The sequence below is a fragment of the Achromobacter sp. 2789STDY5608615 genome, assembly GCF_001298995.1.
GTDB lineage: Bacteria > Pseudomonadota > Gammaproteobacteria > Burkholderiales > Burkholderiaceae_B > Achromobacter > Achromobacter insuavis.
Genome location: NZ_CYTY01000019.1, coordinates 1 through 53937, shown reverse-complemented (window position 1 = coordinate 53937; position 53937 = coordinate 1). Strand labels below are relative to the sequence as shown.

The 53937-nt window shown below is 67.3% G+C and carries 50 protein-coding genes and 3 pseudogenes; 38 read left to right on the top strand and 15 right to left on the bottom strand.

The features are described 5' to 3' along the window. Positions 1–59 precede the first annotated feature (59 nt). The 7 genes and pseudogenes from AOZ49_RS17730 to AOZ49_RS17700 all read left to right on the top strand — a co-directional run bounded on the left by AOZ49_RS17730 (position 60) and on the right by AOZ49_RS17700 (position 5377). Positions 60–1214, top strand: a complete 1155-nt coding sequence (locus AOZ49_RS17730; RefSeq protein ID WP_054476879.1) for an acyl-CoA dehydrogenase family protein — start codon at positions 60–62, stop codon at positions 1212–1214. Further along, complete coding sequence (locus AOZ49_RS17725; protein ID WP_054431159.1) at positions 1211–2386, top strand: enoyl-CoA hydratase/isomerase family protein; 1176 nt, start codon at positions 1211–1213, stop codon at positions 2384–2386. The genes AOZ49_RS17730 and AOZ49_RS17725 overlap by 4 nt, the downstream gene beginning before the upstream one ends. An 80-nt stretch (positions 2387–2466) precedes the next feature. Next, complete coding sequence (mmsB, locus tag AOZ49_RS17720) at positions 2467–3357, top strand: 3-hydroxyisobutyrate dehydrogenase (RefSeq protein WP_054476877.1); 891 nt, start codon at positions 2467–2469, stop codon at positions 3355–3357. 1 nt (position 3358) lies between these two features. Continuing rightward, positions 3359–3796 (top strand): PaaI family thioesterase, encoded by a 438-nt coding sequence (locus tag AOZ49_RS17715; protein WP_006385171.1) that lies wholly within the window; start codon positions 3359–3361, stop codon positions 3794–3796. A 58-nt stretch (positions 3797–3854) separates the two neighbouring features. Then, positions 3855–4545, top strand: a pseudogene (locus tag AOZ49_RS17710) (VIT family protein). A gap of 9 nt (positions 4546–4554) precedes the next feature. Further along, on the top strand, positions 4555–5061 hold the full coding sequence (locus tag AOZ49_RS17705; protein WP_054431165.1) for a 2-thiouracil desulfurase family protein: 507 nt from the start codon (positions 4555–4557) through the stop codon (positions 5059–5061). Then, the gene (locus AOZ49_RS17700) at positions 5051–5377 is read left to right on the top strand and encodes a hypothetical protein (RefSeq protein ID WP_054431167.1); all 327 of its coding nucleotides are present in this window, start codon (positions 5051–5053) and stop codon (positions 5375–5377) included. The genes AOZ49_RS17705 and AOZ49_RS17700 overlap by 11 nt, the downstream gene beginning before the upstream one ends. Positions 5378–5476: 99 nt before the next feature. On the opposite strand, the gene AOZ49_RS17695 is transcribed toward AOZ49_RS17700, so the two are convergent. Both AOZ49_RS17695 and AOZ49_RS17690 read right to left on the bottom strand, forming a co-directional pair. Next, entirely contained in the window at positions 5477–5998 is a 522-nt protein-coding gene (locus AOZ49_RS17695) for a hypothetical protein (RefSeq protein ID WP_054431169.1), read from the bottom strand. 114 nt (positions 5999–6112) lie between these two features. Continuing rightward, entirely contained in the window at positions 6113–6583 is a 471-nt protein-coding gene (locus AOZ49_RS17690) for a hypothetical protein (protein WP_054476875.1), read from the bottom strand. 61 nt (positions 6584–6644) lie between these two features. Here AOZ49_RS17690 and AOZ49_RS34005 point away from each other — a divergent pair, with 61 nt between their 5' ends. Beyond that, positions 6645–6956, top strand: a complete 312-nt coding sequence (locus AOZ49_RS34005) for a TetR family transcriptional regulator (RefSeq protein ID WP_369815820.1) — start codon at positions 6645–6647, stop codon at positions 6954–6956. Then, positions 6863–7246: a TetR/AcrR family transcriptional regulator gene (locus AOZ49_RS33605; protein ID WP_231690379.1), complete on the top strand. Its 384-nt coding sequence runs from the start codon at positions 6863–6865 to the stop codon at positions 7244–7246. Before AOZ49_RS34005 ends, AOZ49_RS33605 begins: the two co-directional genes overlap by 94 nt. 68 nt (positions 7247–7314) lie before the next feature. Here AOZ49_RS33605 and AOZ49_RS17680 read toward each other — a convergent pair whose 3' ends face one another. Then, positions 7315–8334: a tripartite tricarboxylate transporter substrate-binding protein gene (locus AOZ49_RS17680; RefSeq protein WP_231690378.1), complete on the bottom strand. Its 1020-nt coding sequence runs from the start codon at positions 8332–8334 to the stop codon at positions 7315–7317. Between the two features lie 208 nt (positions 8335–8542). On the opposite strand from AOZ49_RS17680, the gene AOZ49_RS17675 reads away from it, so the two are divergent. Together AOZ49_RS17675 and AOZ49_RS17670 are read left to right on the top strand one after the other, a co-directional pair. Beyond that, complete coding sequence (locus tag AOZ49_RS17675; protein ID WP_054476873.1) at positions 8543–9601, top strand: serine hydrolase domain-containing protein; 1059 nt, start codon at positions 8543–8545, stop codon at positions 9599–9601. Positions 9602–9765: 164 nt separating this feature from the next. Continuing rightward, on the top strand, positions 9766–10776 hold the full coding sequence (locus AOZ49_RS17670) for an aldo/keto reductase (RefSeq protein ID WP_054431176.1): 1011 nt from the start codon (positions 9766–9768) through the stop codon (positions 10774–10776). A gap of 91 nt (positions 10777–10867) precedes the next feature. Here the strand turns inward: AOZ49_RS17670 and AOZ49_RS17665 are convergent, their stop codons facing one another. Further along, complete coding sequence (locus tag AOZ49_RS17665; protein ID WP_054431178.1) at positions 10868–11440, bottom strand: TetR/AcrR family transcriptional regulator; 573 nt, start codon at positions 11438–11440, stop codon at positions 10868–10870. A gap of 215 nt (positions 11441–11655) precedes the next feature. Here AOZ49_RS17665 and AOZ49_RS17660 point away from each other — a divergent pair, with 215 nt between their 5' ends. The 3 genes from AOZ49_RS17660 (at position 11656) to AOZ49_RS17650 (ending at position 17551) form a co-directional block, all read left to right on the top strand. Beyond that, the gene (locus AOZ49_RS17660; protein ID WP_054431180.1) at positions 11656–12834 is read left to right on the top strand and encodes an efflux RND transporter periplasmic adaptor subunit; all 1179 of its coding nucleotides are present in this window, start codon (positions 11656–11658) and stop codon (positions 12832–12834) included. A gap of 92 nt (positions 12835–12926) precedes the next feature. Beyond that, positions 12927–16064 (top strand): efflux RND transporter permease subunit, encoded by a 3138-nt coding sequence (locus AOZ49_RS17655; RefSeq protein WP_054476871.1) that lies wholly within the window; start codon positions 12927–12929, stop codon positions 16062–16064. Positions 16065–16069: 5 nt separating this feature from the next. Continuing rightward, complete coding sequence (locus tag AOZ49_RS17650; RefSeq protein WP_054476869.1) at positions 16070–17551, top strand: efflux transporter outer membrane subunit; 1482 nt, start codon at positions 16070–16072, stop codon at positions 17549–17551. A 28-nt stretch (positions 17552–17579) separates the two neighbouring features. Here the strand turns inward: AOZ49_RS17650 and AOZ49_RS17645 are convergent, their stop codons facing one another. After that, positions 17580–18914: an MFS transporter gene (locus AOZ49_RS17645; RefSeq protein ID WP_054431185.1), complete on the bottom strand. Its 1335-nt coding sequence runs from the start codon at positions 18912–18914 to the stop codon at positions 17580–17582. Between the two features lie 68 nt (positions 18915–18982). Beyond that, positions 18983–20635: a GMC family oxidoreductase gene (locus AOZ49_RS17640; RefSeq protein WP_054476868.1), complete on the bottom strand. Its 1653-nt coding sequence runs from the start codon at positions 20633–20635 to the stop codon at positions 18983–18985. Between the two features lie 204 nt (positions 20636–20839). On the opposite strand from AOZ49_RS17640, the gene AOZ49_RS17635 reads away from it, so the two are divergent. Next, positions 20840–21679 (top strand): IclR family transcriptional regulator, encoded by an 840-nt coding sequence (locus AOZ49_RS17635; RefSeq protein WP_054476862.1) that lies wholly within the window; start codon positions 20840–20842, stop codon positions 21677–21679. A gap of 19 nt (positions 21680–21698) precedes the next feature. Here AOZ49_RS17635 and AOZ49_RS17630 read toward each other — a convergent pair whose 3' ends face one another. From AOZ49_RS17630 to AOZ49_RS17620, 4 genes are all read right to left on the bottom strand, one after another. After that, complete coding sequence (locus AOZ49_RS17630) at positions 21699–23009, bottom strand: MFS transporter (RefSeq protein ID WP_054476860.1); 1311 nt, start codon at positions 23007–23009, stop codon at positions 21699–21701. Continuing rightward, the gene (locus AOZ49_RS34000; RefSeq protein ID WP_369815819.1) at positions 23006–23605 is read right to left on the bottom strand and encodes a class I SAM-dependent methyltransferase; all 600 of its coding nucleotides are present in this window, start codon (positions 23603–23605) and stop codon (positions 23006–23008) included. The genes AOZ49_RS17630 and AOZ49_RS34000 overlap by 4 nt, the downstream gene beginning before the upstream one ends. 102 nt (positions 23606–23707) lie before the next feature. Continuing rightward, positions 23708–24037, bottom strand: coding sequence for a methyltransferase family protein (locus AOZ49_RS33995; RefSeq protein WP_369815818.1), 330 nt, complete (start codon positions 24035–24037; stop codon positions 23708–23710). Between the two features lie 22 nt (positions 24038–24059). Beyond that, entirely contained in the window at positions 24060–26051 is a 1992-nt protein-coding gene (locus AOZ49_RS17620; protein WP_054476859.1) for a TonB-dependent receptor, read from the bottom strand. 211 nt (positions 26052–26262) lie between these two features. On the opposite strand from AOZ49_RS17620, the gene AOZ49_RS17615 reads away from it, so the two are divergent. Next, a complete protein-coding gene (locus AOZ49_RS17615; RefSeq protein ID WP_054476857.1) occupies positions 26263–27183 on the top strand; it encodes a helix-turn-helix domain-containing protein in 921 nt (306 codons plus the stop codon). A 51-nt stretch (positions 27184–27234) separates the two neighbouring features. Here the strand turns inward: AOZ49_RS17615 and AOZ49_RS17610 are convergent, their stop codons facing one another. The 3 genes from AOZ49_RS17610 to AOZ49_RS17600 form a co-directional block, all read right to left on the bottom strand. Then, positions 27235–28410, bottom strand: a complete 1176-nt coding sequence (locus AOZ49_RS17610) for a low temperature requirement protein A (protein WP_054476855.1) — start codon at positions 28408–28410, stop codon at positions 27235–27237. 99 nt (positions 28411–28509) lie between these two features. Continuing rightward, on the bottom strand, positions 28510–29955 hold the full coding sequence (locus AOZ49_RS17605; protein WP_054476853.1) for an MFS transporter: 1446 nt from the start codon (positions 29953–29955) through the stop codon (positions 28510–28512). 38 nt (positions 29956–29993) lie between these two features. Beyond that, positions 29994–30422 (bottom strand): VOC family protein, encoded by a 429-nt coding sequence (locus tag AOZ49_RS17600; RefSeq protein WP_054476851.1) that lies wholly within the window; start codon positions 30420–30422, stop codon positions 29994–29996. Positions 30423–30686: 264 nt separating this feature from the next. Between AOZ49_RS17600 and AOZ49_RS17595 the strand changes: the two genes are divergently transcribed. From AOZ49_RS17595 to AOZ49_RS17530, 14 genes and pseudogenes are all read left to right on the top strand, one after another. Beyond that, positions 30687–31577, top strand: a complete 891-nt coding sequence (locus tag AOZ49_RS17595; RefSeq protein ID WP_054476848.1) for a nitrilase family protein — start codon at positions 30687–30689, stop codon at positions 31575–31577. Positions 31578–31616: 39 nt separating this feature from the next. Next, a complete protein-coding gene (locus tag AOZ49_RS17590) occupies positions 31617–32783 on the top strand; it encodes a substrate-binding protein (protein ID WP_054476846.1) in 1167 nt (388 codons plus the stop codon). Between the two features lie 55 nt (positions 32784–32838). Next, positions 32839–33672, top strand: a complete 834-nt coding sequence (locus AOZ49_RS17585; protein ID WP_054416553.1) for a branched-chain amino acid ABC transporter permease — start codon at positions 32839–32841, stop codon at positions 33670–33672. Beyond that, entirely contained in the window at positions 33665–35584 is a 1920-nt protein-coding gene (locus tag AOZ49_RS17580) for a branched-chain amino acid ABC transporter ATP-binding protein/permease (protein WP_054476844.1), read from the top strand. The genes AOZ49_RS17585 and AOZ49_RS17580 overlap by 8 nt, the downstream gene beginning before the upstream one ends. Next, positions 35581–36294 carry an ABC transporter ATP-binding protein gene (locus AOZ49_RS17575; protein WP_054476842.1) on the top strand — a complete coding sequence of 238 codons (714 nt, stop codon included), beginning with the start codon at positions 35581–35583 and terminating at the stop codon, positions 36292–36294. Before AOZ49_RS17580 ends, AOZ49_RS17575 begins: the two co-directional genes overlap by 4 nt. 38 nt (positions 36295–36332) lie before the next feature. Beyond that, complete coding sequence (locus tag AOZ49_RS17570) at positions 36333–37493, top strand: transporter substrate-binding domain-containing protein (protein ID WP_054431212.1); 1161 nt, start codon at positions 36333–36335, stop codon at positions 37491–37493. 2 nt (positions 37494–37495) lie between these two features. Further along, positions 37496–38149: an ANTAR domain-containing response regulator gene (locus tag AOZ49_RS17565; RefSeq protein ID WP_082380490.1), complete on the top strand. Its 654-nt coding sequence runs from the start codon at positions 37496–37498 to the stop codon at positions 38147–38149. Beyond that, positions 38146–39639, top strand: a complete 1494-nt coding sequence (locus AOZ49_RS17560; protein ID WP_054476839.1) for a M81 family metallopeptidase — start codon at positions 38146–38148, stop codon at positions 39637–39639. Before AOZ49_RS17565 ends, AOZ49_RS17560 begins: the two co-directional genes overlap by 4 nt. Before the next feature lie 436 nt (positions 39640–40075). Continuing rightward, positions 40076–41257, top strand: coding sequence for a hypothetical protein (locus AOZ49_RS17555; protein ID WP_054476837.1), 1182 nt, complete (start codon positions 40076–40078; stop codon positions 41255–41257). A 97-nt stretch (positions 41258–41354) separates the two neighbouring features. Next, positions 41355–41762, top strand: coding sequence for a carboxymuconolactone decarboxylase family protein (locus AOZ49_RS17550; protein ID WP_054476834.1), 408 nt, complete (start codon positions 41355–41357; stop codon positions 41760–41762). A gap of 9 nt (positions 41763–41771) precedes the next feature. Beyond that, the gene (locus tag AOZ49_RS17545; RefSeq protein ID WP_054476832.1) at positions 41772–42380 is read left to right on the top strand and encodes an LON peptidase substrate-binding domain-containing protein; all 609 of its coding nucleotides are present in this window, start codon (positions 41772–41774) and stop codon (positions 42378–42380) included. A 112-nt stretch (positions 42381–42492) separates the two neighbouring features. Then, positions 42493–43319: pseudogene (locus AOZ49_RS17540) on the top strand (hypothetical protein). Positions 43320–43425: 106 nt separating this feature from the next. Then, positions 43426–44046 (top strand): hypothetical protein, encoded by a 621-nt coding sequence (locus AOZ49_RS17535; protein ID WP_054476925.1) that lies wholly within the window; start codon positions 43426–43428, stop codon positions 44044–44046. A 78-nt stretch (positions 44047–44124) separates the two neighbouring features. Next, positions 44125–44484 carry a Rap1a/Tai family immunity protein gene (locus AOZ49_RS17530; RefSeq protein ID WP_054431223.1) on the top strand — a complete coding sequence of 120 codons (360 nt, stop codon included), beginning with the start codon at positions 44125–44127 and terminating at the stop codon, positions 44482–44484. Positions 44485–44626: 142 nt separating this feature from the next. On the opposite strand, the gene AOZ49_RS32550 is transcribed toward AOZ49_RS17530, so the two are convergent. Beyond that, complete coding sequence (locus AOZ49_RS32550) at positions 44627–45052, bottom strand: hypothetical protein (protein ID WP_156355674.1); 426 nt, start codon at positions 45050–45052, stop codon at positions 44627–44629. Positions 45053–45617: 565 nt separating this feature from the next. Between AOZ49_RS32550 and AOZ49_RS17525 the strand changes: the two genes are divergently transcribed. The 3 genes from AOZ49_RS17525 to AOZ49_RS17515 are packed head-to-tail and all read left to right on the top strand — an operon-like array spanning position 45618 to position 47828. Beyond that, positions 45618–46268, top strand: coding sequence for a hypothetical protein (locus AOZ49_RS17525; protein WP_054476830.1), 651 nt, complete (start codon positions 45618–45620; stop codon positions 46266–46268). Between the two features lies 1 nt (position 46269). Beyond that, entirely contained in the window at positions 46270–46857 is a 588-nt protein-coding gene (locus AOZ49_RS17520) for a hypothetical protein (protein ID WP_054476828.1), read from the top strand. Continuing rightward, positions 46854–47828 (top strand): hypothetical protein, encoded by a 975-nt coding sequence (locus AOZ49_RS17515; protein WP_054476827.1) that lies wholly within the window; start codon positions 46854–46856, stop codon positions 47826–47828. Before AOZ49_RS17520 ends, AOZ49_RS17515 begins: the two co-directional genes overlap by 4 nt. Before the next feature lie 255 nt (positions 47829–48083). Here AOZ49_RS17515 and AOZ49_RS31810 read toward each other — a convergent pair whose 3' ends face one another. Then, on the bottom strand, positions 48084–48521 hold the full coding sequence (locus AOZ49_RS31810) for an acetyltransferase (RefSeq protein WP_082380489.1): 438 nt from the start codon (positions 48519–48521) through the stop codon (positions 48084–48086). A gap of 427 nt (positions 48522–48948) precedes the next feature. Between AOZ49_RS31810 and AOZ49_RS17505 the strand changes: the two genes are divergently transcribed. The 5 genes and pseudogenes from AOZ49_RS17505 to AOZ49_RS17490 form a co-directional block, all read left to right on the top strand. Further along, positions 48949–50571, top strand: coding sequence for a methyl-accepting chemotaxis protein (locus tag AOZ49_RS17505; RefSeq protein ID WP_054476823.1), 1623 nt, complete (start codon positions 48949–48951; stop codon positions 50569–50571). A gap of 141 nt (positions 50572–50712) precedes the next feature. Further along, entirely contained in the window at positions 50713–51690 is a 978-nt protein-coding gene (locus AOZ49_RS17500; protein ID WP_054476821.1) for a cation diffusion facilitator family transporter, read from the top strand. A 25-nt stretch (positions 51691–51715) separates the two neighbouring features. Further along, positions 51716–52267, top strand: coding sequence for a cytochrome b (locus AOZ49_RS17495; protein ID WP_054476819.1), 552 nt, complete (start codon positions 51716–51718; stop codon positions 52265–52267). Between the two features lie 222 nt (positions 52268–52489). Further along, complete coding sequence (locus AOZ49_RS31805) at positions 52490–53401, top strand: TIR domain-containing protein (protein WP_082380488.1); 912 nt, start codon at positions 52490–52492, stop codon at positions 53399–53401. Positions 53402–53511: 110 nt separating this feature from the next. Then, a pseudogene (locus tag AOZ49_RS17490) lies at positions 53512–53880 on the top strand (tyrosine-type recombinase/integrase); the annotation flags it as partial. Positions 53881–53937 lie beyond the last annotated feature (57 nt).

The following is a 53937-nucleotide window of genomic DNA, read 5'->3' as shown; positions in this document are numbered from 1 at the left end:
ACGTTCACGAGACGGCAGCAACGCCAACAGACAATACCGATGACATCAGGAGACAGGCTGTGGACTTGGAACTGACCGACGAGCAGCGCGCGTTCGCGCAGGCCGCGCGCGACTACGCCGAAGGCGAACTGGCGCCGCACGCGGCGCACTGGGACGCCGAAGGCATCTTCCCCAAGGACGCCTTCGCGCGCGCCGGCGAAATGGGCTTCTGCGCCATCTACGCCAGCGAGGACATCGGCGGCCTGGGCCTGCCGCGCCTGGACGCCACCCTGGTGTTCGAGGAAATGGCCGCCGTCGACCCGTCGACCACCGCGTTCCTGACGATCCACAACATGGCCACCTGGATGGTCGGCAAGTGGGGCCAGCCGGCCCTGCGCGAGGCCTGGGGGCCGCTGCTGGCCAGCGGCCAGAAGCTGGCCTCGTACTGCCTGACCGAACCGGGCGCCGGCTCCGACGCCGCGTCGCTGTCGACCCGGGCGCAGCGCCAGGGCGACCACTACGTGCTCAACGGCGCCAAGGCCTTCATCTCGGGCGGCGGCGACACCGACCTGCTGGTGGTGATGGCGCGCAGCGGCGGCGAGGGCGCGGGCGGCATCAGCGCCTTTGCCGTCCCGGCCGACAGCGAGGGCATCAGCTACGGCCGCAAGGAAGAGAAGATGGGCTGGAACAGCCAGTCCACCCGTCCGATTGTGTTCGAGAACGTGCGCGTGCCGGCCGGCAACCTGCTGGGCGAGGAGGGCGAGGGCTTCAAGATCGCCATGAAGGGCCTGGACGGCGGCCGCATCAACATCGGCACCTGCTCGGTCGGCGCGGCCCAGGGCGCGCTGGACGCGGCCCGCCGCTACATGGACGAGCGGCGCCAGTTCAATCGCCGCCTGGCGGAATTCCAGGCTTTGCAGTTCAAGCTGGCGGACATGGCCACCCACCTGGTGGCGGCGCGCCAGATGGTGCGGCTGGCGGCCTGCAAGCTGGACGCCGGCGCGCCGGACGCCGCCACCTACTGCGCCATGGCCAAGCGCTTCGCCACCGACATGGGTTTCCAGATCTGCCTGGACGCGCAACAGATCCACGGTGGTTATGGATACCTGCGGGACTATCCCTTGGAGCGTCTGGTGCGCGATACTCGCGTACATCAGATACTGGAGGGCACCAACGAGATCATGCGCGTGATCATTGCCCGCCAATTGTTGGAAAAAGGAGCTGACATAAGATGAATGCACCGGTGCTGTTCGAAGAAAGAGCCGCCGCCAATGGAATGCGGTTCGGGATCGCGACGCTGAATGCGCCGCAGACCCTGAACGGGCTGTCGCTGGAAATGGTCGACCTGCTGGCCGAGCGCCTGGACGCCTGGGCGCGTGACCCGGGCGTGGTGCTGGTGGTGCTGCAGGGCGCGGGCGACAAGGCCTTCTGCGCCGGCGGCGACCTGCACGGCCTGTACCGCAGCATGACCGAGAACGCCGGCAAGGGCGCCTGGGGCAATGCCTACGCGCGCCGCTTCTTCGAGCACGAATACCGCCTGGACTACCGCATCCACAGCTACCCCAAGCCGGTGCTGTGCTGGGGCCACGGCATCGTCATGGGCGGCGGCATCGGCCTGATGATGGGCGCCAGCCACCGCGTGGTCAGCGAGACCTCGCGCCTGGCGATGCCGGAAGTGTCCATCGGCCTGTTCCCGGACGTGGGCGGCAGCTGGCTGCTGAACCGCATGCCGGGCCGCACCGGCGTGTTTCTGGCGCTGACCGGTGCGCAGATCAACACCGCCGATGCCTTCTTCGCCGGGCTGGCGGATTTCCGCCTGAATCACGAAGACTGGCCCAAGCTGCTGGCCTCGCTCGAGGAACAGCCCTGGGCCGGCCAGGCCACGGGCGCCGCCGAGGACGCGATTCCGCCGCGTTCGATCAACGACGGCCTGTTGCGCCGCGCGCTGACCGCGCTCGAGCCGCAGACGCCGCTGGAAGGCGGCAATCTGCGCCAGCATTCGTTCCTGATCAACAGCCTGTGCAGCGGCAACCGGCTGGACGAGATCTGCGAAGAGCTGGCCACCCTGAAGGACCACGCCGATCCGTGGCTGGCGCGCGCCGCCACCACCATGCTGGCCGCCTCGCCCGGCTCGCTGCGGCTGTCGTTCGCGTTGCAGCAGCGCATGCGGCTGCGGTCGCTGGACGACGTGTTCCGCGCCGAGTACATCGCCGCGCTGCATTGCACCGCGCACGGCGATTTCGCCGAAGGCATCCGCGCGCTGCTGATCGACAAGGACAAGAAGCCGCGCTGGAACCCCGCGGTGCTGGACATGGCCACCGAGGCCTGGGTGCAGAAGTTCTTCGATGAGCCCTGGCCCGAAGGCCAGCCGCATCCGCTGGACGACCTGGGCAAGGAAGGCCGCTGACGTCCGCCGCAGAGCGGGCCGGCATCGCGTCGCAACACTGATTTCACACCTACAGCAATAGCAACAGGAGACAGGACATCATGAGCAGTATCGCGTTTATCGGTTTGGGCAACATGGGCTCGCCCATGGCGCTGAATCTGGTCAAGGCCGGCCACAGCCTGACGGTCTTCGACCTGGTGCCGGCGGCGGTCAAGGTCTTGACCGATGCGGGCGCCAAGTCGGCGGCGTCGGCCGCCGAAGCGGTCAAGGGCGCCGAGGTGGTGATCTCGATGCTGCCGGCCAGCAAGCACGTCGAAGGCCTGTACCTGGACCAGGACCTGCTGGGCAAGATCCCGTCCAGCGCGCTCGTCATCGAGTGCAGCACCATCGCGCCGGACTCGGCCCGCAAGGTGGCGCAGGCGGCCGAGGTGCGCGGCATCGCCATGATCGACGCGCCGGTCTCCGGCGGCACCGGCGGCGCGGCCGCGGGCACGCTGACCTTCATCGTCGGCGGCCAGACCGCCGCGCTGGAGCGCGCCCGCCCGGTGCTGGAAAAGATGGGCAAGAACATCTTCCACGCGGGGCCGGCGGGCGCCGGCCAGGTCGCCAAGATCTGCAACAACATGCTGCTCGGCATCCTCATGGCCGGCACCTCCGAGGCGCTGGCGCTGGGCGTGGCCAACGGCCTCGATCCCAAGGTGCTGTCTGACATCATCGCCAAGAGCTCGGGCCGCAACTGGGCCACCGAGCTGTACAACCCGTGGCCCGGCGTGATGGAACACGCCCCGGCCTCCAAGGGCTACGCCGGCGGCTTCGGCGTCGACCTGATGCTCAAGGACCTGGGCCTGGCGGCCGAGGCGGCGCTGTCGGCGCGCGCCTCGATCCCGCTGGGCGAGCTGGCGCGCAACCTGTACTCGCTGCACAGCGCGGGCGGCTCGGGCCGGCTGGACTTCTCCAGCATCGTCAACCTGGTCAAGCGCGACCAGGACTGACATGGCCGCGCCCGCGACTTGTGTCGATCCGGCCGGGCGGGTCCAGGCGAGCTTCGAGCGGCAGAGCATCATGCGGCTGCTCGGCGCCAGCCTGGACGTGGTCGAGCCGGGCAGGGTGGACATCGTGCTGCCGTACCGCGCCGACCTGTGTCAGCAGAACGGCTTCCTGCACGCCGGCATCTCCACCACCATCGCCGATTCGGCCGGCGGCTATGCCGCCTTCAGCCTGTTCCAGCCGGGCGAGGATGTGCTGACCTCGGAGTTCAAGATGAACTTCCTGGCGCCCGCCAAAGGCGAGCGCTACGTGGCCAGCGGCCGCGTGGTCAAGCCGGGCAAGCGCCTGTCGATCTGCCAGGTCGAAGTGCATGCCTACGAGGGCGAACAGGCCACCCTTTGCGTGATAGGCTTGCTCACCGCGGTGCGCGTGACGCCGCGTTGAGCCGCTGGCGGCGGCCGTCCGCCGCCAGTTTTGTCGCGCCTTGAACGGGTCCACGGCAATGCCTTCCAAAGAACATCACCGGATTTTCCGCAGCAACTGGCTGCGCGCCGCCGTGCTCGGCGCCAACGACGGCATCGTCTCGACCGCCAGCCTCATCACCGGCGTAGCGGCGGCGCAGGCCGGGCGCGGCGCCATCCTGACCTCGGGCCTGGCCGGCCTGGTGGCCGGCGCGCTGTCGATGGCGGCGGGCGAATACGTCTCGGTCCGGTCGCAGGCCGACACCGAGGCCGCCGACCTGCGGCTGGAGCAGCGCTCGCTCAAGCGCAACTCGGGCGAAGAACTGGAGGAGCTGGTCGAGATCTATGTCGAGCGCGGCCTGTCGCGCGACCTGGCCGAGCAGGTGGCGCGGCAGTTGACGCGCCATGACGCGCTCGATGCGCATGCGCGCGACGAACTCGGCATCTCGATCCACAACCGCGCCCGGCCGGTGCAGGCGGCGGTGGCCTCGGCCGCTTCGTTCGCGGGCGGCGCCGCGTTGCCGCTGGCGGTGGCCGCGGTGGCGCCGCTGCCGCAGCTGATCGGCTGGGTGATCGGCGCGTCGGTCGCCTGTCTGGCCTGTCTGGGGGCCCTGGCGGCAGGCGCGGGGGGGCGCGCCCAAGGGGCCGGCGGCGCTGCGCGTGACGATATTGGGCGCGCTGGCGATGGCGGCGACGGCCGGCGTCGGCGCCTTGTTCGGCACCGTGGTCTAGGGGCCCGTCATGCAATACGTTTTGATCAGCGCCTGTCTGTTGGGCCACCCCGTGCGTTACGACGGCCGTTCCGCGCCGCGCGACCACGAGGTGCTGGCCCGCTGGCGCGATGAAGGGCGGATCGTGCCGGTCTGTCCGGAAGTGGCGGGCGGCATGCCGATCCCGCGCCCGCCGGCCGAGATCGAGCCGGGCGCCGATGCCGCCGCCGTGCTGGGAGGCCGCGCCCGCGTGATGGCGGTGTCGGGCGAGGACGCCACCGTGCCGTTCGTGCATGGGGCGCAGCTGGCGTTGGCGGCGGCGCGCGAGCGCGGCATCCGCATCGCGGTGCTCAAGGAAGGCAGCCCGTCCTGTGGCAGCGGCTATGTCTACGACGGCAGTTTTTCCGGCCAGCGCCAGCCGGGCGTGGGCGTGACCGCGCAATTGCTGGCCGATGCCGGCGTGCGCGTCTTCAGCGAATGGCAATGGACGGAGGCCGCGGCCTGCCTGGCGCGGCTGGAGGCGGGCGATGGGCTTTAACGTCGGCGATTGGCTGGTGCTGGTGGCCGTGGCGGCCGGCGTGCTGTCGGCCTGGCGCCTGATCGCCGGCACCGGTCGCGGGCGCCTGCTGGCGCGGGTCGGGGCGGTGGTGTCGCTGGCGGTGTCGGCGTTCTGCTTCTGGCTCTGGTACGAGCAGTACCTGAAGTGGGATTTCAACGAGCTGGGCCGCTACTACGATCCGGTCGACGGGGTCGTCTATACCGACAGCGGCTTCGTCTGGGTGCTGCCGGCCGTGCTGGCCCTGCTGGCCGGGGCGTTTTTCGCCTGGCGCGGCTGGGGCGGCCGGCGCGGTTGAGGTCCGTCTGGGGGCGGATCGCCCGCTGCCGTGAAAACAAAAGGGAGGAGGCCCTGGCTGGGCTCCTCCCTCGGTGACGCGCGGTGGGCGCGATGGTTGTCAGTTGGCCCGGTAGCCGCGGCTGTTCATGCAGGAATCGAGCGCGCGGTTGTAGGTGTCCACCATGACCTGGGTGGTCCATTGCGAAATGGTCGCCGGGTCATAGCCGCTCTGGTTCATGGCCCAGTGCTGGCAGTCGGCCGAGGCGCTGGCCTGGGCCTTGTTGACGGGCGCGGCCGGCTCGTACTGCACCGGGGCGTACTGGGCCGGAGCCTGGTAGACCGGCGGCGCGGCATACACCGGCGGCGCTTCATAGACGGGCGCCGCGTACACCGGCGGCGGGTAGTAGGCCACGCCCGGGGCGTAGACGCCGGTCTGCACATAGCTCGGACCGGAATTGTTGGCCGCCAGGATCAGCCCGGTAGCCGCCAGCGCGACCGCGCCGCCGATCCACCAGCCGCTGCCGCCGCCACCGCCGTGGTGATGGTGATACCCGCCACGATAGCCGCCCGCCAGCGCGGGGGAACTTGCCAAGGCCAGTGCCAGCGCGACGCCGACCATACGACCTGTAAACCGCTTCATGATCTTGCTCCTGAGCCGCCGGGCGTCCACGTGCTGCGGCGACCGGCGATACCGTACTGTACTGCCGCCACGGCGCAATAGTTGTGTCAAGAATTACGAAGATTTCAAGTGATTTCAGGAGGTTGGACGGGTCTCGCGCATGAAGGGCGAAGCATTGGGATTGTCGCAAGTTTGCGACACCCCGGGCTTGAGCTGGACGACCGCCTTGGGGTCGAAAGCGTCGGCATTGCGGTCGTGGGTGGCGTAGGTCTCGTAGCCGGGTTTTTCGATGCACCAGTTCCAGAAAAACAGTTCCGAGCCGTGGATCGCCAGCACTTCCACGCGCCATTCGTGGCGCGCCTCGAAGCCGGCCCGGCCGTCGGCGCCGGTGCGTTGCTCGACGCGGTAGCGGTCGTAGCCGTAGGGATAGGCCCCGGCGATCAGCACCACGCGGGCATTCGCCAGCGGTTGCCCGGTCTCGTCCTGCACCGTGATGGCCGCGCGCGGCTGCAGGGTCTTGTAAGTGGGGTAAGGTACACAGCCCGGCAGGGCCGACAGGAGCGTGGCGGCGCAGAAAGCGTGAAGCGGGCGCGACAGTCGGGGCATAGGGTTTCTATGTATGCAGGAATGTATGGCAAAAAGACTGGAAGGATAGTATTTTCACGCGATGACGACGGCACTACCCCCATCTGTACCGCAAGAAAGGCGTTTGACGAAAGGTGAGCGCACCCGGTTGCAACTTCTGGAAGTCGCGGCGGCGGAGTTCGCCGAGCGCGGGTTCCAGCACACCCGGATCAGCGATATTGTTGCCCGCGCGGGGGTGACGCAACCGGTTTTTACCAGTACTTCGCCGGCAAGCAGGCGGCCTACGACGAACTGGTGGGCATGTTCGCGCAGCGCCTGCGGCAGGAGGTTTGCCAGGCGCGGCTGTCCGACGACCAGGATCTGCCGGTCGAGGTGCGAGTGCGCCGCGGCGTGAGCAACTGGCTGGCGATCCTGCAGGAGGACCCGAATCTCACGCGCATCGGCTTCTTTCAGGTCGACGCGGCCGAGGCGCTCAAGGACGAGCTGGTCGAGATGATTTCCGAGAATGTGCGCATCGATCAGCGCGCCGGCGTGTTCCGCAAGGACATTCCGCCGGAATGGCTGTCGCACGCGTTCATGGGCGTGATCGAGCGCTTCACGCGCCGCGAGCCCAACGCCGAGGAGCGCGAGGCGCTGGCCGACTTCATCACCGACATGTTCCTGGAAGGCGTGCGCCAGCGCTAGCCGGGCCTGTCCCGGCCTGGCGGCCGCCGCGGGCGGCGCGCCAGGGACATCGCGCGTCCTGCGCGGCGTTATTCGACGCGGGCGCCGGACGCGGTCACCAGGCCGCCGGTGGCGTCCCAATCCGCTTTCAACAGATCCTGGAACTGGGCCGGCGACTTGGCTTCTGCCTCCACGCCCAGCGCCGCCAGGCGCGCCTGCACCTTGGGATCGGCCAGCACCTGATTGACGGCGGCGTTGATGCGGTCGCGCTCGGCCGGCGCGATGCCCGCCGGGGCCAGCAGGCCCAGCCACGAATCGAAGGCATAGCCGGGCAGGCCGCTTTCGGCCACGGTCGGCAGATCGGGGGCGAAGCGCGAGCGCTGCTTGCCGGTATACGCCAGGAAGGTCACGCGCGGATCGTTGCGGTAGCCGGTGACGCCGATGGTGGCGGCGGTGACGGCCTGCACCCGGCCGGCCAGCAGCTCGGTCACGGCGTCGCCGGTGGACTTCATCGGGATGTGCTGCATCCGCGCGCCGGCGGCGGCCAGCAGCGAGGCCATGCCCAGGTGCGAGGCGCTGCCGTTGCCGGCCGAGGCGTAGTCGTAGGCGTCGGGCCTGGCTTTGATGGCCTGGATGAATTCGGCGGTGTTGGCCACCTTCAGTGTCGAGGACGCCAGCAGGATGTAGCCGGTGTTGCCCAGGTAGGCGACGCCGGTGAAATCCTTGTAGGGGTCGTAGCTCAGGTTCTTGTACAGGTAGCCGGCGATGTGGTGGCTGGCGGCGGCCAGCACCAGCGTGTTGCCGTCGGGGGCGGCGCGCGCCACCTGCGCGGTGCCGACGGTGCCGCCGGCGCCGGCGCGGTTCTCGACCACGATGGAGGCGTCCAGGGCGCGGCCCAGTTCGTCGCTGATGGCGCGGGCGATGGTGTCCTGCACCGCGCCGGTGCCGTACGGCACGACGACGCGGATGACGCGCGATTCGGCGTGGGCGGCGCCGCTCCAGGCGGCCAGGGCCAGCAATGCGGCGCCCAGGCGCGCACGGGCGCCGCGCGGGGCGGACGAGGGCGCGCGCGGGGCACGCGAAGCGAAGGGGGTGAAGCGATCAGGCATGAGGCGGCAATGTGGTCCGGGGATGTGGGGCGTTGGACTCTACCGGCCGCGGCGGCGCGCGCCAACGATTGATTCCCGCGTTGCTTATTGCCGGCGGCCATATCGCGGCCGGATGGCTGCGCCGGCGTTGGCGGCGCGGCGGGGATGGATATACTCGCTAGCGCCATCAGCGATCAGCCATCGGCCAACGACAAGACAAGGGAATGCAATGAACGCGCTCATGCAGCAGGCGATCCAGTTCGCCAACGACCACGAAACCGCCTGGGACCGCAGCGTCGACGGGGTCTTCGGGGTGCACCAGAACGATCCGCCGCCGTGGAACCGGCTGCTGGGCCCGATCCACGACCGCGGCCCGGTGTCGGGCGTGGTGGTGCGCGACGGCCAGACGCTGGCGGCCTGGGGCGAGCCCGAGCGCGCCGACCTGACGTTCAGCGTGGCCAAGCTGTACCTGGCGATCCTGGCCGGCCTGGCGCACGACCGCGGCCTGCTGCCCGACGTCGACGAGCCCGTCGGCAAGCGCGTGCCGGGCATCGGCTTCGATCATGGACAGAACGCCGACATCACCTGGCGCCATCTGCTGCAGCAGACCAGCGAATGGGAGGGCGAGCGCTTCGGCGTGTCCGACCAGGCCGACCGCTACCGCGCCGTCACCTTCGGCGTGCCGCCGGACGGCAAGAAGGGCGATGCGCGGCCCTTGCAGCGTCCCGGCGCGTACTGGGAATACAACGACGTGCGCATCAACCAGCTGTCATATGCGCTGCTGCACCTGTTCCGCAGGCCCTTGCCCGAGGTGTTCCGCGAGGCCGTCACGCGGCCGCTGGGCGCCAGCGAGAACTGGCAATGGGTCGGCTACGACAACGCCTGGGTCGAGATCGACGGCCAGCGCATGCCGTCGGTGCCGGGCGGCTCGCACTGGGGCGGCGGCATGTCGATCAGCGCGCGCGACCAGGCGCTGATCGGCCAGATGCTGCTGAACCAGGGCCGCGCGGCCGACGGCCGCCAGGTGCTGTCGCCCGAGTGGATCGCCGCCATGCGCCAGCCTTGCGCGATCGCGCCGTACTATGGCTATCTGATCTGGCTGAACCACGAGGGCCGCGTGTTTCCGAGCGTGCCGGCGTCCAGCTTCTTCGGCGTCGGCGCGGGCAGTTCGTTCACCTGGGTCGAGCCCGAGCGCAAGCTGGTGGTGATCGTGCGCTGGCTCGATTCGGCACATGCCGACGCGCTGTTCGGCAAGATCCTGGCGGCGGTGGACGCCCAGCCGGCCTGACGCGCCGTGGGTGGATTCCCTGCCGGGCGCAGGGATTTTCAGCGGCGCGCCGGCCGGCTTCTGGCAACATGCCCCTTTGCCCGCCGCGCCCCGGGCGCGCCGCATCGCTTCGCTTCCTGTCACGCTTCCCCCGCGCACCTCGCGCGCCGACCAAGGATTTCGCCATGAACTACCGCCGTCTCGGATCAAGCAATCTTCGCGTATCGCCCCTGTGCCTGGGCACCATGATGTTCGGCGAGCAGACGCCCGACGACGAGGCCGCGCGCATCGTCGCGTCCGCGCGCGACCACGGCCTGAACTTCATCGACACCGCCGACGTCTACAACGACGGCCGTTCCGAGGAAGTGGTGGGCAAGTTGCTGCAAGGGCAGCGCCACGACTGGGTGCTGGCCAGCAAGATCGGCAACGTGGTGGGCAAGGGCCCGAACCAGTCGCACTATTCGCGCCAGTGGCTGATCCGCGGCGTCGAGCAGAGCCTGGCGCGCCTGGGCACGGATTTCCTCGACATCCTGTACCTGCACCGCGACTACCACGAGGAAAACCTGGAAGAGGCGCTGTGGGCGCTGGGCGACCTGATCCGCGCCGGCAAGCTGCGCAGCTTCGGGCTGTCGAACTTCCGCGGCTGGCGCATCGCCGAAACCCTGCGCCTGTGCGAAAAGCTGGGCGTGCCGCAGCCGGTGGTGTGCCAGCCGTACTACAACATGCTCAATCGCGGCCCGGAGGTCGAGATCCTGCCGGCCTGCCAGCACTACGGCCTGGGCGTGGTGCCATACAGCCCGATCGCGCGCGGCGTGCTCACCGGCAAGTACCTGCCGGGCCAGGCGCCGGCCGCCGACACCCGCGCCGGGCGCGGCGACCGCCGCATCCTGGCCACCGAGTTCCGTGAAGAGTCGCTGCAGATCGCGCAGCGGCTGGTCGAGCACAGCGCCGCCCGCGGCGTGCAGCCGGGCCATTTCGCCACCGCCTGGGTGCTGGCCAATCCGGTGGTGACCGGCGTCATCGCCGGCCCGCGCACGCTGGCGCAGATGGACGACTACTACGCGGCGCTGGATGTCACGATCACGCCCGAGGACGAGGCGCTGGTGGACAGCTGGGTCACGCCGGGCCACGCCTCGACCCACGGCTACAACGATCCCAACTATCCGTTCCACGGCCGTCCGGTCGCGGCGGGCTGAATTCCGGCGAAGGGCGGGGCGCGCGCAGATGTCGCGCCTGGCGCCGGGGCATGTCAGGCGACAGGCCTGGTGACGCCTTGGCGGGATGCTTTCAGCGTGCCGCCGGCGCCGGTTCGGCGCTGATGCCGTGCAGCAGGATCTGTTCGGCCACGCCGGCGATGCCCAGCCGCGCGATGCGGCCGCGGCGTTCGGCGTCCACCATGCTGGTGATCACCGTGATCAGCAATTCGGTCAGCGCCGCCGCCGTCACGTCGACGCGGAACGCGCCTTCGCGCTGGCCGCGCAGGAAGAACGCGTCCAGCGTTTCCTGGTAGCCGGACCAGCTGTCCATGATGTCCGGCTGCATCTCCATGTCGGGCTTCCAGTTGTACATCAGGAAGACCGTCAATTCCTTGTGCGCCAGGTGCTGTTCGATCAGGTTGCGCAAGGCCTCGCGCGGCGGCGCGGCGTCCAGCCGGGAATCGGCCAGCGTCTGCTTCATGACCTGCGCGCCATGCGTCATCAGCCGCGTCACCAGCTGATCGCGCGTCTGACAGAAGCGGTACAGCGTCGCCTTGCTCACCCCCACCGCCTTGGCCAGCTCCTGCAAGGTGCCGCGGGGGTGGTCGACCATCGCCTGGGCCAGCGCAATCAACAGCCGTTCGTGCCCGATATCCTCAGACATCGCGTTTCCTTCCTCATTGTTCCGCTCATGGGATAGCTATTGGAGCATGAGCGATTCAATTTGCGCAAATTTTCGCAAAATTGACAAGTTAAGAGTTGTTAAGCACTCAAAAGGTACTTAACAGAATTAAATGAATCATTATTGATTCAAAATGATCTTCAAGATACCATTCGACTCTTATTGAGTTCAAGACGCCGTGGGCGGGAGGTATCGAAATGAGCAAGCATCAACCCTGGCGTTGGCCTGTCGCGGTGGCGGCCGCCGCCGTTCTGTTGGCCGGTTGCGGCGGCGAGGCCGGGCCGACCGCCGCCGCCGAGCCCCGCGCCGTGCAGGCAGTGGCGGTGCAGCCACAGCGCTACACGCTGGCCAGTTCGCTGCCGGGCCGGGTCGAGCCGGTGCGGGTGGCCGAGGTGCGGGCGCGGGTGGCCGGCATCGTGCTCAGCCGCGAGTTCGAGGAAGGCGCCGACGTCAAGGCCGGCGACGTGCTGTTTCGTATCGACCCGGCGCCGTTCAAGGCGGCCCTGTCGCGCGCCGAGGGCGACCTGGCCAAATCCGAGGCCGCGCTGTCCGAGGCCCAGGCGGTGGTGCGGCGCTATACCCCGCTGGTCAAGATCGAGGCCGTCAGCCAGCAGGACTTCGACACCGCCACCGCGGCGCTCAAGAGCGCCCAGGCCGCGCGCCGCTCGGCCCAGGCCGACGTCGAGACCGCGCGCCTGAACCTGGACTACGCCACCGTCAAGGCGCCGATCTCGGGCCGCATCGGCCGCGCCCAGGTCACCGAGGGCGCGCTGGTGGGCCAGAACGAGGCCACCGTGATGGCCAAGGTCCAGCAGCTCGATCCCATCTACGTCGACTTCACCCAGCCGGTGGCCGACATGCTGCGCACGCGCACCGCCATGCAGACCGGCGAGCTGGGCCAGGAAGAGGGCGCCGCCATCTCCATCAGCATCGACGGCACCGACCGCAGCCGCAATGGCCGCCTGCTGTTCTCGGATATCGCGGTGGACCGCGGCACCGGTCAGGTGTCGCTGCGCGGCGAGTTCGCCAATCCCGACGTGCTGCTGCTGCCGGGCATGTATGTGCGGGTGCAGACCCGCCAGGGCGTGGACCCCGACGCCATCCTGGTGCCGCAGCGCGCGGTGGTGCGCAGCACCGACGGCAAGCCGCAGGTGCTGGTGGCGGGCCCGGACGACGTGGTCGAGACGCGCGCCGTGCGCACCGGCACCATGCGCGGCGCCGACTGGCACATCGTCGAAGGCCTGGCGGCCGGCGACCGCGTCATCGTCGGCGGCGTGAGCGCCGCCGTGCCCGGCCAGAAGGTCAGCGTGACGCTGGTGCCGCAGGCCGACAAGGTCGCGGCCGCGCCGGTCGCGGACGCCGTGGCGCGGCACTGATGGCCATGTCGCCCCTTCCTTCCTCTTGCCCGCAGGGCCGGCCGTTGCGGCGGCCGGTCTCCCTGCGCCGCTCATCCTTCCGAGGATAGATCATGTCCAGGTTTTTCATCGACCGCCCCAAATTCGCGTGGGTGGTGGCTCTCTTCATCTCGCTCGCCGGCCTGCTGGCGATTCCCTCGCTGCCGGTGGCGCAGTTCCCGGTGGTGGCGCCGCCCCAGGTGACCATCAACGCGACCTATCCCGGCGCGTCCGCCAGCACCCTGGTGGACTCGGTGACCAGCGTCATCGAGGAGGAACTGAACGGCGCCAAGCACATGCTGTACTACGAGTCGTCCAGCAGCTCCAGCGGCAGCGCCGAGATCACCGTCACCTTCCAGCCCGGCACCGATCCGGCGCTGGCGCAGGTGGACGTGCAGAACCGCATCAAGAAGGCCGAGGCGCGCCTGCCCACGGCCGTGACGCAGCAGGGCCTGCAGGTCGAGCAGGCCAGCTCCAACTTCCTGATGATCTACGCCCTGACCTACAAGGGCGAGGACGCCGGCAAGGACGTGGTGGGCCTGTCCGACTACGCCGCGCGCCACGTCAACAATGAGATCCGCCGTGTCGACGGCGTGGGCAAGGTGCAGTTCTTCGGCGCCGAGGCGGCCATGCGGGTCTGGATCGACCCGCAGAAGCTGCTCGGCGTGGGCCTGTCGGTGGCCGACGTCAATGCCGCTATTGCCGCGCAGAACGTGCAGGTGCCGGCCGGCAGCTTCGGCAGCCGCCCCGGTTCGCCCGAGCAGGAGCTGACCGCCACGCTGGCGGTCAAGGGCACGCTGGACACGCCCGAGGAATTTGGCCGCATCGTGCTGCGCGCCAACGCCGACGGCTCGTCGGTGCGGCTGGCCGACGTGGCGCGCATGGAGGTCGGGCGCCAGAGCTATGACTTCGAGACCCGCCTGAACGGTCGCAAGGCGGTGGGCGCGGCGGTGCAGCTGGCGCCGGGCGCCAACGCCATCGACACGGTCAAGTCCGTCAAGGCGCGCCTGCAGGAGCTGTCGGCCTCGTTCCCCGAGGACGTCGCCTATTCGGTGCCGTTCGACACCTCGCGCTTTGTCAGCGTGGCCATCGAGAAGGTGGTGCACACGCTGCTGGAAGCCATGGTGCTGGTGTTCCTGGTGATGTTCCTGTTCCTGCAGAACGTGCGCTACACGCTGATTCCGGCCATTGTGGTGCCGGTCTGCCTGCTGGGCACGTTCGCGGTGATGTCGGTGCTGGGCTTCTCGGTCAACATGATGACCATGTTCGGCATGGTGCTGGCCATCGGCATCCTGGTGGACGACGCCATCGTGGTGGTCGAGAACGTCGAGCGCATCATGGCCGAGGAAGGGCTGTCGCCGCGCGAGGCCACCATCAAGGCCATGGGCCAGGTGTCGGGCGCCATCGTCGGCATCACCATGGTGCTGGCGGCCGTGTTCCTGCCGCTGGCCTTCATGAGCGGCTCGGTGGGCGTGATCTACCGCCAGTTCTCGTTGTCGCTGGCGGTGTCGATCCTGTTCTCGGGCTTCCTGGCGCTGACCTTCACGCCGGCGCTGTGCGCCACCTTCCTCAAGCCGATCCCCAAGGGGCATCACGAGGAAAAGCGCGGCTTCTTCGGCGCCTTCAACCGCTTCTTCACGCGCCTGACCAGCCGCTTCGAGGCGCTCAATTCGCGGCTGGTGCGCCGCACCGGGCGCTACATGGTGGTCTACGGCGCCATCGTGGCGATGCTGGGCGTGCTGTATGCGCGCCTGCCGGAATCGTTCGTGCCGCCGGAAGACCAGGGCTACGTCATCGTCGACATGCAGCTGCCGCCAGGCGCGACCCATCTGCGCACCGACAAGGTGGTGGCGGATGTCGAGCAGCACCTGATGTCGCTGGACGCCATGGGCGACGCCTTCACCGTGATGGGCTTCAGCTTCTCGGGCACCGGCCAGAGCGCCGGCATCGCTTTCCCGACCCTGAAGGACTGGTCCGAACGCGGCAAGGGCCAATCGGCCAATGACGTGGCCGACAGCGTCAACGGCCGCTTCGCGGCGATCGACGACGGCGCGGTCATGGCCGTCAACCCGCCGCCCATCGAGGGCCTGGGCAATTCGGGCGGCTTCGCGCTGCGCCTGCAGGATCGCGGCGGCGTGGGCCGGGCGGCGCTGACGGCGGCGCGCGACGAGCTGCTGACCAAGGCCAACAGCTCGCCGGTGATCGCCTACGCCATGATGGAAGGCCTGGCCGATGCGCCGCAGCTGCGCCTGGACATCGACCGGCAGAAGGCCGAGGTGCTGGGCGTGGGCTTCGACGTGATCAATACCGCCATCTCGTCGGCCTACGGCTCGGCCACGGTGAACGACTTCGCCAATGCCGGCCGCCTGCAGCGCGTGGTGGTGCAGGCCGATGTGCGCGACCGCATGACGCCCGAAAGCGTGCTGCAGCTGAACGTGCCCAACAAGTCGGGCGGCATGGTGCCGCTGTCCGCCTTCGTCCAGACCCGCTGGGAGAACGGGCCGGTGCAGATCTCGCGCTACAACGGCTATCCGTCGTTCAAGATCGCGGGCGACGCCCGGCCGGGCCACAGCACCGGCGAGGCCATGGCCGAGATCGAGCGCATCGCCTCGGAGTTGCCGGCCGGCATCGGCTACCAGTGGACCGGGTTGTCGCTGCAGGAGAAGTTCGCCGGCGCGCAGGCCCCGATGCTGTTCGCGCTGGCGTTCCTGGTGGTGTTCCTGCTGATGGTGGCGCTGTACGAAAGCTGGGCCATTCCGGCCTCGGTGATGCTGATCGTGCCGATCGGCGCGCTCGGCTCGGTGCTGGCGGTGACGGTGCTGGGCATGCCCAACGATGTGTACTTCAAGGTCGGCCTGATCACCATCATCGGCCTGGCCGCCAAGAACGCCATCCTGATCGTGGAGTTCGCCAAGAGCCTGCGCGAGCAGGGCCACACGCTGATCGACGCCGCGGTCGAGGCGGCCAAGCTGCGCTTCCGGCCGATCGTGATGACCTCGCTGGCCTTCATCCTGGGCGTGGTGCCGCTGGCGCTGGCCAGCGGGGCCGGCGGCGCCAGCCAGCGCGCGCTGGGCGTGGGCGTGATCGGCGGCATGTTGAGCGCGACCCTGCTGGGGGTGATCTTCGTGCCGGTGTTTTTCGTGTGGGTGCTGTCGTGGATCAAGGCCAAGCGGGCGGCAACGCCGGCCGCCGCCGCCGCGACGCAGGAGTGAATCTGATGAAACCGACTTTTATCTTCTCGCGGCTGGCCGCCGCGGTCCTGGCCGCCGTCCTGGCCGGCTGCTCGATGGCGCCGAGCTACCAGCGGCCCGAGGCGCCCGTGCCCACGACCTGGAACGCGCCCGCGGCGGGGGGGGGCGCGCCGTCGGCCGCCGCCACGCTGGACTGGCAGTCGTTCGTCACCGACGACGGCCTGCGCCGGCTGGTGACGCTGGCGCTGGACAACAACCGCGACCTGCGCCAGGCGCTGCTGAACATCGAGGCGGCGCGGGCCCAGTACCGGGTGCAGCGCGCCGAACGCCTGCCGGGCATCAACGCGCAGGGCAGCGGCACGCGCCAGCGGGTACCGGGCGACCTGAACAGCAGCGGCAGCGCCGGCGTGCAGAGCAATTACCAGGCGGGCATCGGCCTGACGTCTTTCGAGATCGACCTGTTCGGCCGCGTGCGCAGCCTGTCGGACGCGGCGTTGCAGGAATACCTGGCCACCGAGGCCACGGCCCGCAGCGCCCAGATCAGCCTGGTGGCCGAAGTGATCCAGGCCTACCTGGCGCGCGACAGCGCGCTGCGCCGCCTGCAGGTCACGCGCCAGACCCTGGAAAGCCGGGAGGCCTCGCTCGGCCTGACCGCCAAGCGGCGCCAGGCCGGCTCGGCCACGGCGCTCGACTACCAGGAAGCGCTGGGCCTGGCCGAACAGGCGCGCGCCGACCTGGAGCGCATCGACCGCGAAGCGCGCCAGGCCGGCAATGCGCTGGCGCTGCTGGTGGGCGTGGGCGACCTGGGGCCGTTCCTGCCCAAGGGGCTGGCCGAGGGGCCGATGCTGGTGCAGGAGATCGCCGCCGGGGCGCCGTCCGAATTGCTGGAGCGGCGGCCCGACATCCTGGCGGCCGAACACCAGCTGCAATCGCGCAACGCCAGCATCGGCGCGGCGCGGGCGGCGTTCTTTCCGAGCATCTCGCTGACCGGCATGTTCGGCAGCTCCAGCGCCGAGCTGTCGAATCTGTTCGACTCGGGCCAGCGCGCCTGGTCGTTCGCGCCGCAGATCACGCTGCCGATCTTCGCCGGCGGCCGCAACACCGCCAACCTGGACCTGGCCAACGCGCGCAAGGACATTGCCGTGGCGCAGTACGAGAAGACCGTGCAGTCGGCCTTCCGCGAGGTGGCCGACGCGCTTGCCGCCACCGACACGCTGCGGCGCGAGGAGGCTTCGCGGCTGGCGTTGACGCAGTCCAGCGCGCAGGCCATGCAGCTGTCCGAGGCGCGCTATCGCGGCGGGGTCGACAGCCACCTGCGCTACCTGGATGCGCAGCGCCGCGCCTATGCCGACCAGCTGTCGTACATCGAGGTGGCGACGCAGCGGCAGGCGGCATTGGCGACGCTGTTCAAGGCGCTGGGCGGCGGCTGGCTGCCGTCGGCGCCGGGGCCCGCCGCGCCGGGGGCGGACAAGGCCTCCGCCGCGGACAGCGCGCCGGCGCGCGGCTGAGCGCCGGCCGCTCGCGCGGTGCAAGCGCCTAGGCCTTGCGCAGGTTGGCGCCCGCCGGCGGCGCCGCGCCATCCTGCGCGGCGCTGCGCCCGCCGCGTCCGATCAGCCACACGCACAGGGCCGACACCACGCCCGAGAACAGCACGTACAGGCAGATCAGCCACGGCTGGCCATTGCCGGTCTTGAGCAGCGCGGTGGCGATGATGGGCGTGATGCCCGAGGCGAAGATGCCCGAGAACTGGTAGACGAACGAGATGCCGGTGTAGCGCACCTTGGCGTCGAACAGCTCGCAGAACAGGGCCGCCTCCGGCCCGTAGACGGCGGCGTAGAAGATGCCGAACGGAATGATGATGGCCAGCCACACCAGCATCACGCTGCCCTGGCTGTTGAGCATCAGCCAGAAGCCGGGGAAGGCCGCCACCGCCGTGATCAGCGAGCCCCAGAAATACACGCGGGTGCGGCCGATGCGGTCGGACAGCCGGCCGAAGTAGGGGATGGTGAAGCACATCACCAGCGCCGCCGCCATCACCCCGGTCAATGCTTCGGTGCGGGTGATCTGCAGCGTCTGGGTCAGGTACGAGATCGAGAACACGCCGAAGACATTGAAGAACACGCCGTCGATGTAGCGCGCGCCCATGCCCTTGGCGACGTTGCCGGGATAGCGGCGGATCATGTCCATGAACGGGATGCGGCTTTCGGCGTTGTCGCGCTTGACCGCGGCGAACTCGGGCGTTTCCTTGATGTTCAGGCGGATGTACATGCCGACCCCGACCATCGCGGCCGAGGCCAGGAACGCCAGGCGCCAGCCCCAGGCCATGAACTGCTCGTCGGTCAGCAGCGTCGACAGCAGCGCCACCGTGCCGGACGCCAGGCACAGGCCGATCGCCAGGCCGATCTGCGGCAGCGAGGCGTAGTAGCCCTTCTTTTCGGGCGGGGCGTATTCGTAGGCCATCAGCACCGCGCCGCCCCATTCGCCGCCCAGGCCGATGCCCTGGAACACGCGCAACAGCAGCAGCAGGATCGGCGCCCAGATGCCGATGCTGTCATAGGTGGGCACCAGGCCGATCAGGAAGGTCGACACGCCCATGATCATCAGCGTCATCACCAGCATGCTTTTCCGGCCGATGCGGTCGCCGAAATGGCCGAACACCAGCCCGCCCAGCGGGCGCGTGATGAAGCCCACCGCGAAGGTGGTGTAGGCCAGCATGGTCGAGACCAGCGGGTCGCCAGTGGGGAAGTACAGCTTGTTGAACACGATGCCGGCGACCACGCCGTACAGGAAGAAGTCGTACCACTCGATGGTGGCGCCGATCAGCGACGCGGCGACGACTTTGCGCACCGCGGTTTCGTTCTGCTTGGCCATGCCTGTCTCCTTTGGGGGAAGCGGGTGGCGCTCTGCGGCGCCGCTCCGCGGGTTGCGGTCAGCTCATGTCATGCCGCCTGTTGCAATACCGGCTGCGCCTGGACGCGCGGCCGCGCCGCGTGCAGGTCCTGCAGGATGAAATCGGCCGCGCGCTCGGCCAGCATCACCACCGGCACGTTGGTGTTGCCCGAGACCAGCGTCGGCATGATGGAGCAATCCACCACCCGCAGCCCGCTCACGCCGTGCACCCGCAGGCGCTCGTCGACCACCGCCAGGGGGTCTGCGCGCGGGCCCATCTTCGCGGTGCCCGACGGGTGGAAGATGGTGGCGCCGTACTCGCGGCAGAAATGCAGGATCTCGTCGTCGCCCTGCACCTCGGGCCCGGGCCGGAATTCGCGCTTCATCAGGCCGGCCAGCGGTTCGGTGGCGGCCAGCCGGCGCGCGTACTTGACCGCTGCCACCGTCATGCGCCGGTCCAGCTCGGTGGACAGGTAGTTGGGCTGCATGGCGGGCGCCTCGAACGGATCGGCGCTGCGCAATTGCACGGTGCCGCGCGAGGACGGCCGCAGCTGGCACACCGAATAGGTGCAGCCCGAGAACGGATGCACCTTGCCGCCGGCCATGTCGGCCGACAGTGTGGCGAAATGGAATTGGGTGTCGGGCGTGGCGCTGGCCGGATCGACGCGGCAGAACAGGCCGCCCTGGTTGATGCCCACCGCCAGCGGCCCGCCGCGGAACAGCAGCCATTGCAGCCCCATCGCGGCGCGGCCGTGCAGCGTGCGCAGCTGGTCGTTGGTGGTGATGGGCCGGCGCGTCTCGTAGATGAGGCGGATCTGCAGGTGGTCCTGCAGGTTCTCGCCCACGCCCGGCAGGTCGCGCACCACGCCGATGCCGAAGCGGCGCAGCAGCGCGGCCGGGCCCACGCCCGAAAGTTGCAGCAGTTGCGGCGATTGCAGCGCGCCGGCGCACAGGATCACCTCGCGGCGGGCGCGCAGGGTGCGCACCTGGCCGTCCTGGCGATAGCGCACGCCGCAGGCGCGGCTGCCCTCGAACAGGATCGCCATGGCGTGCGCGCCGGTCTCCACCCGCAGGTTGGCGCGGCCGCGCGCCGGACGCAGGTAGGCCACGGCGGTGGAGCAGCGGCGGCCGTTGCGGGTGGTCAGCTGGTAGTAGCCCACGCCTTCCTGGTCGCCGGTATTGAAGTCGCGCACATGCGGCAGGCCGAGCGCGCCGGCGGCGCCGATCAGGCCTTCGACCAGCGGATGCGGCGTCTTGATGGAGGTGGCGTTCAGCGGCCCCTCGGTGCCGCGCGTGGCGCCCGCGCCGAGATCATTGTTTTCCAGCTTGCGGAAGTAGGGCAGGCACTCGTCCCAGCTCCAGCCGGGGTTGCCGGCGGCGGCCCAGTCGTCGTAGTCGCGCCGCTGGCCGCGGATGTAGATCAGGCCGTTGATGGCGCTGGAGCCGCCCAGCGTGCGGCCGCGCGGCCAGTAGATGCGGCGGTTCAGCATGTTGGGGTCGGGCTCGGTGTAGTAGCCCCAGTTCAGCACCTTGTGAAACATGGTCTTGCCGTAGCCGATGGGGGTGTGGATCCACGGCGAGCGGTCCGGCGGCCCCGCCTCCAGCAGGCACACGCTGTGCTGGCCGCTGGCGCTCAAGCGGTTCGCCAGCACGCAGCCGGCGGAACCGGCCCCCACCACGATGTAGTCCACGGCATCGGACATGTCTGTTTCCTCCTTGGCCTGGCCGTGCCGTGACGCGGGGAGTCCCTCGTCCGGACGGCGCGTTTACCCTGCTTGCCGCGCCGCCGGGCACTTATATACTGGCCTGATGCGAGGGGGCGCGGCGACGCGCAAAGGTTCCGTATCTGTGGCGATTCTAGGAAGCCGCCACGGGAAAGAAAGCGCGGCAAGCGCGGGAACGGCGAAATGGCACAGAACATGGATCTTCGGTTTCAAAATCGCAGTGCAGCATCGGCGCGGACGCCCGACGCCGACGAACCGCAGGATGCCTCGCGCTCGCTGCGCGCGCTGCTGGTGCTGGACTACCTGGCCCGCGCTCAGCATCCGCCCACGCTGGCGCAACTGGCGCAGCGCCTGGATATGCCCAAGTCCACCTTGATGCGCTTGCTGGCGTCGATGCAGCGCGCCGGTTTCGTCGCCGCCACGCCCACTGAAAACGGTTTCGTGCCGGGGCCGCAGGCCACCGCGCTGGCGCTGTCCATGCTGCACGCCTCGGCCTTCACGCGCGCCTGCCGCGCGGTGCTGGCGCAGCTGGTCGGCAAGCTGGGTGAAACCTGCAATCTCACCGCGCCCGACGGCGACCAGGTGATCTACATGGAGCGGGTCGAGACCACCGAACCGCTGCGCCTGTTCTTCGCGGTCGGCAGCCACGTGCCGATGCATTGCACCGCCAGCGGCAAGCTGTTTCTGGCGTCGATGAGCCGGTTGGAGCGCGGCCGGGTGCTGGCGCGCCTGCCGCTGACGCGCAACACGCCGCGCACGCTGACCGACCCGGCGCGGCTCGAAGACGAACTGGAACGGCTGGCCACGCGCGGCATCGGCATCGACAACGAGGAGTTCGTGCGCGGCATGAGCGCGGTGGCGGTGCCGGTGCGCGACGCGCAGGACCGCGTGGTGGCGGCGGTGGCGTGCCACGCGCCCACCGCGCGGTTGATGCTCGACGACCTGCTGCGCGCGGTGCCGGTGCTGCAGGGCGCGGCGCAGTCGATGAGCGCGGTGCTGGCCGAGCACCGGCCGGGCGGTTGAGGGCGTCGAGCCGCGAACCCTAGCCCGGCAGCGCGGCCGCCCGCCGCCAAGCCAGCGCCAGCACGGCCGCCGCGCCCGCCGTCAACGTCGCCAGCATCGCGACCGGACCGGCCACATCGAGCAGGATCCCGGCCGCCAGTGGCGCGGCGATGCGCGTCAGTGCGAACAGGCTGGACTGGATGCCGTAGTCCAGCGCCTGCAGGCCCGGCCGCGCGTGCGACATCATCAGGCCGAACGCCAAGGCGGCGGTGGCGCCCATGGCTGCCGCCACCATCATGGCGCAGGCCGCCAGCACTGCCGGCGCCGCGTTCAGGCCGATTGCCAGCGTCAACGCCAGCAACGCGGCGGCCCCGGCGCCGGCGTGCAGCCGCACCGCGCGGCCCGCACCCAGGCGCTTGAGCAGCCGCGCGCCCGCGATGCTGGCCACGGCGCCGATCGCGCCGCCCGCGACGCCGACCAGCCAGGCCACGCGTTGCGGCGCCAGCCCCTGGTCCAGCAGCAGCGGCTTCAGATAGAACCAGCCGGCGCCGATGAAGGGGAACAGCAGGGCCAGCAGCGGCAGCCAGCGGCGGCTCGCGGGCAGGCGCAGGTAAGCGATGGCGTGGCGCGTGGCCGAGGTAGCGTTGGTGGCGGACAGGGGCGCGCAGGGTTGCCCCTGTGCGTCATCCCGCGTCGATGCGAAGGCCTTGTCGACGTGTGCATCGCGCGGGGCGACCGCATCGTCGTTGGCTCGCTCGGCATGCATGGCGTCCATGGTTTCCCGCAGCAGCAAGGTCAGCGCCGCGCCCAGCGCCAGCGCGCCGGCCATGATCAGGAACGGCGCCTGCCAGCCCCAGCGCGCCTGCGCCAGCAGCATCAGGCCGCCGCCAACGATCGCGCCCAGGCACAACGCCATCGAGCGGATGCCACCCGCCGAGGCGCGGCCAGCCGCGGGCAACACGCGGATCGCCAACGCGTTGACGGGCACGTCGGCCCAGGTGCCGGCCAGCGCGGCGGCGGCCGCCAGCGCGAACAGCATGGCGCCATCGTTCAACAGGTCGCGCCAGCCCAGCGCCAGCAGCACGGCGGCGTAGGCCAGCAGCAGCGCCACCGTCCAGCGCCGATAACCGCCACGGCTGGCGCCGCGCCGGTCCAGCGGCATCGCCAGCAGGAACTTGAACACGGTCGGCAGGCTGGCCAGCTGGAACAGGCCGATGGCGGTGCCGGACCAGCCGTGCTGGCGCAGCACCAGCGGCAGGCCCAGCCACAGATAGACGCCCGGCGCGGTCAGCGCCAGGTTGAGCCAGCCGAACAGGGCCTGGGCCAGGCCGTGGCGCAGGCGCGGCGTCATGGCGCGGCCCGGCGCGCCGACAGCACATGCAGCGGCGCCAGCGGAAAGCGGTCGGCGTCGAAGCCGCGCACCTCGGCGAAGCCGGCGGCGCGCAGCGCGTCGGCCAGTTCCCCCTGGCGCGTGACGCGCCGGCCCAGCAGCAGCATCGGCAGGTAATAGCGCAGCACGCGCGCGGCGGCCTCGGCGTCATCCGGGATTTCGGCGTGCGCCATCACCAGCAGGCCGCCCGGCGCCAGCGCATCGTGCATCTTGCGGATCGCGGCGGCGGCGTCGGGCACGAAATGCAGCACCGACGAGCACCAGATCAGGTCGTAGCCGGCGCCGATATCGGCCGTGGCCAGGTCACCGCCCACGGCCGCCATGCGCTCCGCCAGCCCGGCGGCGGCGATGTTCTCGCGCGCCACGGCGGCGGTCTCGGGCCAGTCGAACACCACGCCGCTGGCGTGCGGGCGGTCCTGCACCAGCGCGATGCCGATCAGGCCCGGACCGCCGCCCAGGTCGAGGATGCGGCGGGCCGCATCGGCGCCGGGCACGCACGCGACCGCCTCGCGCGCCGCCGCCACGGCCAGGGCGCGTTGCTCCTGGCCGATCTGCACGCGCGCCGCGTTGGCCCATGCGCCGGCCTCGGACGGGGCGGCCGGGGTGGCCAGTGCGGCGGCGGGATCCTGGCGCAGCCGTTGCGCCAGCTGCTCGCCGGACTACGCCAGCGAGCGGCGCCGGTAGCGCCAGGCGTCGCCGCAGTAGTGGGGTCGTCCCGCCACGAAGTGGTCGCGCGCGGTGGCCGCGCAGCGGTAGAGCGGCGGCGCGCCGGCGATGCGGTGCAGCAGGCGCAGGCTCCACAGCATGTCCAGCAGGTGCTCGGCGGCGGCGGGGCGCAGCGCCAGCGCCTGCGCGATTTGCGCGGCGCTGGCCGGCGCCAGCAGGTGCGCGAACAGGCCCAGTTCCAGGGCGGCGTCGAGGGCGGCGGTTTCGACCGGCGCGGCGGCCAGGTCCCAATAGCGTTGCAGGGGCAGGGGGGAAGTCGGCATGGCGGGTTCCTTGGGATGCGGTTCAAAGGCGCCAGGTCAGGCGCAGGCCCACTTCGCGCGGCGGGCTGTAGACGGTGACGATGCCGTTCTGGTAGCCCACCGCGTCGTAGCGGCGGTTGGCGAGGTTGTTGACGTAGGCGGCGATCTCGACCTGCCGCACGGTGACGCCGGCCGCCAGGTTGACCAGCGCGTAGCCGTTGCGGCGGTAGCGGTTGGCGGCGTCCAGATAGACCGGGCCGGTGCCGCTGAGCGAGGTCTGCGCGTACCAGCCGGCGGGGGCGTCGTAGCGCGCGGTCAGGTGGCCGTTCAGGCGCGGCGCGAACGGGTTCTGGTTGCCGCTGTAGTCGTTGGCGCCATCGCGGAAGTGGCTGAAGCGGGTGCGGTTCAAGCCCAATCCGGTCTGCAACGACCAGCCCTGGCCCAGCAGGTATTCGAGCTCGAATTCCGCCCCGATCGAACGCGCCGACGCGGCGTTGGTGACGTACACCAGGCCCGGCAGCGGCATCTGCTGCACCTGCATGTTGTCGACCGTCATCACGTAGAACGCGGCGGCGTAGCGCAGGCGGTTGCCGGGCAGCCAGCCCTTGGCGCCGATCTCGTACGCGCGCAGCGTTTCCGGCTGGTAGGCGGCGTAGTCGGCGGCCGGCGAAAACACGTTGTAGCCGCCCGCGCGAAAGCCATCCGCGACCGAGGCGTAGACCTGCTGGCGCGGCGCGAAGGCGTATTGCAGCGCCAGCTTGGGCGTGACGCGGGTCCAGTCGGCGCGGCGCGCGCTGTCGCCTTGCGGCGTGAAGCGCACGGCGTCGCGCTCGACGCGGGCGCCGGCCTCCAGGGTCCAGCGCTCGGCCAGCGGCACGGTCCAGTGGGTGAAGGCGGCGCCGGACTGGCCGCGCAGCCGCACCACGCTTTCGGTCAGGCCGCGCGGCATCTTCTGGGTGTTGCGCAGGTCATGGTCGTCGCCGTCGGCGTACAGCCCCGCCAGCCAGTGGGCGCGGCCCAGCGCGCCCTCCAGCCGCAGCTCCTGCGACAGATTGCGGAAATGGTGGTCGCGGGCGATGTGCAGCAGGTCGGCGGGCTGGAAATCGGTGTCCTGCTGCACGCGGTCGCGCAGGTCGTTCCAGGCCGTCACCGACGTCAGGCGCAGGCCGCCGTCCAGATCGTGGCGCAGCGACAGCGACGCGCTGCGGCCGATGGACCGGTTCCAGCTCGGCGTGCCGGACGCCACGGTGGCGCGCGAGGCCATGGGCGATCCCCACAGCGCGGCGCCGTCGCGGTAGTTGATCTGCGCATAGCGCAAGGTGGCGTCGGTGCGCGCCGACGGCGTCCAGCGCAGCGCCAGCTTGCCGTTGCGCAGTTCGCGGTCGTCCTCGCGCCGGCCGGTGTAGGTGTTGTCGATGAAGCCGTCCTGGCCGCGCCAGGCGCCGGCCACGCTGGCGTAGAGCGTGTCGTCGATGATCGGCCCGCTCAGGTCGAAGCGCAGCATGCGCAGGTCGCGGCTGCCCACGGTGGTGGAGACGCTGCCGCGCAGGCTGTCGCCCGGCTGGCGGGTATGGACGTTGATGACGCCGGCTTCCGCGTTGCGGCCATAGAGCGCCGATTGCGGGCCGCGCAGCACTTCGACGCGGTCGATGTCCAGCAACTGGTCGTCGAAGCCCTGCGCCATCAGCGTGGGCACGCCGTCCACCACCAGCAGGGTCGAGGTCGAGAACGAAAAGAAGTTGGCCGACAGGCCGCGCATCACGGCCGCATTGACGCCGGCCTGGCCGAACGGCTGGAACGTCAGGCCGGGCGTGATGCGCTGCAGGCCCGCCAGGTCGACGACGCCCTGGCTTTCGAGCATGTCGCCGTCGAACACCGACAGGCTGCCGGGCAGCGATTCGAGGGCGCGTTCCTGCTTGTCGGCGGTGACGGTGATGGCGGGCAGTTGCGCGGCGGTCTGCGCCAGTGCGGCGGGCGTGGCGCAAAGCCACAGCGCAACCCAGGCGGCGCGAGGGTGGGGAAGAGGGCGATTCATCGGGATTCCTGTGCAAGCAGTCACGGCGGCCGAACGCGCGGCGCCGTCCCGAAGATGGTATTTTCTTATGCGAACGAATATCATTAGCATTCATATGCGAACCGGATGGATTCGTATGCATTCCGGCGCATCCGCGCCCGGGCCGATTCCTGGCCCCCGTCCCGACGCCATCCCGGCCCCGTCCCGCCACCCGTCATCCGCCGTCGAAACCATGTCCCTGCGCATCTCCGCCACGCTCGCCCAACCCGGTCCGGCCGCCCGTCCCGGCTGGTCGCGGCTGGCGCTGCCGGCGGATCTGGGCGAGTGCGTGGCCGACCGCCTGGACCTGGGCGAGGGCCTGGCCCTAGTGCATTCGCAATACACCCCCGTGCGCGACCTGATCGAGGAGAACGCCGCCGCGCATGGTGGGCGCACGCTGGTCATCACGCTGGCCCTGGGCGGGGTCTCGGCCTATCGCGGCGCCGATGGCGCCGAGCTGGATTTCCGCGGTGGCCAGACCACGGTGACAGCGTTTCGCCGTCACCTGGGCGAGCGCCGCTACCTGGGCGGCAGCACCGTCTCGCAACTGCGCCTGCTGGTGGGCGAGGCGGCGCTGCGCCGCTATGCCGGCGAGGCCCAGGCCGAGGCGTTGTTCGGCGCCGGCGGCCTGCGGCGGCTGGCGCAGGGCCGCACCAGCGCCGACCTTGCCGCCGTCGCGGCCGAGCTGGCGCGGGCCAGCGACCCGCTGGACACCCACATCAAGGCGTTGACGCTGCTGTCGCGCCAGTTGCGCGCGCTGGCGCCGACGCCAGCGGCGGGCCGGTTCAGCCAGGCCGACATCGCCCGGCTGGAGCGGGCCCATGCGCTGATGCGCGAACAGATGGATCGCGAACTGACGGTGCAGTACCTGTGCCTGGCGACCGGGTTGAACGAATTCAAGCTCAAGCAGGGCTTTCGCGCGCTATACGGCGACAGCCCCATGCGGCTGCTGACCGGCATGCGCATGCGGCGCGCGTGGGAATTGCTGGAGACCGGATGCCAGGTGGCGCAGGCGGCCTATCAGGTGGGGTATCGCCATCCCGCCAACTTCAGCGCCGCCTTCACCCGTTTCCATGGCCGCGCGCCCAAGTCGGTGTTCGGCAAGCGGCGTTGACGCGGCGGGCAACGATGCCGTAGCCCTTCGCGCGTGGGCCTGTCGCCTGTCCTAGTGCGCCGCCCGCATCCGCCGCCGCGACACGCTTTCCCACCCGGCCACCAGCATCATTATCAGCGTCGTCAGGCCCCCGACCATCAGGTTGTCGGTGACGAACGCGATCGGCGCCAGCGCCGCCAGCAGCGCCAGCCCGATCACGTGCGACAGCGGGAAACGGCCATACACCACCGTCTTGTAGATGCCGTTGCCCAGCAGGTACAGCGCCGGGCCGCCGAGCAGCGCGGCCGCCGCCGCCGTGACGATGCGGCCGTCCGGATGCAGGATGACCAGTTCGTTGGCCACCGCCGAGACGATCACGCCGGCGATCAGGATCACGTGCACGTAGTGGAAGTAGGCCCCGACCCGGCCCGGATCGGCGTGGTGCGCGATGGCCTCGCTGCCGTCCTTGCTGCTGGTGTCGAAGTACACCCACCACATCGCCGCCGTGCCCAGGAACGCGGCCAGCAGCGCGATCAGCGTGGGCGCGTCCCAGTGCGGGTGCTCGCCCAGCGTGGCGCCGGTGATCAGCAGCGTCTCGCCCAGCGCCACGATCACGAACAGCTGGCAGCGTTCGGCCAGGTGGCCGCCCTCGATGGTCCACTCGCGGGTGCTGGAGCGGCCCATGCCGGGCAGCCAGAAGCCGGCCATGGGCGACAGGTATTCGCAGGCCACCGCCACGATCCACAACGCCAGCCGCGTATCGCCCGAGGACAGGCCGCCGGCGATCCAGAACACCGCCGAGATGCACAGCCAGCCCAGCATGCGGCGGAAGTTCGGCGCCAGCGGATGCGACGGCCCCAGGTGCAGCACCACGAACAGAGTGCGGCCCACCTGGATCAGCACGTAGCAGATAGCGAAGACCAGCCCGCTCTCGCCGAAGGCGCCCGGCAGCACCGCCGCCGCCACCAGCCCGGCCAGCATCACCGCGAACAGCATCAGCCGCATCGGCACCGCGTCGGGATCGAACCAGTTGGTGACCCAGCAGGTGTATTGCCAGCCCAGCCACACCGCGAACCACAGCACCAGCGTGTGCAGCGCGCCCATCGGGGTCAGGTCGTGCAGCAGGCTGTGCGACAGCTGCGTCACGGCAAAGACATAGACCAGGTCGAAGAACAGCTCGACAAAGGTGACGCGGGCCTCGTGGCCGTCGCGATGGCGCAGCAGATGGGCGCTGGCGAGAAATGTCATGGCGGCGCTTCCTGTCCGGTGGAGGGGCGTCGCCAGATTACTCCCGGCCGCGCGGGCCGATCGTAAATAATTCAAAAGACGTGGCGCGCCCGCGACGCCTCAGTGGCCGGCCGGCGTGTCGCCGTGTCCGCCCAGCTCGCGGTTGCGCGAGCGCACCAGCGCGGCGGCCAGCGCCGCCGCCACGGCCGCGATCACCGCGCCGGCCAGGAAGGTCACGCGGTAGCCGCCCGCCAGCGCCGCCACCGGGGCCGCGCCGGCGCCGGCCAGCGCCGCCGTGCGCGCCGCGGCCAGGCTGGCCAGCACCGCCAACCCCAGCGCGCCGCCCATCATGAAGGCGGTGTTGACCACGCCGGACGCCAGGCCCGACTGGCTCGGCTCGACGTCGCTCATGGCGGCCAGCAGCATCGGGTTGAAGGCGATGCCCGCGCCCAGGCCCAGCAGCAGCATGCCCGGCAGCACGTCGGCCGTGAAACCGCCGTCGACCGGCGCGCGCGCGAACAGCGCCAGCCCCAGTGCGGCCATCAGCAGCCCGGTGGCCAGCGGCCCGCGGATGCCAAAGCGCATCACCAGCTTGGCCGACAGCCCCAGCGAGAACGCCGCCATGATCAGGTTGGCCGGCAGGAACGCCAGCCCCACCTGCATGGCGTCATAACCCAGCACCAGCTGCATGTACAGCGCCGACACGAAGAACCACGCGAACATGGCCGCGGCCCACAGCACCCCGACCACGTTGGCGGTGGCCACGTTGCGCAGGCGGAACAGCGCCAGCGGCATCAGCGGCTCGGCCACGCGCGCCTCGATCGTCAGGAACAGCGCCATCAGCAGCGCGGCCGCGCCCAGCAGGCCGAGCGACTGCGCCGAGGTCCAGCCGGCCTCGTTGCCGTTGACCACGGCATACACCGCCAGCATCAGTGACGCGGTGACCGCCAGCGCGCCGGCCACGTCGAGCCGGCCGCCGCCGGCCGCGCCGCGCGCCGCCGGCAACAGCCGCAGGCACAGCGCATACACCACCGCGCCGATCGGAATGTTGACCAGGAAGATCCAGTGCCACGACAGCGTGCTGGTCAGCAGCCCGCCCAGCAGCACGCCCAGGCTGCCGCCGCCCGCACAGACGAAGCCGTACACGCCCATGGCGCGGGCGCGTTCGCCGGCCTCGGTGAAGAGATTCATGATGAGCGACAGCGACACCGCCGACACCACCGCGCCGCCCAGCCCCTGCGCGGCGCGCGCGGCGATCAGCAGTCCCTGGCCCCGCGCCAGCCCACAGGCCAGCGAGGCCACGGTGAACAGGACCAGGCCCGCCAGGAACATGCGCCGGTGGCCGAGCAGGTCGCCCAGCCGTCCGCCCAGCAGCAGGAAGCCGCCGAAGGTCAGCATGTAGGCGTTCACCACCCACACCAGCGAGGTCTCGGTGAAATGCAGGTCTTCGCGGATCGAGGGCAGGGCGACGTTGACGATGGTGGTGTCCAGCACGATCATCAATACGCCCAGGCACAGCACCATCAGTGCCCACCAGCGTTGCTTGCCCTGTATGCCATGCGTCATGGATCTCTCGCTCCATCCGCTTGTGGCGGATGCGGTTGTCAGTGGTTGAGCCGCCCGCCGCTGACCATCCACCGCGTGTCGTAGCGGTCGATCAGCGCGCCGTAGGCTTCGGCCCAGAAGGTTTTCTGGAGCGGCATGGTAACGCTGCCGCCCTCGGCCAGCATATCGAACACGCGTTGCGCGTCCGAGACCGTGGGGTAGGCCAGCGACAGCGCCATGCCCTGCTTGCCGGGGTAGGGATGGCCGGCGGTGGCGTCGCTGGCCATCAGCACCTGTTCGTCCAGCGCCAGGCGGGCGTACATGATGCGTTCTGTGTCTTCGCCGGACAGCGCCGGCATGGCGGCATCGGCGGGCGCATCCGCGTAGCGGACCATGGCTTCGACGCGGCCGCCGAGCACGCGTTCGTAGAAACGCATGGCCTCGGCGCAGTTGCCGTCGAAACTGAGGTAGGCGGAAAGTTGGGGCATGGCGGGTTCCTCCTTTGTGGCCGATCCTGATTCTCGCATCCATGGCGCCGTCCGGGAAACCTCTTATTGCCGCCGGTCCGAGCCCATCCCTATCATTCGCCACAGGATCAGGACTGATCCGCACGCACCGGCACGGCTTGGTGCGGCAGTGCCCCGCAGCAATGATTGCTGCCCGAACCTTCGTCTGGCTATAGAAGCCCCCGACTCACACGCAACGCGTGGTCGGGGGCTTTTTTGTTTTCCAAAACGTTGCAGGGAGATCGCATGCAAGTTTCACCGCCGCCGGACGCCACCGCGTCCGCGATCCACGTGGCCAGTGTGCAGACGGCCCCCGTCATGGGCGAGGTCGCCGCCAACGTGGCCCGTTCCATCGAGCTGGTCGAGCAGGCCGCCGCGCAGGGCGCGCGGCTGGTGGTGCTGCCCGAGCTGGCCAACACCGGCTACGTGTTCGCCAGCCGCCAGGAGGCCCACGCCCTGGCCGAAACCGTGCCCGACGGCCCCAGTTCGCAGGCCTGGATCGCGCTGGCGCAACGCCTGGGCATCTACCTGGTGGCCGGCATCGCCGAGCGCAGCGGCGGTCGGCTGTACAACGCCGCCGTCATCGCCGGCCCCGACGGCTACCTGGGCACCTACCGCAAGCTGCACCTGTGGGGCGACGAGAACCTGTTCTTCGAGCCGGGCGACCTGGGCCTGCCGGTGTTCCATACCGAATTCGGCCGGCTGGGCGTGGCGATCTGCTACGACGGCTGGTTCCCCGAGGTCTACCGCCTGCTGGCGCTGCGCGGCGCCGACATCGTCGCGGTGCCCACCAACTGGGTGCCGATGCCGGGGCAGACGCCCGACGGCCCGGCCATGGCGCATGCGCTGGCGGCGGCCGGCGCCCACAGCAACGGCCTGACGCTGGTGTGCGCCGACCGGGTCGGCGTCGAGCGCGGCCAGCCCTTCGTCGGCCGCAGCCTGATCGTCGGCTCGCAAGGTTGGACCGTGGCCGGCCCCGCCAGCCACGACCGCGAAGAGGTGCTGGTGGCGCCGGTGGATCTGGCCGCCTCGCGCCGCGCCCGGCAACTGAACGACTTCAACCACGTGCTGCGCGATCGGCGCCGCGACCTTTACGACGAACTGCTGGGCGCCGCCGAGGCGCCGCGGCAGCGTTGAATACAACGGCGGACAGCCGGCCCCCAAGGAGAAATCCCCATGAAAAACCCCACTTGCAGCTTCCTCATCCGACTTTCCTTCATCGCCGCGCTGACCGGCGCGGCGGGCGCGCATGCGGCCGAGCCCTTGCGCATCGGCGTGCCGGTCGGCCTGTCGGGCGCCAACAGCGTGGTCGCGCCCGGCGTGGTGCAGGCCTCGCAGCTGGCCGCCGATGAAATCAACGCCGCCGGCGGCATCCTCGGCCGCCAGGTGGTGCTGGAGATCGCCGACGACGCCTCGGGCGCGGTCGGCGCGCAGAAGGCCTACGACACGCTGGTGTTCCAGAAGAAGGTGGACGCCATCATCGCCATGGAAACTAGCGCGGCGCGCAACGCGGCGCTGCCCATCGTCTCGCGCGGCAAGGTGCCGTACATCTACACCTCGTTCTACGAAGGCCGCTCGTGCAACCGCTGGATGCACGTCAACGGCTGGGTGCCCGAGCAACAGGTGGCGCCGGTGGTGGACCACTTCATGAAGGAACGCGGCGCCAAGACCTTCTTCCTGGTCGGCAGCGACTACGCCTTCGGCCGCGGCATGCTCAAGTTCACCCGCGAATACATCGAGAAGCAGGGCGGGCGCGTGGTGGGCGAGGAATACCTGCCCATCGACGGCTCCGACTGGACCCCGGTGGTCTCGAAGATCCGCTCGGCCAACCCGGACGCGCTGATCAGCTCCACCGCCGGCGGCGGCCCCAACGTCAGCCTGGCCAAGCAGGTCAAGGCGGCCGGCCTGACCATGCCCTACGGCAACCTGGCGATCGACGAAGCCACCGCCAAGACCATGGGCGACACGGCGGTCGGCATGTACCTGTCGGCCTCGTACCTGACCAGCATCGATACGCCGCAGAACCGCAAGTTCCTCGACGGCCTGAAGGCCAAGTTCGGCGCCGACGCCAAGACCGCCAACGAGTTCTCGGGCCCGCAGTACGAAGCCTTCTTCCTGTACAAGGCGGCGGTCGAGAAGGCTGGCGGCACCGATTCGCAGAAGGTGGTGCAGGCGCTGAGCGAAGTGTCGTTCGACGGCCCGCGCGGCCCGGTCAAGATGGACCGCCAGCGCCACGCCGCCCTGACCATGCGGCTGGGCCAGGTGCAGCCGGACGGCTCCATCAAGATCCTGCAGACCTTCAACCAGGTCGATCCGGGCGCGCAGTGCCCCGACCTGAAGTAACGCGCTAAGCCACACCCTGCGCGCCGCCGGTTCGCCGGCGGCGCAGGAGAACACAATGGGTTTGATGCTGGACATCCTGAGCACGGCCGCCATGCTGTTCATCGTGACGGCCGGGCTGATGATCATTTTCGGCGTGATGAAGATCGTCAATTTCGCCCACGGCGCCATCATCACGCTGGGCAGCTACGCCGCCCTGGTGGTGACGCGGCTGGGGCTGGACCCGTGGCTGGCGCTGCCGTGCGCGCTGGCGGCGGGCGTGCTGGTGGGCATGCTGGTCGAGCGCCTGATCGTGCAGCCGCTGTACAAGCGGCCGCTGGACGCCATCCTGGCCACCTGGGGCCTGGGCATCGTGATCGGCCAGCTCATCACCATGGCCTTCGGCCGCGAGGTGCAGTTCGCCGACGCGCCGATCCAGGGCGCGGTGCCGTTCCTGGGCACCGAATACTCGGCCTACCGGCTGTTCCTGGTGCCGGGCGCGCTGCTGCTGTACGTGGCGCTGACGCTGCTGCTGAACGGCACGCGCTTCGGCGTGCGGACCCGCGCCGTCATCATGAACGAGGACCTGGCGCGCGGCCTGGGCATCAACGCCGAACGCATCCGCTTCACCACCTTCGCGCTCGGCGCGGGGCTGGGGGCGCTGGCCGGCGCGCTCATCACGCCGCTGTCCAGCGTCGATCCGAACATGGGGCTGCCGTGGCTGGTCAGCGCCTTCATGCTGGTGATGGTGTCGGGCAACTCGATCACCGCGCTGCTCCTGACCTGCCTGGTCTATGGCGCCTGCCAGGTGCTGGTGGGCGTGTTCATCAGCCCGATCCTGGGCGGCGTCACCATCGCGGTGCTGGCGGCCCTGACCCTGCGCCTGCGTCCCAAAGGATTCGCCCATGACTGATTCCTCCCTCGCGCAACCGGCGCTGGCGACCCGCGCCGACCCGCGCCGCGCCGCCCGCGGCCGCGACCTGCTGTGGCTGGCGGTCGCCTGCCTGGCGCTGACCGTGGCCGGCCCCTGGCTGTTCGACACCTATCTGCTGAACGTGCTGATCAAGGCGCTGTTCTTCGCCGTGGCGGCGGTCACGGTGGACATCCTGTGGGGCTACACCGGCTACCTGACCTTCGGCCAATCGGCCTTCTTCGGCGTCGGCGCCTATGCCGCCGGGCTGGCCTTCACGCACTACGGCTTCTCGCCGGGCATCGCGCTCGCGGCCGCGCTGGTGGCGGTGGGGGCGGCCATGCTGCTGGCGCTGGCCACCGGCTGGCTGTCGTTCTACCGCGGCGCCTCGCCGTTTTTCGCCACCGTGATCTCGCTGGTGCTGCCCATCGTGCTGACCCAGGTCGTGCTGTCGGGCGGCACCTACACCGGCTCCTCGTCCGGCCTGACCGGCTACGACACCTTCGACCTGTCGCTGGAAGCCTGGTACGTCATCGCCGCCGGTGGCCTGTCGATCGTGGCGCTGCTGGCCTGGGTCGCGGTGCGCAGCGATGGCGGCCGCATCCTGGCCGCGCTGCGCGACAACGAGGGCCGCTGCAGCTACCTCGGGCTGAACACCGCCCACTGGCGCATCGCGCTGCTGGTGGTGTGCGGCGCGGTCGCCAGCCTGGCGGGCTTCGGCTACGGCGCCTTCAGTGGCGTGGTCGCGCCGGAACTGACCGGCTTCGTGTTCGGCACCGAACTCATCATCTGGGTGGCGCTGGGCGGACGCGGCACGGTGTGGGGCCCGGTGCTGGGCGCCGTGCTGATCAACGTGGCCGGCTCGTACCTCAGCGGCAACATGCCGTTCGTCTACCAGCTGGTGCTGGGCGTGACCTTCATCCTGGTGATCCTGCTGCTGCCGCGCGGGCTGCTGCCGCTGCTGCTGGCGCCGTGGCGCCGCCGGCGTGCGGCGCCGGTGCCTGAGCTGGTGGTACGCGCGCCCGCCACCGCGTCGGCGGCGGGCGCCGCTCCCGGCCACGGGGCCGGCGCCCCGGGCGGCGAGGGCGGCCTGGTGCTGGCCGGCGTGGCCAAGCGCTTCGGCAGCCTCAAGGTGCTGGAAGGCATCGACCTGCGGGCGCGCGGCGGCGAGCTGCTGGGCCTGATCGGCCCCAACGGCGCCGGCAAGACCACGCTGATGCGCTGCATCGCCGACGGCGCCGAACGCAGCGACGGCGCCGTCGAACTGTGCGGCCACGCGGTCAAGCGCGAAGGGCCCGAGCAGTGCGTGCGTTACGGCCTGGGCCGCAAGTTCCAGAACGCCAACATCTTCGACACGCTGACGGTCGCCGAAAGCCTGCGCATCGCCACCACGCTGCGCGAGCGGCCGTCGTGGCGGCGCCGGTCGCCGCGGCTGGCGCTGCCGGCCTACGCGCTGGAGGTGCTGCGCATGACCGGCCTGGACCAGCAGCTGGACCGCGTGGCGCGCGACCTTTCGCACGGCCAGCAGCAGGCGCTGGAACTGGCCATGGTGCTGGCGCTGGAGCCGCGCGTGGTGTTGCTGGACGAACCCACCGCGGGCCTGAGCAAGGACGAGCGCGCCCGCATCGGCCAGGTGCTGTCGGCCCTGGCCCACACCCACGGCCTGTGCTGCCTGCTGGTCGAGCACGACCTGGACTTCGTCGCCGAGGTGGCCACCCGCATCATCGTGCTGCACCAGGGCCGCATCGTCATGGACGGCAGCTTCCGCGAGGTGACCGAATCCGAACTGGTGCGCACTATCTACGCCGGCAGCGCGCCGGCCGGGCAGGGCGCCCAGGCCGGCACCCTCGGCGAAAACCCCGGCGGCAATCCGCCCGACCCGCAACCCACCCCGTCCCAAGGAGCCCCGGCATGAGCCACGCCGCCCCGGCCTTGCGCCTGGACCACGTCGCCAGCGGCTACAAAGGCGCCGTGGTGCTGAACGACATCTCGCTGTCCGTGGCCGGCGGCGCCTGCGTGGCGCTGCTGGGCAAGAACGGCATGGGCAAGAGTACGCTGCTCAAGACCGTGATGGGCTACCTGCCCAAGCTGCGCGGCAAGGTCAGCCTGGGCGGCGTCGACGCCACCCGGCTGCGGCCGCACGAGGTCGCCCGCCGCGGCGTCGCCTACGCCGCCCAGGACCAGCCGCTGTTTCCCGACCTGAACATCCGCGACAACCTGCGCCTGGGCCTGCCCAATGATCGCCTGTTCGACGAACGCTTCGGCGAGATCGCCGAGCTGTTCCCGGTGTTCTCCAGCCGCCTGCGGCAATACGCCGGCACGCTGTCCGGCGGCGAACAGAAGATGCTGCTGGTGGCGCGCGGCCTGATGCAGCGGCCGGCCTTGCTGTTGCTGGACGAAATCACCGAAGGCCTGCAACCCTCGGTGATCGAGCGGCTGGGACGCGCCCTGAACTGGGAACGCGAACGGCGCGGCACGTCCATGTTCATCGTCGAACAGAACGTGGCCTTCGCGCTGGACGTGGCCGACCGCTACCTGGTGCTCAAGCAGGGCGCCATCGTCGACCAGGGCGAGGCTGGCGCGCCCGGGGCCGCCGGCCATATCATGGACCACCTGAAAGTCTGAGCCCCGCATGAACCCCGTTCGAGCACAAGGATGCCCCTATGACCCCCCGCACTGACACGGACGCCGCCACGCCGGGATGGCGCATCGGCGTGCTGTATTCGCGCAGCGGCGTGACCGGCACCACCGAATCGCAGCACTTCTTCGGCACCGTGCTGGCGGTCGAGGAAATCAACGCGCTCGGCGGCGTGCTGGGCCGGCCGCTGGAACCGGTGGTCTACGACCCGCGCAGCGACGCCGAGGAATACCGCCGCCTGGCCGCGCGGCTGCTGCTGGACGACGAGGTCAACGTGATCTTCGGCGGCTGCACCTCGCATTGCCGCAAGGCCATGCTGCCGGTGGTCGAACGCAGCAACGCGCTGCTGTGGTACGCCTCGGTCTACGAAGGCTTCGAGTATTCGCCCAACGTCATCTACACCGGCGCCGCGCCCAACCAGGGCAGCATGCAGCTGGCCGCCTACCTGATCCAGCACTGCGGCAAGCGCATCTTCCTGGTGGGCGCCGACTACATCTACCCGCGCGAAACCAACCGCATCATGCGCGACACCGTCGAGGAGCACGGCGGCGAGATCCTCGACGAAACCTACCTGCCGCTGGGTTGCGACGAAGGCGAGATCATCGACGTGGTGCGCGACATCCGCCGCATCAAGCCGGATGTGGTGTTCTCCACCCTGATCGGCGACGACGCCCAGCGCTTCTACCGCCGCTACCACGCCGCCTGCGAGGCCGACCCGGGCGCGCCGCACATCCCCATCGCCAGCCTCACCATGGCCGAATCCGAGGTGGCCGAGATCGGCCCGGCCCTGTGCGCCGGCCACATCACCGCCGCCACCTACTTCAACACCGTCGACTCGCCCGCCAACGCCCATTTCCTGGACCTTTGGCGCGCCCGCTTCGGCGACCGGCCGGCCAGCGTCTACGCCGAGGCCTGCTACAGCCAGGTGCACCTGTTCGCGCGCGCCCTGCAGCGCGCCGGCAGCCTGGACACGCGCAAGCTGGTGCAGGCGGTGCACCAGGTGGGCTTTGACGCGCCCGGCGGCCGGCTGACCATCCTGGCCGAGAACAACCACAGCGTGCTGACCCCGCGCATCGGCCTGTGCCGCGCCGACGGCCGCTTCGACATCGTCTGGGCCAGCGGCGAACCGGTCAAGCCGGACCCCTACCTGACGGCCTTCGGCCTGGACGAGTTTTGGCTGGCATGAGCATGGACCATAGCCTCCGCCGCCTCTACGAAGACCTGCGCAGCGTGGCCGTCGCCGTGGCCTATCCGCCCGGCGAAGACCGCGACCTGCTGGTCGAGCAGCTCAAGCGCATCGGCTGCCGCATCCACCTGGTCTGGCCGTTCCCCGACAAACCGCCGGCCGGCGCCGACGTAGTGTTCTTCCAGGTCTCGCAATGCGGCCAGAACTCGTTCGCCTGGTCCGCCAGCGAGGTCGACGCCACCCTGATCGCGCTGTCCGAATACGAAACCCCCACCACCTTGAAGCAGCTGCTCAAGACCAACGCCCACGGCGTGCTGACGCGGCCATTCCGCTCGGCCGGCATCCTCAGCACCCTGGTGCTGGCGCGCTCGGCCAAGCAGTTCCAGAACCGCCAGCAGAACAAGATCGACAAGCTGGAAAGCACCATCAAGGCGCGCCGCGTGATCGAAAAGGCGATCCGCGTGCTGATGGACCACCAGCGCCTGGACGAACGCGCCGCCTACGAACACATGCGGACCCGCGCCACCGGCCTGCGGGTCAGCGTGGCCGAGGTCGCCGCCATGATCGTCGAGGCCAGCGAAGCCATGGAAAAACTGGGCCTGGGCGGCGCGCGCCCCGACCCGCACAACAACAGCAATAACGGAGGCAAGGCATGAAAGTCATGATCGCCCGCATGAACCACGAGACCAACACCTTTTCGCCGGTGCCCACGCCGCTGTCCGCCTTCGGCAACGACGGTCCCACCTACGACCGCGCCGCCTACGAAGAGAACCACGGCAAGCGCACCGCCATGTCCGCCTTCATCGACCTGGCGCAAGCGCAGGGCGCCACGCTGGTCACGCCGGTGTCCGCCACCGCCTATCCCAGCGGCCGCGTCGACGGCCAGGCCTATCGTGAATTGTGCGACCGCATCGTCGCCGCCGCCGCCGGCTGCGACGCGCTGCTGCTGGACCTGCACGGCGCCATGGCCGTCGAGACCACCGACGACGGCGAAGGCGACCTGCTCGAACGCCTGCGCCAGCAAGCCCCCGGCGTGCCGATCGCCGTCGCCCTGGACCTGCACGGCAACGTCACCCAGAAAATGATCGACAACGCCGACGTCATCGTCAGCTTCAAGACCTACCCGCACATCGACATGTACGAAACCGGCGAGCATGCCGGCCGCCTCCTGTTCGACTGGCTCGCCGGCGGCCCGCGCCCGCGCCTGGCCTGGCGCCGCCTGCCGCTCATGAGCCACACCCTGCGCAGCAACACCGCCGAAGGCGCCATGCGCCGCGCCGTGCAGGCCGCGCGCGGCGCCGAGGCTGGCGGCATGCTGGGCGTGTCGGTGCTGGCCGGCTTCGCCCTGGCCGACATCCCCGACCCGTGCCTGAGCGTGGTGGTGGTCGCCGCCGGCGACGCGGAGGCCGCCGAGCGCGTCGCCGCGGGCCTGGCCGCCGCCATCTGGGAAGACCGCGACGGCTTCGTCTACGAGGCCGAACCCCTGGCCGCCTCGCTCGAACGCGCCGCCGCCCTGGCGCGCGGCGCCGACCGCCCGGTGCTGCTGCTGGACCACGGCGACAACTGCATGTCCGGCGGCACCTGCGACACCATGGACGTGTTGGTCGCCGCCGTCGACGCCGGCCTGACGGGCATCGTCGCCGGCCTGTATTGCGACCCCGAAGCCGTCGCCGCCATGATCGCGGCCGGGCAGGGCGCCCGGGTCGAACTGCCGGTCGGCAACAAGCTGCCCATCCCCGCCATCGGCCGGCCCGCCGCGCCGGTGACGCTGACCGGCGTGGTGCGCGCCATCACCGACGGCAGCTACGTCATCACCGGTCCCACCTGCACCGGCCAGACCGCCTGCATGGGCCGCAGCGCCGTGCTGGACATTGGCGCCGCGCAACTGGTCATCACCGAACGCACCCACGAACCCTGGGACCTGGGCGTCTTCGAAAGCCTGGGCATCGACCCGCGCGCCGCCCGCTTCATCCTGGTCAAGTCGCGCATGTACTGCCGCCCGGTGTTCGTGCCCATCTCGTGCGCCCTGATCGAATGCGACAGCCCCGGCGTCACCAGCTCGGACTTCTCGCTGTTCCCGTACCAGCGGCGCAACCGGCCGCGCTATCCGCTCGATCCGTTCAAGCCGGCGCAGATGTCGGCGTGAGGGGGGGGGGCAAATGTCGCCGTGAGGGCGGCGGCGCGGGGATGTTCCAGGCGCGCCATGCGGCTGTTTACCCCCGCGCCTTGATCCGCGGCGGGCTTTCCCGTTCAATAGCGGTCATGGTGGCGATCAGCGCTCCACGATGACGTGTCCGATCAGACAGGGACACGCTCAAGATCGATCCGACGCGGAGTTAACGTTCGGATAATCCTTCCTGTGCAAAATCCCAACGCATAAAGACGTCGTGCCCAGGTCTGCCGGCGCATCGTCACCGCGCCAGCGATAGCGAAACAACCGCGATCGCATAAATCAGGCCATGGGTCACGCCGACCGCAACCGCCCGGCTCCCCCAGAATCCCCAGGCAGGCATCTGCCTGCGGCATCGGCACGCGCCCTCGGCGCCGACTTCACCCTGCAGCCTGGGCAATGGAACGCATCAATGAACAACACGACAATCACGGCGCAAACCCCTCGCCACGGCGGGAGCCTTTGGGCCCGCAAGGGCAGGTCAAGGGCAGGGATGCTGATCATCTCCTGCGCGGCGTTGATGGGACTGCCGGGCCTGGCGCAGGCTCAGACCTCGGGAAGAGGATGTACCTCCTCCGGCGGCTTCAATATCCAGTTGATCCCTTCCGTGAATTTCACGCTTGGCAAGCTGCCGCCGCCCGGCACCGAAATCTATAGAACGATCACCTATGTCATCAACTATGAATGCTACTACTTTGACAAGTTAGGTAATGCCTCTACCGTCACTCCCCAGCTGTACGCGCTCGCCGACTACGGCAAGCTGAACGATGCCTTGCTCAAGGCGGGATTGCAGCTGGCAATCATCGTCAATGGCGACGAGAGCAACCCGTGGTATCCGAACCTGATCCCGGGGACTAGGCCGATATCGGAAACCCACGAGGCCGGCCTTCCCTACACAGGGACTTCGGGCCCGCGAACTGTCAGCATTGCCGCCAAGCTGTCGGTGGTGAACGATAACCCTCCAGCGGCGCGTTACCCGGTTCCCTCGGCAACCATATTCAAACTGGCCCCAGCTTATGGAGCGGGGTCTTCGTCCGGTCCATTCATCACCAGTTCCGCCACGCGCATGCAGTACGTTCCGCAGTGCATCGGCGATGTCAGTGTGGACAATCTGGTGCAGTTCGACAGGGTCATGGCGGTGACGGGCTATATGGGCACCCTGCCACAACAGCACCCCTTCACCGTGACGGGCCGAATCAACCCGTCCTGCGCTATCGGCTCCCTGACCGCGCCCGCCAGTCCGGATAACGCTCAAACCCAATTCCTCATGCTGCTCGCGGCGCAGTTCGTCCTGCAAGGGGCAGGGCGCCTCGACGATGCTGGCCAGTCCATCATCCTGAGCAATGACGACGGCGTCGATAACGGACTGAAAATGCAGATACTCGATGCCGACAATGCGAACCTCCCCGTCACCATCCTGCCCGCCCCGGCGCCGCCTTCACGCGCCGATGTCGGCAATTTCGGCCAGCTGGTCGGCTACAACCCCGCCGCGGCGGTCCACACCTATACCGCATTGCTGATGCCGGACCCAGGCAAGGAACTGAAAATCGGCAAATACTCGACCCAGGTGCTCGTCAGGGTGACCTATTACTGAATGCCCCGCGCCTTGAACCGCGCCGGGCTTTCCAGTTCAATGGGACATTGCGCGGGCGGCACGCCGCCGCCCGGCCCCTTACCCGTTGGAGTGGCATATGGCTACGGTGCATCTGCTGTCGGATGAAGAAGCGCGCAAGATCCCCGAGGCGTGGGCGGTGTTCGAAGACATCCGCGCCACCCGCAAATCCGATTTCGTCAATAACTTCTGGCGCGCCCTGGCCAACGACCCTCCGCAGCTCAAGCGCGTCTGGGAACAGCTCAAGCAGGTCATGATGGCCGACGGCGAAATCCCGCCGCCGGTGCGCGAGATGATCTACATCGCGGTATCGACCGCCAACGGCTGCAGCTACTGCATCCATTCCCACACCGCTGCCGCCCGCGCCAAGGGCATGACCGACGGCCAGCACGCCGAACTGCTCGCCGTCATCGGCATGGCCGCCCAGACCAACGCGCAGGTCACCGCCATGCAGGTGCCCGTCGACGACGCCTTCACCGTGAAATAGGGCGCCGCCATGGCGACCATTCCGCTGTTCCCGCTGTCCAACGCGCTGTTCCCCGCTGGCGTGCTGCACCTGCGCATCTTCGAAGTGCGCTACCTGGACATGATCCGCCGCTGCATCGCCGACGGCACCGAGTTCGGCGTGGTCGCGCTGCTGTCCGGCAACGAAGTCCGCTCGCCCGAAGGCCAGGAGACCCTGGCCGACACCGGCACCCTGACCCGCATCGACGCCTGGGACGCGCCCATGCCCGCCTTGCTGCAGCTGCGCTGCGTGGGGACGAGCCGCTTTCGCCTGGTCTCCAGCCAACTGGCAAAATACGGTCTTTGGATGGGCGAAATCGAACCCATCCCCGACGACCCGCCGCTGCCCGTGCCGGCGCCGCTGCAACCCTGCGCCGACGCGCTGGGCCGCCTGGTGGCCCAATGGCAGCAGGAAGGCGTGCCCGCCGACCGCATGCCGGTGGCGCCGCCGTACCGGCTGGATGAATGCGCCTGGGTGGCCGACCGCTGGTGCGAATTGTTGCCGCTGCCGGCGGCGGAGAAGGTCCGGCTGCTGGCGCTGACGGATCCGCGTGCTCGTCTCGAAGCCGTGCGCATTGCGCTGGAAGGGCCGCAGGCCTAGCCAGCGGCAGGTGGCGCTTTTTGACGGTGCCTGGCGGCCGTCTGGCATGGCCCCCCCGCCAGGCCAACCGGGCAGGGCGGCGGGGCTGGGCTTGAATTGTTTTTTGGACACCATGGATATCAGGATTGACGAAGGCCTCCGCGCCTATATTGACCCCTTGACCGACGACGAGCGCGAGGCGCTCGAACGCAGCCTGCTGGCCGAAGGCTGCCGCGACGCGCTGGTGCTGTGGGGCGACCTGCTGATCGACGGCCACAACCGCTACGCGCTGTGCAGGAAGCACGGCATTCCGTTCGAGACCAGGCAGAACACCTCGTTCAAGTCGATGGACGACGTGCATCTGTGGATGATCGAGAACCACCTGGGCCGGCGCAGCGTGTCGGATTTCCAGCGCGGGGTGCTGGCGCTGCGCAAGAAGGAGATCCTGCAATCGCGCAGCGTGCCGCCATGGGAAGACGACGGCAGCACGCCGCCGCCGGAACCGCCGCCCATCCCGCCGGCCGCTGCATTCAGCCGGCAGGCGTTGGCGCGTGAGGCGCGCATCAGCAGCAATACGCTGGGGCAGATCGAGCGGATTCAAAAGGCCGCCGCGCCGGAATTGGTGCGGGCGGTGAAGGATGGGGCGATCTCCATCAACGCCGCGGCGGCGGTCGCGACCTTGCCGCAGGAGCGGCAGGCGGCGGCGGTGGCGGGGGGGGGGGCAGGAAGGAATTGCAGCAGGCGGCGCGCGAAGTGCGCCAGGCCAAGGCGCCGCCGCCGAAAGAGGCGGTGCCGGATATTCCGATCGAGAATATCGCGGATTTGCCGGCGGAGGTGGCGCGGCTACGGGAGTTGCTGGCGCGGTTGACTGATGAAAGGGATCAGTTGAAGAAGAAGGTGATGCATTTGACGGTGGCGTTGGCTGAGGCCAGGAATGCATCGGCGGGGGGGAGGGGATGATTGACGGGGGCCTCCTCTCAACTGAACGAATCTTGTCGAGAATTGGCCTGACGGCCCATATTTGGTAAAAGCAAGGTTGATCAGAACCTGAGAGTCGATGGCTGCCATGTCCGAACCCTATTCGGCCTTTCTCAACCTCCAGATGCCCCGCGAGAATCTTGCCAGATGGCTCGCGGCCCCGGCGCCGGCGGCATCAAGATGGTCGGACTGGCGTGCCATCGGCGGCCAGTGGTATCTCTCCGAAGGCAAGGATCTGGCCGCCTCCAGCAATCAGGATCTGGGCAGGCTCATTGCGGAATGCGACGCCATGCTGGCCCGCCATCCGGACAACCGCGCGGCGCTGGGGGCCATCCTGACATCCGCGGAGGCCGAGAACATCAAAGTTGCGGCCTACGACCGTACAGGAACGCGCTTCGTTGCAGGCTCGCTGACCTATTCCGAAAACCTCTACGACCTCATCGTCTTTTTTTCGATAGCGCGTGGAGCGGCCGATTTTTTCGAGGCGGATGGTCGTGGCCTTGCAGTGGTCCACGACTATCTCTGGGGCGAGGAAGATGAACGAGAAACGGTGGCTGCGCTGGAACTCGCCGGAAACGGCGGCTCCGTATTCCTGGCGCCCGAAGCACTCGGCCAAGCAGCTGGCGCATTCGATGCCATGGTGGACGCGATGCTGGAAGGCAACGAGGATCCGGAGTTCCAGCCGCGCAATCAACTCGAGCATCTTTGAGACCAGAGCTGCGTCCAGCAGGGACAACCGCGTGCACACGACAGGGCCCCCAGGCGGGCCAAAGAGGCAAAATTTCCAATGCGATTGCTACCACTGGTTATCATGCTGTCCGCTTGCGCGGTCTGCCAGGCGCAGGGAACCAGGACCTGGCACTTTACGGGTGCCGAGCTGGTCGCGGCCCTTGAAGGCCGGATGCCCTCAGAACTCCGCGATGCATCGCTTCGCCGCCAATTTTCTTCCTCCTATGCGCAGGCCTACGTGGTCGGCATCGCCGACCAGACACAAGGCACGGTCTGGTGCACGCCCACCGGCGTCCTTCCTCACGAATTGAAGGACAGGGTGTACAGCTACTTGTCCAAGCTGCCGACCAGCCGTCTCGCGGACAATGCCGGCCCGCTGGTGAGCGAGGCACTTCGTCAGTCTTTCGCTTGCCGGTAGGATCCTTTCCGCCAATACTCCCCCAGGGCGGCACTTAGATGAAGTTCGTCGGGTGTCAGGTCCGTAGCTTGATATCGATGTCGTCCAATAGGTGTCAACCTATGTTGGACGGGCCGCACTCTTAAAATAGATTAAGCCGGCTCTATGCCGTTATCGAAAACCGAGATTGCGAAGAGGCGGGGGAAGATGTTTTCAGATCCAGAATTTCCCCGCTCACAGCCTTCGCTATCATTGCTGCACGAATCGATCCCAAATTGCTGGATGCATCACTAGGAAGATTCAAGCCCTTCAATTGTTCGGCGTATTGATCGGCAACCTCTACGACGCCAGACTTATAAATAGTCGCGACGCGTTGATCTCCCTTCATGACAACCTGAACGGCATTTTGGGGCGAGTTGTCGGCCTCAAGGCGACCGATGCCTCGTTCGACTGCTTCCGCTTTGCGCAGCGCTTCAGCCGAGGCTGCCAAATCATGAGCAAAGTTAGCGGTCGGTTTCACCAGCGGAAGATTCAAGTCTGCAATGCTGCGGGACCTTGTCGTTAGGGGTATGCCTTTGGAAATGTCCATAGGTAAAACTCCTTCTGTTTGATTGCTTTTGATCACTGAAAAAGCAGTCAGGCTATTGAAGCAGTTTGATCCGTCAATCAGGTAAATTCTATGAATCCCTGATCAATATGAATGCACGAATAACGCCCACGTTTATGGCTATTTGTGCCATTATCCGGGGTTTAGATATTCCGGACCTTTATCGATCGCAACGAATGACTGAAGGCTTCCACACCTAGTTGCAGTGGTTGGTAGTGAAAACCTAGTGACGCTCGACTGCCAGGGACCGAGCTCTCCGTTGGAGAAAGGGCTTGCGCTAGCGAGAACATCAGTGACGGCAGAAAACTCAGAATTGGCCATTCGGCCAAGGCGACGGTGAACGACCAGGATGGGTCGTTAGCAGGCCAAGGTGGCGGACTACTAACGGCCAATAAGCGACGTTCGATCAAACGCCTGAAAGCGGATGGTCGCGCGCCGATGCGATAACTGGCTGCTAGAGCAAAGTCAAATCGCCGCAATGCGCATTCCTTTAGATTGCTTGTGGCAGTATGTGCATACTGTCCATTCACTTACACAGAAGACCCAAATGCCTTCATCCACTGTCCTGTCAACCCAGTTAGTTCCTTTTGTGCTGCGTGCCGCGAAGCTCGACGAGTCCCTCGTCGAGCAGGTCGTCATGCAGATGCCCGATGCCGACGTCGAGAAGCTCTCATGGCTGCTCGCCGAAGTCCTGCGGGAGGAGGCCGATGTCGGCAGGATACAGATGACAAATCCGGCGACGGGTCAGCCCGCAACTCTCAAGAGCATTTTGTTCAATGCCGATGCCAACAGCGCGGGCTCCGTGAAAGTGGTCGCTTTCAGTTTCTCGAACGCAGCACAGGAAAGTTTGGTCGCGGTGTTCGGTCTCGTCGTGACCGCGTTCTTCGGACAATGGGCGCTCGGAAGCCTCGGCAGCGGAATGAAGGTGCTGAAGGCGCTCTGGAATAATGTATCGGTACTGCAGTCGCCGCAGGACGACCACGCGATCGCCGTCGTCCGAGCCCTAGGGGTGTGCCGCGCGCGCTATGCAGAAGACCCGAACAATGCGCGGCTTCAGAAGGAGTCGGGCCTCGCCGCCGAGCAGCTCGCTAATGCGCTAAAGCAGCTCGATGCACGCAAAATTATTAAGAACATTGCGTGGGGCTCGCAGCGGGGCGACTTCCAACATTCTGACAACCGCTGGAACATCAGGTTCTGACATGCAACAGAAGATGTTCTCGCACCGCGAAGATACTGTGATCGGGTCTTTCCACCACGGGCATGCGATTGTCGAGGTAAATCAGTCGCCAGAGACGATCGAACTCATAAAGGATCCGAAGCTGATCTCGCGGTACCTTGGCGACGAGAAGGTGCTATTCCAGTTGCTACTTGAGTACAGCGCCGTGATGCACGAACGGCTGCATTATCTCCACACGTTCGGTACGCTCGGCGGCCTGTCGATGTTCACTGCTCGCATGGTGGCGCTCCGCCGCTTCGTCGAGTGTGCCATCGAGCTCGCTGAGGGTAGAGTCGTCTGGCAGTTGCCGCTGTCGAAATGGGTGGGCTCTGGTGACGCCCCAGCCGTTGTTCGAAGGCTCTTGCGATTCTCGCGGGGGTTTCGAGCCGGCACCGATTACTTCCTCGCGCCGTTCTCTCAGTTTGGCGTCCACGGGCACACAACCGATGCTTGGTTAGACGTGCCATTCCCGGCAATGAGGGGCGACGGAAAGCCGACTGTCTCAAAGGTTCCCGCGTTCCCTATGTCAGTTGGCATCGGCTCACCCGGGGGGGGGATCTGCGCCCGGTGACCATCCTGCTCCCGATGGGCTATGAGGCGATTGTGGAGGGCATTGCACACGGAGCGTCGCGTTCGCTGGTCGGCGCAATGTTTCCCGAGCTGCCGCCAAGTACGCTCGAACACTACGGACCACCGAAGGCGTTCGATGCAAGAAAGGAGGAGAATCTTGACGCTGTGGCCAGACAGTACGAAATCTACACCGCGTCTGACCTGTTGATCAGCAAGTATCTCCGCGGCAAGGATATTCCGAAGTTCCCACGTGAACTGGTCTTCAGGCTGTCGGACCTCGCGCTGTCGACGTCATTCTTCTCCGTCGAGGATATCGACGACCAAGAGACCAAAGTGGAGCTCATGAATCCGGGGTACGCGCTGATCCGCGGTCTGACCGATGGTGACAAAGCGGACCTCGCGAAAGGTGAGGTCCCGTATCCTGACTTCGTGCAGCAGCACTATCAAGCCATTCTCCATTCGCTCATGTCTCAGGGCGACTGGGACACAGTGACACCACAAGGTAACTTGTACACCGCGCACCGCGTTTGGGAAAGCTTTGTCGCGCAGCATATCTGCGTGCCCCTACTGAAGATTCGTATCGAGAGCAATAACGCGACCTTTAACACTGAGTCTGAGTTGATCAAGTTCGCGCTGTCGATGGAACTACCTCGGGTTGAGGTCTACAACGGCAAACTCCAGTTGCACGGCATGCCTGACGAGGTGCGCAACGCTTGGGGCCAGCAGGTCTTCACGAGCGAACTCGCGCAACAGATCTTCGCAGATGGCGAGCTCTTGCGTTGCCCCCGCGCGCACGAACTCGTGCCCGGTATCGAAGGCGCTGACTTCTCCGGCGGTCATTGTGTGAAGCACAGAAAGCTTGGCTGTGGCACTTTCGTGCCCGGTCAACCTGGCTACGCGCCTGCCTGCCTGTTCACGCACACGCTAAGGAGCCTCAGTTTCATCCCGATCCAGCATACTTCCGGGGCCTAGCCGCGGCCCCCACATCGCGAATCGCCATGGCAGCGAGCCGATCTGGTGCTAGGGGGACTTGCGACAGGAGCTGTCATATCCTGCACGGCTCGGTGATACGCACGAGATGTGCGTTAGTCAAACACGGACGATCGATATGAGCCGCCGACAGCAAGCAATGGAATGAGTGCGCCCACCTATAGCCCAAGCGGCTGCTTTCGAAAGAAAGTTATTTCCGCTTTGGGTCGTCTGGAGCCGCGAGGGCCTGCTTGCCAGCTAGCCTGGGTAACGCAGATGAATCAGCGGATAAGGTCGCCCTTGCGAATCCTTCTCCGAACGCCCGGTTTCAACGAATTCCATCCGTTGATAGAAGCCGACAGTTTGAGAATTCTTCACGTTGACGTCCGCGGTCAATGCACCATGCAATGATAAACCGTGCTGCAACAATTGGCGATCGATACCATTTTCACGATCATCGGGATCAATGAAGAGCGCCTCCATATGTGTCCCATCGATCAGCGTGAAGCCATGGGGATTGTCATTTTCATCGACTGCGACAGTCACTGGAGCATGGGGCAGAAAGCCACACACTTCGGTGTCAATGGCCTTTCGATCCCCGGCGCTGAGAAAGTGATGGGTGGCATCCAGGGAGCGTCGCCAAAGGTCAACGAGAGCGGGGCCGTCTCCAGGACGTGATGTGCGCAGTGTGCACATAGCAATCTTCAAAACTGTTTAGATTGAGGTGAAGTATGCCTGTTCACGCCTGCGTAGTCGTCGCTGCACCGGCGAAAGGTGCTGGACGGCCCCTTGGGTCGAAAGCGGCCGTCATCAACGACTACTCGGCAGGAAGGCGCGCAACGCCTCGGGGGGGGAGGGGACGATTAAGAAAACGTCAATGCCTTCCCCCAACCTCGCATGCCGCTGTCGGCTTGGGGCGCGCGTCACAGCACGCCATCGACTTCCGCGCCACCGGGAGCTAGGGAGAACTGGTCGTCACTTGACTTCTTCGTGATCGCGAGAAAGCTGGCAGCCACAAAAAATTTCCCCCCGCATGCGAAATCGCAAACCCTCATCACAAGCTCGTTGCTATATGCGTCATGATTTTTATACTAGGGTTTTCCCTTTGTCATAATACAAATTCATGCGCTCGCGTTTCACTATCGGCAACCTCTCCATTGGCACCCGGCTGACGCTGGGTTTTGGCACTGTACTCGCCCTGTTATTGGCGCTCACTGGCCTATCGCAATACGAACTGACCCACATCGGCGGCATCAACCGCGCGATCACGGAACAGACTTGGGCCAAAGCAAACGCCATCAACATTATTGACGTGACAACCCGCGCCAATGCGCGCGCCAATCTCGAACTGATCGTCAATACCGATCCCCGCACCGCCGAAACCCTGTTTGCCCGCATCGACACCAATCGAAAGGCGATCGACCAGGCGCTGGAAACCCTGCGGCCGTTGTTTCGCACCGACGATGAACGCCTGAAGTTGCGGTTATTGGAAGACGTGCGCGGTCGCTATGTGAAGTCATTCCAGGGCGTGGGCGCACTCCTCAAGAGTAATGAGCGCGACGCCGCTCGCCAGCGCTTGCTGGAAGAGACCCTTCCGCTTCTGGACAGCCTGCAAGACCGCGTCGTGGAGATCTCCCGGATTCAATCTGCCGAGATGGTGGACGCAGGCGCCGACAGCCAGCGGGTAATCGACAACGCGGGCATGTTGAACCTGATCCTGTCGGCCATGGCCGTCGTGCTGGGCGGCTTGTTCGCGTGGCGGGTGTCCAAGTCGATCACGGCGCCGCTGGCGCAGGCAGTGTCGGTGGCCGAGACGGTGGCGCGTGGCGACCTGGGTCAACCCATCCACGCGGTCACCCGGGATGAAACCGGCCGGCTGCTGCATGCGCTGCGCGATATGCAGGACAAGCTGGCCGGCGCCGTTCGCACCATTCGCGCCGGGTCCGAAACCATCTCCAGCGCAGCCGGGCAGATCGCGGTCGGCAACACGGACTTGTCCAGCCGAACCGAAGAGCAGGCCGCGTCGCTGGAAGAAACCGCCGCATCGATGGAAGAACTGGCGTCGACCGTCAAGCAGAATGCCGACAACGCGCGCCAGGCCAATCAACTGGCGGCAAGCGCCTCCGAAGTCGCTCAGCGTGGCGGCGCCGTCGTGTCGGCGGTGGTCAGCACGATGGGAGATATTTCCGCCAGCTCGCGCAAGATTTCCGAGATTGTCTCGGTCATCGATGGGATCGCGTTCCAGACCAACATCCTGGCGCTGAACGCCGCCGTTGAAGCGGCCAGGGCGGGCGAGCAGGGCAAGGGCTTTGCGGTGGTCGCGGGCGAGGTGCGGTCGTTGGCGCAACGCAGCGCGCAGGCCGCGCGCGAGGTCAAGACGCTGATCGAAGCGTCCGTCAGCAAAGTGGCCGAGGGCGCCAACCACGCGGAAAACGCAGGCACCACTATGCAGGAAGTGGTCGCCTCGGTGAAGCGCGTGACGGACATCATGGGCGAGATCGCCGCGGCATCGCAGGAACAGGCCTCCGGCATCGAGCAGGTCAACCGCGCGGTGTCGCAGATGGACGAGGTGACCCAGCAGAATGCCGCGCTGGTCGAAGAAGCCGCAGCCGCAGCGGGCTCGATGCAGGACCAGGCGCATGCGTTGGTGAGAGCGGTCGGTGTGTTCCGATTGAGCGAGGATGCCACGCGACGCGGGGACGTTGCCGCTCAGCCGCGCGAGCGCGGTGCGCTGATGTTGACCTGATCAGTACGTCTCATTACGGGCCGGATCATGAGCGGGGCGCAATGCCCCGCTAATCCACGTTCATCAACCGTTCAGGCTTCGGTGCTTATGCTCCAGGCCCGAACGCCGCAAGGCTAGATTGCAAGAACGGGAGCACGAACCATGACCGCCTTTCCGCCTCCGCTGGAAGACCTGGAGGACGATGAACACAGCCCGGCCGAACGCGCGGCCGCCGCCGCCCGCAGCACCTGGGTGAGCGTGGGCGTGAACGTGGTGCTCGCCACCGCGCAGATCGTCATCGGCATTTTCTCCAAGTCCCAGGGCCTGATCGCGGACGGTATTCATTCTTCTTCCGATCTGATCGCCGACTTCATCGTGCTGCTGGCCAACCGGCATGGCCAGAAAGCAGCCGACGCGGACCACCACTACGGCCATTATCGCTACGAGACCGCGGCGTCCCTGGCGCTGGGCGTCTTGTTGCTGCTGGTCGGCGGCGGCATGCTGTGGTCCGCCGTGACCAAGCTGGAGCAGCCCGACGCGATCCCGCAAGTCCACCTCGTCGCGCTCTGGGTGGCCTGTGCCGCCCTGGTCATCAAAGAGGCTCTGTTCCGCTACATGCTTGCCGTGGCCAAGCGCGTGAAGTCCAGCATGCTGGTGGCCAACGCCTGGCATGCGCGCTCCGACGCGGCATCGTCGCTGGTGGTGGGCCTGGGCATCGTCGGCAACCTGCTGGGATACCCGATACTGGACCCGATCGCCGCGGCCATCGTGGGCTTCATGGTGGCCCGGATGGGCTGGAGCTTCGGCTGGGACGCCTTGCACGACCTGCTGGACCGTGCCATCGACGAGGACGAAGCCGCCGCGATCCAGCGCACCTTGCTGGAAACGTCAGGCGTTCACGGCGTACACGATCTTCGCACCCGAAAAATGGGGGATATGATCGTCGTCGACACTCACCTGGAAATCGACGCCGGGCTGACTGTCGAGGAAGGCCACAAGATCGCCGTGCAAGCGCGCCAGCGCGTCATGCAACGGCATCGTGTATTGAACGTGATGACCCATGTTGATCCCTGGAGACCTCCCGACGCGCGCACGCAAGGCGCCGAGGGCAGGGCGATTATCGAACCAGGCTGTCCGTAGCGCGTTTTGACGACGAGGAAGAGACATGAAAATCAAGAACTCCGATACTCAGTACGCAGGCCTAGTGATCGCCATGCACTGGCTCATGCTCGTGGTCCTGGCATTGGTCTACGCCTGTATGGAATTGCGCGGGCTGGCCACCAAAGGCACCGCTCTGTACAACAACATCAAGGCGCTGCATTTCTCGCTGGGGTTGTGTGTGATCGGGCTGGTGGTTTTGCGGGTGGTTATCCGGGTGGCTTCGGGTGCGGCGCCTGGCGTGCGGCCGCCGATGCCGAGGTGGCAGGATGTGCTTTCACGGCTGATGCATTACGCGTTGTATGCGTTCATGATCGTCACGCCGATTTTGGGGTGGCTGATGCTCAGCGCGGGAGGGAAGGTGATTCCGTTGTTTGGGTTGGAGGTTCCGGCGCTGGTGGGGCCGGATAAGGCTCTGGCGGATCGGGTCAAGGAGCTGCATGAGACCTTGGCTACGGTGGGGTATTTCCTAGTGGGGCTGCATGCTGCTGCGGCGTTGTTGCATCATTATGTGCTTCGGGATAACACGTTGGTGAGGATGTTGCCTGGGCGGCGATGAGTTTGCTTCGAGTGGGGCGCGTCGCACGAAATGCCTCGAAGGGACGAGGGGATATTGATGGCGCTGCTCCCTTCAACTTTCCCACGTTCGAGGCGGAGTCTGGACGTTGCATTGAGACCGATCAAGCAGACGGCGACGAAAGTCTGCAATCGGCCAAGAACGGACCTTCGCATGGGTAGTATTCTTGGAATTATTTGCTAGCTTTGTTGTGGGTAAAGGAACATGAAGACAAGTATTTTTATCTCGTACGCTTGGACATCGGATAGGCACCGGGAATTGGTTAGGCAATTAGCAACTCATATACGCTGGCTTGGCTATACAGTGCTAATTGATAGCTCTGAAAAATATGGAGCTAGCTTGAGCAGCTTCATGCGCAGTGTGATTGAAGCTGATCGCGTACTAATGATTGTTGATGAAAATTATGTCAATCGCGCAGACAAACTCCCTGAGTCAGGAGTTGGTGCAGAGAACAGTTGGATAAAGAGCGTATTCAGCGAAAAGTCGACTTCTTGGCTTTCTGTTCTTTACGTCAACAACCCTCAATTTAGCCTACCTTCTTGGTTGGCGGATCATAAGCCCAAGGGGTTTGATTTCAATTCATACCCCCACAAGGAGCAATTTCCAGGACTTGAGCAGGTTGATGATCTTTGGCGTTGGATAGAAGGGCTACCAGCAGACAAAGTAAATGCTCTCTCGATGCCGCAGTATCTAGATCGTCTAGCACGGATCGAAAGAATAGATGCTATGCGAGATCCTTCAAACTATGCAAACCCGCAACTGGAGGGCAAAGCCACATACCAATATAAAGACTTTAAAAATTACACGCTAGGTCATGGCGAATACGAATTCAAATTATCTTTCAGCCGCCGCAATATAAATAAAGTTTGCGTATATACCGGTTACGGTCTGCATGCTATCGGATTGATCACTAGCACAGATTTTGACATAAAGAGTGTGGCGAGTTTTCTAGGGCCAGGGAGTACAGAAGATGCAAACGTTGGGGAAAGCATGGTGTTGATGAACAGTCTAGGTAATCTAGCAATTATGAAAATTGAAGGTGTACAAGAAGAGGAAAGGTCTGCTTCATATATCCGCCCATCAGTAACTTTCAGCTATAAGATTCTGATTGATTAACAAAACCAATTAATTAACAACCTGAGCCGTACTCCAGTAGAGACATATATAAATCGCGTCCATTACTTGACGTCTGCTATAGGCCGAATAGAGAAATTTTGGCAATCCGAATGAGACTTCAGATGGCATCGAACATCTGGGAACTCGCGATGTTCAATCTCGCAATTGATAGCAAGCTTCGAGCGTGCGATCTCACGCGATTGCAGGTACAGGACATCCGTCACGGACGCTACGTAGCCGCGAGAGCTACCGTCATGCAACAGAAGACCCAGCGTCCGGTCCAATTCGAAATTACGGAGCAATCCCGTGAGAGCCTTGAAGCATGGATCGAAGCGCGAGGGCTAAAGGCGGCGGATTTTCTGTTTCCGAGCCGGTTGCATACGTCGCCGCATCTGTCGACGCGGCAGTACGCCCGGATTGAGCATCGCTGGGTCGCATCGATTGGCCTCGACGATACCGCATATGGAACCCATGACCTGCTCCCCGTGGTTAGTACGAAATCGATGTAGAGTCCGTTCACAAAGGAACGGCAATGA

Coding starts and splice junctions, on each gene's coding strand:
- AOZ49_RS17715 (WP_006385171.1), top strand. CDS start 3,359: ATGGCCGCGCCCGCGACTTGTGTCGATCCGGCCGGGCGGGTCCAGGCG.
- AOZ49_RS32550 (WP_156355674.1), bottom strand. CDS start 45,052: ATGGACATTTCCAAAGGCATACCCCTAACGACAAGGTCCCGCAGCATT.
- AOZ49_RS17500 (WP_054476821.1), top strand. CDS start 50,713: ATGACCGCCTTTCCGCCTCCGCTGGAAGACCTGGAGGACGATGAACAC.
- mmsB (WP_054476877.1), top strand. CDS start 2,467: ATGAGCAGTATCGCGTTTATCGGTTTGGGCAACATGGGCTCGCCCATG.
- AOZ49_RS17555 (WP_054476837.1), top strand. CDS start 40,076: ATGAACAACACGACAATCACGGCGCAAACCCCTCGCCACGGCGGGAGC.
- AOZ49_RS17595 (WP_054476848.1), top strand. CDS start 30,687: ATGCAAGTTTCACCGCCGCCGGACGCCACCGCGTCCGCGATCCACGTG.
- AOZ49_RS17590 (WP_054476846.1), top strand. CDS start 31,617: ATGAAAAACCCCACTTGCAGCTTCCTCATCCGACTTTCCTTCATCGCC.
- AOZ49_RS17635 (WP_054476862.1), top strand. CDS start 20,840: ATGGCACAGAACATGGATCTTCGGTTTCAAAATCGCAGTGCAGCATCG.
- AOZ49_RS17605 (WP_054476853.1), bottom strand. CDS start 29,955: ATGACGCATGGCATACAGGGCAAGCAACGCTGGTGGGCACTGATGGTG.
- AOZ49_RS17565 (WP_082380490.1), top strand. CDS start 37,496: ATGGACCATAGCCTCCGCCGCCTCTACGAAGACCTGCGCAGCGTGGCC.
- AOZ49_RS17675 (WP_054476873.1), top strand. CDS start 8,543: ATGAACGCGCTCATGCAGCAGGCGATCCAGTTCGCCAACGACCACGAA.
- AOZ49_RS17525 (WP_054476830.1), top strand. CDS start 45,618: ATGCCTTCATCCACTGTCCTGTCAACCCAGTTAGTTCCTTTTGTGCTG.
- AOZ49_RS31810 (WP_082380489.1), bottom strand. CDS start 48,521: ATGTGCACACTGCGCACATCACGTCCTGGAGACGGCCCCGCTCTCGTT.
- AOZ49_RS17575 (WP_054476842.1), top strand. CDS start 35,581: ATGAGCCACGCCGCCCCGGCCTTGCGCCTGGACCACGTCGCCAGCGGC.
- AOZ49_RS17600 (WP_054476851.1), bottom strand. CDS start 30,422: ATGCCCCAACTTTCCGCCTACCTCAGTTTCGACGGCAACTGCGCCGAG.
- AOZ49_RS17610 (WP_054476855.1), bottom strand. CDS start 28,410: ATGACATTTCTCGCCAGCGCCCATCTGCTGCGCCATCGCGACGGCCAC.
- AOZ49_RS17585 (WP_054416553.1), top strand. CDS start 32,839: ATGGGTTTGATGCTGGACATCCTGAGCACGGCCGCCATGCTGTTCATC.
- AOZ49_RS17495 (WP_054476819.1), top strand. CDS start 51,716: ATGAAAATCAAGAACTCCGATACTCAGTACGCAGGCCTAGTGATCGCC.
- AOZ49_RS17655 (WP_054476871.1), top strand. CDS start 12,927: ATGTCCAGGTTTTTCATCGACCGCCCCAAATTCGCGTGGGTGGTGGCT.
- AOZ49_RS17545 (WP_054476832.1), top strand. CDS start 41,772: ATGGCGACCATTCCGCTGTTCCCGCTGTCCAACGCGCTGTTCCCCGCT.
- AOZ49_RS33995 (WP_369815818.1), bottom strand. CDS start 24,037: ATGCCGACTTCCCCCCTGCCCCTGCAACGCTATTGGGACCTGGCCGCC.
- AOZ49_RS17520 (WP_054476828.1), top strand. CDS start 46,270: ATGCAACAGAAGATGTTCTCGCACCGCGAAGATACTGTGATCGGGTCT.
- AOZ49_RS17530 (WP_054431223.1), top strand. CDS start 44,125: ATGCGATTGCTACCACTGGTTATCATGCTGTCCGCTTGCGCGGTCTGC.
- AOZ49_RS17640 (WP_054476868.1), bottom strand. CDS start 20,635: ATGTCCGATGCCGTGGACTACATCGTGGTGGGGGCCGGTTCCGCCGGC.
- AOZ49_RS17690 (WP_054476875.1), bottom strand. CDS start 6,583: ATGCCCCGACTGTCGCGCCCGCTTCACGCTTTCTGCGCCGCCACGCTC.
- AOZ49_RS17660 (WP_054431180.1), top strand. CDS start 11,656: ATGAGCAAGCATCAACCCTGGCGTTGGCCTGTCGCGGTGGCGGCCGCC.
- AOZ49_RS17580 (WP_054476844.1), top strand. CDS start 33,665: ATGACTGATTCCTCCCTCGCGCAACCGGCGCTGGCGACCCGCGCCGAC.
- AOZ49_RS17700 (WP_054431167.1), top strand. CDS start 5,051: ATGGGCTTTAACGTCGGCGATTGGCTGGTGCTGGTGGCCGTGGCGGCC.
- AOZ49_RS33605 (WP_231690379.1), top strand. CDS start 6,863: ATGTTCGCGCAGCGCCTGCGGCAGGAGGTTTGCCAGGCGCGGCTGTCC.
- AOZ49_RS17535 (WP_054476925.1), top strand. CDS start 43,426: ATGTCCGAACCCTATTCGGCCTTTCTCAACCTCCAGATGCCCCGCGAG.
- AOZ49_RS17630 (WP_054476860.1), bottom strand. CDS start 23,009: ATGACGCCGCGCCTGCGCCACGGCCTGGCCCAGGCCCTGTTCGGCTGG.
- AOZ49_RS17705 (WP_054431165.1), top strand. CDS start 4,555: ATGCAATACGTTTTGATCAGCGCCTGTCTGTTGGGCCACCCCGTGCGT.
- AOZ49_RS31805 (WP_082380488.1), top strand. CDS start 52,490: ATGAAGACAAGTATTTTTATCTCGTACGCTTGGACATCGGATAGGCAC.
- AOZ49_RS17725 (WP_054431159.1), top strand. CDS start 1,211: ATGAATGCACCGGTGCTGTTCGAAGAAAGAGCCGCCGCCAATGGAATG.
- AOZ49_RS17570 (WP_054431212.1), top strand. CDS start 36,333: ATGACCCCCCGCACTGACACGGACGCCGCCACGCCGGGATGGCGCATC.
- AOZ49_RS17620 (WP_054476859.1), bottom strand. CDS start 26,051: ATGAATCGCCCTCTTCCCCACCCTCGCGCCGCCTGGGTTGCGCTGTGG.
- AOZ49_RS17645 (WP_054431185.1), bottom strand. CDS start 18,914: ATGGCCAAGCAGAACGAAACCGCGGTGCGCAAAGTCGTCGCCGCGTCG.
- AOZ49_RS17615 (WP_054476857.1), top strand. CDS start 26,263: ATGTCCCTGCGCATCTCCGCCACGCTCGCCCAACCCGGTCCGGCCGCC.
- AOZ49_RS34005 (WP_369815820.1), top strand. CDS start 6,645: ATGACGACGGCACTACCCCCATCTGTACCGCAAGAAAGGCGTTTGACG.
- AOZ49_RS17670 (WP_054431176.1), top strand. CDS start 9,766: ATGAACTACCGCCGTCTCGGATCAAGCAATCTTCGCGTATCGCCCCTG.
- AOZ49_RS17665 (WP_054431178.1), bottom strand. CDS start 11,440: ATGTCTGAGGATATCGGGCACGAACGGCTGTTGATTGCGCTGGCCCAG.
- AOZ49_RS17680 (WP_231690378.1), bottom strand. CDS start 8,334: ATGCCTGATCGCTTCACCCCCTTCGCTTCGCGTGCCCCGCGCGCGCCC.
- AOZ49_RS17550 (WP_054476834.1), top strand. CDS start 41,355: ATGGCTACGGTGCATCTGCTGTCGGATGAAGAAGCGCGCAAGATCCCC.
- AOZ49_RS17560 (WP_054476839.1), top strand. CDS start 38,146: ATGAAAGTCATGATCGCCCGCATGAACCACGAGACCAACACCTTTTCG.
- AOZ49_RS17505 (WP_054476823.1), top strand. CDS start 48,949: ATGCGCTCGCGTTTCACTATCGGCAACCTCTCCATTGGCACCCGGCTG.
- AOZ49_RS17695 (WP_054431169.1), bottom strand. CDS start 5,998: ATGAAGCGGTTTACAGGTCGTATGGTCGGCGTCGCGCTGGCACTGGCC.
- AOZ49_RS17650 (WP_054476869.1), top strand. CDS start 16,070: ATGAAACCGACTTTTATCTTCTCGCGGCTGGCCGCCGCGGTCCTGGCC.